General features: G+C 41.8%; 43 protein-coding genes and 1 tRNA gene (1 of these 44 running past the window's edge). 22 read left to right on the top strand and 22 right to left on the bottom strand.

Annotation, left to right across the window (positions count from 1 at the left end; translation table 11 throughout):
- Positions 1 to 482 carry the beginning of a SusC/RagA family TonB-linked outer membrane protein gene (locus BACINT_RS09540; RefSeq protein ID WP_007662592.1) on the bottom strand. Its footprint begins 2,251 nt before the window's first position, so 482 of the gene's 2,733 nt are visible here — the first part of the coding sequence; its start codon is at positions 480 to 482; the stop codon falls past the left edge of the window.
- 75 nt (positions 483 to 557) lie between these two features.
- A complete protein-coding gene (serB, locus tag BACINT_RS09535) occupies positions 558 to 1,787 on the bottom strand; it encodes a phosphoserine phosphatase SerB (RefSeq protein WP_007662590.1) in 1,230 nt (409 codons plus the stop codon).
- Between the two features lie 382 nt (positions 1,788 to 2,169).
- Between serB and BACINT_RS09530 the strand changes: the two genes are divergently transcribed.
- Positions 2,170 to 2,676, top strand: a complete 507-nt coding sequence (locus tag BACINT_RS09530; protein WP_007662588.1) for a thioredoxin-like domain-containing protein — start codon at positions 2,170 to 2,172, stop codon at positions 2,674 to 2,676.
- 211 nt (positions 2,677 to 2,887) lie between these two features.
- Here BACINT_RS09530 and BACINT_RS09525 read toward each other — a convergent pair whose 3' ends face one another.
- Genes BACINT_RS09525 through lon form a run of 3 tightly spaced genes read right to left on the bottom strand, consistent with a single transcriptional unit; the run spans position 2,888 to position 7,631 of the window.
- Positions 2,888 to 4,024, bottom strand: coding sequence for an LptF/LptG family permease (locus tag BACINT_RS09525; protein ID WP_007662587.1), 1,137 nt, complete (start codon positions 4,022 to 4,024; stop codon positions 2,888 to 2,890).
- Entirely contained in the window at positions 4,021 to 5,151 is a 1,131-nt protein-coding gene (gene tgt, locus BACINT_RS09520) for a tRNA guanosine(34) transglycosylase Tgt (RefSeq protein ID WP_007662586.1), read from the bottom strand. Before tgt ends, BACINT_RS09525 begins: the two co-directional genes overlap by 4 nt.
- Positions 5,148 to 7,631, bottom strand: a complete 2,484-nt coding sequence (gene lon / locus BACINT_RS09515) for an endopeptidase La (RefSeq protein WP_007662585.1) — start codon at positions 7,629 to 7,631, stop codon at positions 5,148 to 5,150. The genes tgt and lon overlap by 4 nt, the downstream gene beginning before the upstream one ends.
- A 173-nt stretch (positions 7,632 to 7,804) precedes the next feature.
- Between lon and BACINT_RS09510 the strand changes: the two genes are divergently transcribed.
- Positions 7,805 to 8,512, top strand: a complete 708-nt coding sequence (locus BACINT_RS09510; protein WP_007662584.1) for a tRNA1(Val) (adenine(37)-N6)-methyltransferase — start codon at positions 7,805 to 7,807, stop codon at positions 8,510 to 8,512.
- Positions 8,513 to 8,517: 5 nt separating this feature from the next.
- Here BACINT_RS09510 and BACINT_RS09505 read toward each other — a convergent pair whose 3' ends face one another.
- The 3 genes from BACINT_RS09505 to BACINT_RS09495 form a co-directional block, all read right to left on the bottom strand.
- A complete protein-coding gene (locus BACINT_RS09505) occupies positions 8,518 to 8,826 on the bottom strand; it encodes a nucleotidyltransferase domain-containing protein (protein ID WP_007662583.1) in 309 nt (102 codons plus the stop codon).
- Positions 8,827 to 8,828: 2 nt separating this feature from the next.
- Positions 8,829 to 9,275 (bottom strand): HI0074 family nucleotidyltransferase substrate-binding subunit, encoded by a 447-nt coding sequence (locus BACINT_RS09500; RefSeq protein ID WP_007662581.1) that lies wholly within the window; start codon positions 9,273 to 9,275, stop codon positions 8,829 to 8,831.
- 173 nt (positions 9,276 to 9,448) lie between these two features.
- Positions 9,449 to 9,523: transfer RNA gene (locus BACINT_RS09495), tRNA-Pro, on the bottom strand.
- A 371-nt stretch (positions 9,524 to 9,894) separates the two neighbouring features.
- On the opposite strand from BACINT_RS09495, the gene BACINT_RS09490 reads away from it, so the two are divergent.
- On the top strand, positions 9,895 to 10,251 hold the full coding sequence (locus BACINT_RS09490; protein ID WP_007662576.1) for a lipocalin-like domain-containing protein: 357 nt from the start codon (positions 9,895 to 9,897) through the stop codon (positions 10,249 to 10,251).
- Positions 10,252 to 10,333: 82 nt separating this feature from the next.
- Here the strand turns inward: BACINT_RS09490 and BACINT_RS09485 are convergent, their stop codons facing one another.
- From BACINT_RS09485 to BACINT_RS09465, 5 genes are all read right to left on the bottom strand, one after another.
- Complete coding sequence (locus BACINT_RS09485; protein WP_007662574.1) at positions 10,334 to 11,290, bottom strand: ABC transporter permease; 957 nt, start codon at positions 11,288 to 11,290, stop codon at positions 10,334 to 10,336.
- Positions 11,277 to 12,026 (bottom strand): ABC transporter ATP-binding protein, encoded by a 750-nt coding sequence (locus BACINT_RS09480; RefSeq protein WP_007662572.1) that lies wholly within the window; start codon positions 12,024 to 12,026, stop codon positions 11,277 to 11,279. The genes BACINT_RS09485 and BACINT_RS09480 overlap by 14 nt, the downstream gene beginning before the upstream one ends.
- 2 nt (positions 12,027 to 12,028) lie before the next feature.
- The gene (locus tag BACINT_RS09475) at positions 12,029 to 13,177 is read right to left on the bottom strand and encodes a COG1470 family protein (RefSeq protein WP_007662566.1); all 1,149 of its coding nucleotides are present in this window, start codon (positions 13,175 to 13,177) and stop codon (positions 12,029 to 12,031) included.
- 176 nt (positions 13,178 to 13,353) lie between these two features.
- A complete protein-coding gene (locus BACINT_RS09470) occupies positions 13,354 to 14,658 on the bottom strand; it encodes a sensor histidine kinase (RefSeq protein ID WP_021967272.1) in 1,305 nt (434 codons plus the stop codon).
- A 32-nt stretch (positions 14,659 to 14,690) separates the two neighbouring features.
- Positions 14,691 to 16,061 (bottom strand): sigma-54-dependent transcriptional regulator, encoded by a 1,371-nt coding sequence (locus BACINT_RS09465; RefSeq protein ID WP_007662563.1) that lies wholly within the window; start codon positions 16,059 to 16,061, stop codon positions 14,691 to 14,693.
- A gap of 196 nt (positions 16,062 to 16,257) precedes the next feature.
- Here BACINT_RS09465 and BACINT_RS09460 point away from each other — a divergent pair, with 196 nt between their 5' ends.
- The 12 genes from BACINT_RS09460 to BACINT_RS09405 all read left to right on the top strand — a co-directional run bounded on the left by BACINT_RS09460 (position 16,258) and on the right by BACINT_RS09405 (position 42,561).
- Complete coding sequence (locus tag BACINT_RS09460; RefSeq protein ID WP_007662562.1) at positions 16,258 to 17,751, top strand: TolC family protein; 1,494 nt, start codon at positions 16,258 to 16,260, stop codon at positions 17,749 to 17,751.
- A gap of 49 nt (positions 17,752 to 17,800) precedes the next feature.
- Positions 17,801 to 19,051, top strand: a complete 1,251-nt coding sequence (locus BACINT_RS09455; RefSeq protein ID WP_007662561.1) for an efflux RND transporter periplasmic adaptor subunit — start codon at positions 17,801 to 17,803, stop codon at positions 19,049 to 19,051.
- An 11-nt stretch (positions 19,052 to 19,062) separates the two neighbouring features.
- Positions 19,063 to 21,366, top strand: a complete 2,304-nt coding sequence (locus BACINT_RS09450) for an ABC transporter permease (RefSeq protein WP_007662560.1) — start codon at positions 19,063 to 19,065, stop codon at positions 21,364 to 21,366.
- A 23-nt stretch (positions 21,367 to 21,389) separates the two neighbouring features.
- Positions 21,390 to 23,798: an ABC transporter permease gene (locus BACINT_RS09445; protein ID WP_007662559.1), complete on the top strand. Its 2,409-nt coding sequence runs from the start codon at positions 21,390 to 21,392 to the stop codon at positions 23,796 to 23,798.
- Positions 23,799 to 23,811: 13 nt separating this feature from the next.
- Positions 23,812 to 26,217 carry an ABC transporter permease gene (locus BACINT_RS09440; RefSeq protein WP_007662558.1) on the top strand — a complete coding sequence of 802 codons (2,406 nt, stop codon included), beginning with the start codon at positions 23,812 to 23,814 and terminating at the stop codon, positions 26,215 to 26,217.
- Positions 26,218 to 26,248: 31 nt separating this feature from the next.
- On the top strand, positions 26,249 to 28,627 hold the full coding sequence (locus BACINT_RS09435) for an ABC transporter permease (protein ID WP_007662556.1): 2,379 nt from the start codon (positions 26,249 to 26,251) through the stop codon (positions 28,625 to 28,627).
- A gap of 1,132 nt (positions 28,628 to 29,759) precedes the next feature.
- Positions 29,760 to 32,078, top strand: coding sequence for an ABC transporter permease (locus tag BACINT_RS09430; protein ID WP_007662554.1), 2,319 nt, complete (start codon positions 29,760 to 29,762; stop codon positions 32,076 to 32,078).
- Between the two features lie 38 nt (positions 32,079 to 32,116).
- Positions 32,117 to 34,555 carry an ABC transporter permease gene (locus BACINT_RS09425; protein ID WP_007662552.1) on the top strand — a complete coding sequence of 813 codons (2,439 nt, stop codon included), beginning with the start codon at positions 32,117 to 32,119 and terminating at the stop codon, positions 34,553 to 34,555.
- A 135-nt stretch (positions 34,556 to 34,690) separates the two neighbouring features.
- Complete coding sequence (locus tag BACINT_RS09420) at positions 34,691 to 37,087, top strand: ABC transporter permease (RefSeq protein WP_007662551.1); 2,397 nt, start codon at positions 34,691 to 34,693, stop codon at positions 37,085 to 37,087.
- Positions 37,088 to 37,098: 11 nt separating this feature from the next.
- Positions 37,099 to 39,384 carry an ABC transporter permease gene (locus tag BACINT_RS09415; protein WP_007662550.1) on the top strand — a complete coding sequence of 762 codons (2,286 nt, stop codon included), beginning with the start codon at positions 37,099 to 37,101 and terminating at the stop codon, positions 39,382 to 39,384.
- Positions 39,385 to 39,414: 30 nt separating this feature from the next.
- Positions 39,415 to 40,089: an ABC transporter ATP-binding protein gene (locus BACINT_RS09410; RefSeq protein ID WP_007214190.1), complete on the top strand. Its 675-nt coding sequence runs from the start codon at positions 39,415 to 39,417 to the stop codon at positions 40,087 to 40,089.
- A 147-nt stretch (positions 40,090 to 40,236) separates the two neighbouring features.
- Positions 40,237 to 42,561 (top strand): ABC transporter permease, encoded by a 2,325-nt coding sequence (locus BACINT_RS09405; protein WP_007662549.1) that lies wholly within the window; start codon positions 40,237 to 40,239, stop codon positions 42,559 to 42,561.
- Here BACINT_RS09405 and BACINT_RS09400 read toward each other — a convergent pair.
- The 5 genes from BACINT_RS09400 to spt all read right to left on the bottom strand — a co-directional run bounded on the left by BACINT_RS09400 (position 42,548) and on the right by spt (position 47,546).
- Positions 42,548 to 43,147 (bottom strand): aminotransferase class IV, encoded by a 600-nt coding sequence (locus BACINT_RS09400; RefSeq protein ID WP_007662548.1) that lies wholly within the window; start codon positions 43,145 to 43,147, stop codon positions 42,548 to 42,550. The two genes, BACINT_RS09405 and BACINT_RS09400, sit on opposite strands and share 14 nt — an antisense overlap.
- Positions 43,131 to 44,135 (bottom strand): aminodeoxychorismate synthase component I, encoded by a 1,005-nt coding sequence (locus BACINT_RS09395; RefSeq protein ID WP_007662547.1) that lies wholly within the window; start codon positions 44,133 to 44,135, stop codon positions 43,131 to 43,133. The genes BACINT_RS09400 and BACINT_RS09395 overlap by 17 nt, the downstream gene beginning before the upstream one ends.
- 42 nt (positions 44,136 to 44,177) lie before the next feature.
- Positions 44,178 to 44,864, bottom strand: coding sequence for a hypothetical protein (locus BACINT_RS09390; RefSeq protein WP_007662546.1), 687 nt, complete (start codon positions 44,862 to 44,864; stop codon positions 44,178 to 44,180).
- A gap of 216 nt (positions 44,865 to 45,080) precedes the next feature.
- Positions 45,081 to 46,232, bottom strand: coding sequence for an acyltransferase family protein (locus BACINT_RS09385; RefSeq protein WP_007662545.1), 1,152 nt, complete (start codon positions 46,230 to 46,232; stop codon positions 45,081 to 45,083).
- 126 nt (positions 46,233 to 46,358) lie between these two features.
- A complete protein-coding gene (gene spt, locus BACINT_RS09380; protein ID WP_007214203.1) occupies positions 46,359 to 47,546 on the bottom strand; it encodes a serine palmitoyltransferase in 1,188 nt (395 codons plus the stop codon).
- A 210-nt stretch (positions 47,547 to 47,756) separates the two neighbouring features.
- On the opposite strand from spt, the gene BACINT_RS09375 reads away from it, so the two are divergent.
- The 3 genes from BACINT_RS09375 (at position 47,757) to BACINT_RS09365 (ending at position 51,060) form a co-directional block, all read left to right on the top strand.
- Positions 47,757 to 48,788 carry a diacylglycerol/lipid kinase family protein gene (locus tag BACINT_RS09375; RefSeq protein ID WP_007662542.1) on the top strand — a complete coding sequence of 344 codons (1,032 nt, stop codon included), beginning with the start codon at positions 47,757 to 47,759 and terminating at the stop codon, positions 48,786 to 48,788.
- A 107-nt stretch (positions 48,789 to 48,895) separates the two neighbouring features.
- Positions 48,896 to 50,653 carry an aspartate--tRNA ligase gene (aspS, locus tag BACINT_RS09370; protein WP_007662541.1) on the top strand — a complete coding sequence of 586 codons (1,758 nt, stop codon included), beginning with the start codon at positions 48,896 to 48,898 and terminating at the stop codon, positions 50,651 to 50,653.
- A 17-nt stretch (positions 50,654 to 50,670) separates the two neighbouring features.
- Complete coding sequence (locus tag BACINT_RS09365) at positions 50,671 to 51,060, top strand: GtrA family protein (protein WP_007214210.1); 390 nt, start codon at positions 50,671 to 50,673, stop codon at positions 51,058 to 51,060.
- A 35-nt stretch (positions 51,061 to 51,095) separates the two neighbouring features.
- Here the strand turns inward: BACINT_RS09365 and BACINT_RS09360 are convergent, their stop codons facing one another.
- From BACINT_RS09360 to BACINT_RS09350, 3 genes are read right to left on the bottom strand one after another with little or no spacing between them, the layout of a single operon-like run.
- A complete protein-coding gene (locus tag BACINT_RS09360) occupies positions 51,096 to 51,980 on the bottom strand; it encodes a carbon-nitrogen hydrolase (RefSeq protein ID WP_007662539.1) in 885 nt (294 codons plus the stop codon).
- 12 nt (positions 51,981 to 51,992) lie between these two features.
- Positions 51,993 to 53,036, bottom strand: coding sequence for an agmatine deiminase family protein (locus BACINT_RS09355; protein ID WP_007662538.1), 1,044 nt, complete (start codon positions 53,034 to 53,036; stop codon positions 51,993 to 51,995).
- Positions 53,033 to 53,575, bottom strand: coding sequence for a ferredoxin domain-containing protein (locus BACINT_RS09350; RefSeq protein ID WP_007662536.1), 543 nt, complete (start codon positions 53,573 to 53,575; stop codon positions 53,033 to 53,035). Before BACINT_RS09350 ends, BACINT_RS09355 begins: the two co-directional genes overlap by 4 nt.
- A gap of 185 nt (positions 53,576 to 53,760) precedes the next feature.
- Here BACINT_RS09350 and BACINT_RS09345 point away from each other — a divergent pair, with 185 nt between their 5' ends.
- Together BACINT_RS09345 and BACINT_RS09340 are read left to right on the top strand one after the other, a co-directional pair.
- A complete protein-coding gene (locus BACINT_RS09345) occupies positions 53,761 to 54,381 on the top strand; it encodes an ABC transporter ATP-binding protein (RefSeq protein ID WP_044155178.1) in 621 nt (206 codons plus the stop codon).
- A 16-nt stretch (positions 54,382 to 54,397) separates the two neighbouring features.
- Positions 54,398 to 55,207, top strand: a complete 810-nt coding sequence (locus BACINT_RS09340) for an ABC transporter permease (protein ID WP_007662531.1) — start codon at positions 54,398 to 54,400, stop codon at positions 55,205 to 55,207.
- Here BACINT_RS09340 and BACINT_RS09335 read toward each other — a convergent pair.
- Positions 55,204 to 55,611, bottom strand: a complete 408-nt coding sequence (locus tag BACINT_RS09335) for a DUF4891 domain-containing protein (protein ID WP_007662528.1) — start codon at positions 55,609 to 55,611, stop codon at positions 55,204 to 55,206. The two genes, BACINT_RS09340 and BACINT_RS09335, sit on opposite strands and share 4 nt — an antisense overlap.
- Before the next feature lie 107 nt (positions 55,612 to 55,718).
- On the opposite strand from BACINT_RS09335, the gene BACINT_RS09330 reads away from it, so the two are divergent.
- Positions 55,719 to 56,813 carry a Nif3-like dinuclear metal center hexameric protein gene (locus BACINT_RS09330; RefSeq protein ID WP_044155177.1) on the top strand — a complete coding sequence of 365 codons (1,095 nt, stop codon included), beginning with the start codon at positions 55,719 to 55,721 and terminating at the stop codon, positions 56,811 to 56,813.
- Positions 56,814 to 56,818: 5 nt separating this feature from the next.
- Positions 56,819 to 57,637, top strand: a complete 819-nt coding sequence (locus tag BACINT_RS09325) for a zinc ribbon domain-containing protein (protein WP_007662527.1) — start codon at positions 56,819 to 56,821, stop codon at positions 57,635 to 57,637.
- The last annotated feature ends 34 nt before the right edge of the window (positions 57,638 to 57,671 follow it).

Raw genomic sequence — 57,671 nt, 5'->3', positions numbered from 1 at the left:
CCTTTTTTTGTAGTAATCTCAATCACACCCGATGCTCCGCGCGAACCGTATTGTGCAGTTTCCGAAGCATCCTTCAGGATAACAAAGCTTTCAATATCCGCCGGATAAATAGATGTAAGCATACTCAGGTCACCAAAAACTCCGTCTACAATAATTAACGGGTCATTTCCAGTAGTCAGGGAGGTAGTGCCACGCAGACGGACAGCGTCCAGCGCAGCAGGTCCATTCGAACCTTTCAGAATCGTCAATCCAGGTACCCGTCCACGGATGGCATCCAGCGGATTGGTAATCTGGTCTTTATTCATCTGATTTTCAGTAATTCTTTCCACCAGGCCAGAAAGATTCTTACGAAGTCCGGTGGCATATCCAACAGTGGTTATCGAATCAGGGAGGGGAACATGAAGTTTTGTTTGTGCGACAGCAGGTAAGCCGACTGCAACTAAAAGTAAAGAGAGACAGAATAGGTTCCTTATTCTCTTCATAGTATTCAAATTTAAGAGGTTCCGCAAATATATATGTCACTATATGAAACAAATATATTTGCGGAATAGTTCAACTCATTTCGGCAAATCGATATATGAGTCTTTGAAGCCTAAGAAATAGAGTACCCCATCCAAACCAATCGTGTTAATAGATTGCTTTGCATTGGCAACCACTTTCGGTTTGGCATGGAAAGCAATGCCCAATCCGGCAACGCCCAGCATCGGAAGATCATTCGCTCCGTCACCCACAGCAATGGTCTGTGCAATGTCTACCTTCTCTACCTGTGCAATGAGGCGCAACAGTTCGGCTTTTCGCTTACCGTCCACCACATCTCCCAGATAACGGCCGGTCAACTTACCGTCCACTATTTCCAATTCATTGGCATATACATAATCAATGCCATATTTCTTTTGAAGATATTGCCCGAAATAAGTGAAACCACCGGAAAGAATGGCTATCTTGTAACCATACTTTTTCAATACATACATCAGGCGGTCTACACCTTCCGTAATGGGCAGATTCTCTGCTATTTCCTGCATGACAGATTCATCCAGACCTTTCAACAAAGCTACACGCTCACGGAAACTTTCAGTAAAATCTATCTCACCACGCATAGCACGCTCAGTGATGGCTTTCACCTCATTGCCCACACCAGCGCGTATAGCCAATTCGTCAATTACTTCCGTTTCAATCAGAGTCGAATCCATATCGAAACAGATCAGTCGGCGCATCCGGCGATACATATTATCAAGCTGGAAAGAGAAATCCATTTCCAGTTCGCTCGCCAGCTTCATTAACTCTTCCTGCATAGCAATACGGTCTTTCGGAGTTCCCCGGACAGAAAACTCTATGCAGGCACGTGTACGCGAATCACATTCATCCAATGGAATACGCCCCGTCAGGCGTTTGATGGCATCGATATTCATCCCCTGTTCAGCAAGAATACGGGTAACGGCAGAGATCTGGCGGGCAGATAATTTACGCCCCAGCAGAGTAAGGATATAGCGGTTCTTTCCCTGCATATTCACCCAATCTTCATATTCCTTTACTGAAATAGGATAGAAGCGAATCGTCACTCCCAAAGAAGACGCTTTGAAAAGCAACTCTTTCATAATGAATCCTGAATGTTGTTCCTCTGTCTTGCATAAGATACCTAATGACAGTGTATTATGGATGTCGGCCTGACCAATGTCAAGAATAGTAGCGTCGTATTTAGCTAAAATTTCTGTAACAGATGCAGTCAATCCCGGACGATCTTCGCCCGTGACCCGGATAAGTATAAGTTCTGTGCTCAATGGTTGCATAAAAGTTGTTTATCTAAATTAATGAATAACACGATGCAAAAGTAGGCAAAATTTCTTTTGCGCCATTCATTAAACAGTAATAGTTCTGAAAGGTTCCCTCTTTCAGCCTAATGCTAATGAGAAAAACACACCATATCTATTCATCAAATGCATCATATATATCATGCTGAGAGATATCCTGAAATGCAAAACATGTTATATAACATGAAAAAGTTAACCGTTTACTTGATTTTCAATAATAATGTTGTACCTTTGTCCCCGATTTAGAACAAATGGTTCTATAATCTTAGTAAACGTTGATCGTATATTTGTTTGTTAAGACGTTATTTCATCGTCCGACAAACACTTATAAATCAACTAGTATTAACCAAAACCGCCTTACATGAAGCATGTAAAATGGATTTTTGTTGTATTACTAATTAGTTCCTTGACTTCTTTCGTAGAAAAAGACAAACCTACCGGAGGTTTAAATGTGGGTGACATAGCCCCTGATTTTAAAATCAAAGCTATGTCGACTGAGCAACAACCGACTCAAAATCTGTCAAAGATGAAGGGAAAATATGTGTTACTCAGTTTCTGGGCAAGTTACGACGCGCAATCCCGGATGCAAAACGCAAGTTTAAGCAATGCACTTCGTTCAACTTCTCAAAACAATAATGTGGAAATGGTTTCCGTATCATTCGATGAATATCAATCTATCTTTGAGGAAACCATTCGTAAGGACCAAATAGTTACGCCCACCTGTTTCGTGGAAACTAAAGGCGAGTCGTCCGGCATCTTTAAAAAATACCGTTTAGGCCGGGGATTTACTAACTATTTACTGGATGATAATGGTGTGATTATAGCCAAAAACATCTCTGCTGCAGAACTTTCAGCTTACTTGAATTAAGCTTTCACTGCACATTGCCATGAAAGATTTAAAGAACATGTAAGACGAAAGTGGGGTTGCTTCTAAATACACATACGATGAGAATGCATCGCTAAAGTTATGAAGAAGCAAAGACAAAAGAGGAAATGGATACAACAAAAAAGCCCCTCCTGCACTTGTGGTAACACAAGGAGCAGGAGGGGCTTCTTATTTTTATTCATTCGGTTATTCCTTATTTCGGTGCTTTCTGATACAAGTAGAATGCTATGAAAGCATAGAGTATATTCGGTATCCATACGGCAACTACCGGAGGTACATTACCATTTACAGCAAAAGTAGAAGCGATCGTTTGGAAAAGGATATATGAGAAACTTAATGCCAAACCTATACCCAAATGCAATCCCATTCCACCCTTGGTCTTTTTCGAAGAAAGAGAAACTCCGATCAGCGTAAGGATAAACGATGCAAACGACATGGCAATGCGCTTATGATATTCAAGTTCAAACTCCTTGATATTGGCAAATCCACGCTGCCGCTGCCTGCTAATATATTCACTTAATTCGGGACTGGTCATCATTTCCTGTTGATTTTTCATAATAAGGAAATCAGCAGGCTCCATGAAAAGGATACTGTCAATACGATCACCCTTAACTATATTTTCTTTCATGCCGTCCATCTCGCGTATCATGTAATCCTTAATGGTCCATTTATGAACAGATGCTGTATCATAAGTAATGGAACGAGCCGTAAGATGAGACACCAACTGCTTATCTTTAAATTTATCCAATGAAAAGCGATATCCTGTCTTACTATAATCTTCAAAACGTTCAATATAGGCAATCACCCCCGAATCCACTTCCAGCTGAATATTCCGGGCAGTATTTGATTTACGTTGCTTATAGTACTTATCCTCAAAATTGATACGTGTCACACTACCCTTAGGTATTACATAAGAGCCTAAGCAAAAAGTTACTACCGCAATAATGGCAGCCGATACCATATAAGGCCGGAGCATCCGCTTAAAACTCATTCCGGTAGAAAACATCGCAATAATCTCCGAGTTCTCGGCCAGTTTTGAAGTAAAGAATATAACCGAAATAAACACAAACAGCGGACTGAACAGATTGGCAAAGTAAGGAACAAAGTTCAGATAATAATCAAAAACTATGGCTTTCCATGGCGCTTCGTGTGACATGAACTTGTCCATCTTCTCATTAAAGTCGAATACCACTGCAATAGAGATAATCAATGCAATGGCAAACACATAAGTTCCGAGGAACTTCTTGATAATGTAGAAGTCGAGCCGCTTCAACCACTTCCAGTTATCCGGCAACTTTATACCTTTTATTTTCCAGTTCAGTTTTCTCATAACCTTGTCGATACGCGTTTTACCATCATCGGTTTCCATGTAGAGAAGTCACCGGCAATGATGTGCTTGCGGGCTTCACCCACCAGCCACAGATAAAAAGCCAAATTATGGATAGATGCAATTTGCATAGCCAGCAATTCTTGCGCATGGAACAGATGGCGCAGATACGCTTTACTATATAAGGTATCTACAGCAGAAGCTCCGTCTGCTTCAATAGGAGAGAAGTCTGTTTCCCATTTCTTATTGCGCATATTGATGATACCGTCTTTGGTAAACAACATACCATTCCGTCCGTTTCGGGTTGGCATCACGCAGTCAAACATATCTACGCCACGCTCTATGCCTTCCAGGATATTTACCGGTGTACCTACCCCCATCAGATAACGGGGTTTATCTTTCGGCAGAATCTCGTTCACCAACTCAATCATCTCATACATCTTGTCTACCGGCTCACCTACTGCCAAACCACCGATAGCATTACCATCCGCACCCTTCGATGCAATGAATTCCGCTGACTCCTTGCGAAGATCAGGATATACACATCCTTGAACAATGGGGAAAAGCGACTGTTGGTATCCATATTTTGGTTCCGTCTCATTGAAACGCTGAATACAACGGTCCAGCCAACGGTGTGTCAGTCCTAATGACTTTTTGGCATACGCATAATCCGAATCTCCCGGAGGACACTCGTCAAAAGCCATCATAATATCTGCACCAATCGTACGTTCGATATCCATTACCTTTTCGGGAGTGAAGATATGTTTGCTACCATCAATATGTGAACGGAATTCTGCACCTTCTTCCCGTAATTTACGAATACCCGACAATGAAAAGACCTGGAAACCACCACTATCCGTCAACATCGGACGGTCAAAACCGTTGAACTTATGAAGTCCTCCGGCTTTTTCCAATACATCCAATCCCGGACGCAGGTACAGATGATAGGTATTTCCTAATATGATCTGCGCCTCGATATCTTCTTTCAGTTCGGTTACATGCACACCTTTCACCGTTCCTACGGTACCTACCGGCATAAAGATAGGTGTTGCTATCTGCCCGTGATCGGTGGTTATCAATCCTGCACGCGCGTTACTTTTACTGTCTGTATATTGTAAGTCGAATGTCATTCTGCTTTCTTTTCTGTCTTTTCTTTCTTTACGGACAAGTCAATGGCATCGGCTACCTTTTCATTGGTCAGCGCAATGGCAAATACTTCTTTCACATCTTTCACGTAGTGGAAAGTCAATCCCTTGAGGTAGATTTCCTGTATTTCGTCAATATTCTTACGATTCTCTTCACTCAAGATAATGTTCTTGATGCCGGCACGTTTGGCAGCCAGAATCTTTTCCTTAATACCTCCTACGGGAAGCACCTTACCACGAAGTGTTATTTCTCCTGTCATAGCAAGATTCGCTTTTACCTTACGTTGGGTGAGGGCAGAAGCAAGAGATGTGGCCATCGTAATACCGGCTGAAGGTCCATCCTTAGGAATAGCACCTTCCGGTACATGTACATGAATATTCCAATTATCAAAGATTTCTTCATCCAGATTTAACAAAGAAGCATGTGCCTTGATATATTCCAAAGCCAGCATTGCAGATTCCTTCATGACGTCGCCCAGATTTCCGGTCAATGTCAGACGTCCGCCTTTTCCACGACTTAAACTGGTTTCTACAAACAAGATTTCTCCGCCTACGGCAGTCCATGCCAGTCCGGTGACTACACCAGCGTAATCATTACCCTGATATTTATCACGGGTATACTCCGGTGCTCCGAGGAATTCATATAAATCTCCCGGCTTAATCTCCTGTTTGGCAAAATAACCATCTGTAGCATACTGACGTGCTGATTTACGAAGTATCTTACCTATTTTCTTCTCCAGTTCACGTACGCCGCTTTCACGAGTATACGACTCGATAATTGCCTCCAGCGTATTCTTCGGTATCTTGATATCATTCTTCTTCATACCGTTAGCTTCCAGTTCTTTCGGAACCAAATGGCGGCGGGCAATCTCTATTTTCTCTTCGGTGATATAACCACTTACCTCAATCAACTCCATACGGTCGAGCAAAGGTCCGGGAATAGTATTCAGGTTATTTGCAGTAGCTATGAACATCACTTTAGACAAATCATAATCTACATCCAGGAAGTTGTCATGGAATGTTGTATTCTGTTCCGGATCGAGTACTTCAAGCAGGGCAGAAGAGGGATCCCCCTGACGGTCTGAGCTAACTTTATCAATTTCGTCCAAGATAAACACCGGATTTGATGAACCTGCCTTGATCAGACTCTTGATAATACGTCCCGGCATAGCACCGATATATGTCTTGCGGTGTCCACGGATTTCAGCTTCATCATGCACACCACCCAATGACATACGAATGTACTTACGCTTCAAGGCAGCAGCGATAGAACGTCCCAAAGAAGTTTTACCCACTCCCGGAGGGCCATACAAGCAGATAATAGGCGACTTCATGTCACCTTTCAACTTTAATACAGCCAAGTGCTCCAAAATACGTTCTTTCACCTTCTCCAAGCCATAATGATCTTTATTTAAAGTCTTTTCGGCATTGATCAGGTTGAGATTATCCGTAGTATATATTCCCCATGGCAAACTCAACATTGTTTGCAGATAATTAAGCTGCACACTGTAATCAGGAGATTGCGGATGTGTACGCTCCAATTTATCCACCTCTTTCATAAAGATGTCTCTCACTTCTACACTCCATTTAGTAGTGAGTGCTTTGCGGCGCAGCTCTTCAATTTCCTGTTCCTGGCCACCGCCACCCAATTCATCCTGAATGGTTTTAATTTGCTGTTGCAGGAAGTATTCACGTTGTTGTTGGTCAATATCTTCTCGTGCACGCATCTGTATGGACTCCTTAATCTCGGCAAGCTGCACTTCCCGGTTCAGTATCTCTAATAGACGGTAAGTACGTGCCCGCAATGAGTCAATACGTAGCAACTCAATCTTTTCATCTTTCTTCAATGGAAGATTCGTGCAAATAAAATCTACCAAAAACATAGGATTAGTAATGTTCTTGATAGCAAATGCAGAATCCTGCGGGAACATATCAGATGATTTGATATATCTTATAGTCAGATCCTTACAAGCTTCCACCAAAGCATGGAACTCTTTATCATTTTTATCGGGAATATCTTCTTCCAGTGCCTTTACGCGTCCTTTCAAATACGGAGTTGTATCTACAATTTCTTCCAACTCCATACGTTTGACGCCTTGCAGGATAATCGTTGTTGTCTGATCAGGCATCTCCAGGATACGGATAATCTTACCGATCGTACCAATAGTATGCAAATCTTCCAACATTGGCATTTCGGTTTCAGCCACTTTCTGACAGACTACTCCGATATATGCACTCTTCTTTTCTGCTTCACGCACTAATTTCATGGAAGTCTTTCTCCCGACAGATACCGGCATAAACACGCCTGGAAATAAAACCATATTCCGTAAAGGCAATATCGGAAGTATCTCATTCACTTCAATATCCATCAATTGTTCCTCATTCCCCTCAAAATCAGCAATTACTGAGAAAGAGTTTCCTTCTTCTCTCGTCTCCATATCTTTTAGGTAAAGTCTTTTCTTCATTTTGTTCTTTTTAAGTTTATGTCACACTGACAGGGCTTACAAAGCGCCTGCAAAGTTAATCTATTCTTCATTAATATAAAGCACCTTTTCTATAAAAAGACAAAAACAGTGCCAAATTAGTCGTAATATTCCCGACTTTGCCTATTTTTGCCCTCAAATAATAACTATAAACGATGCCAAATCCTTATTTTCAGTTTAAACAATTTACTATATGGCATGATAAATGTGCCATGAAAGTAGGTACAGATGGAGTTCTTTTGGGTGCCTGGGCAGAAGTTGGAAACCCTCAACAAATTCTCGATATTGGTACCGGCACAGGATTGATAGCTTTAATGTTAGCTCAACGTAATCCGCTTTCACAAGTTACAGCTATAGAAATAGATGAAGCCGCGGCAACTCAGGCAGAAGAAAACATAGCACGTTCTCCATGGGCAAATAGGATAAAAGTTATCTGTAATGATTTCAGTTTATTTCAAACAGATAATAAATATCATCTGATAGTTTCTAACCCTCCTTATTTTGTTGATGCTTTAAATTGCCCTGACAAGCAACGCAATATGGCACGTCACACCCGCGAACTGAATTACGAGTTACTTTTCCGGCGTTCGGCACACTTTCTTGAAGATCAGGGGAGGATATGTATCATCATTCCTACTGAAGCAGAGAAGTTAGTAATTGATACAGCTTGGAAATACAAATTATACCCTTCACGACGCCTTCATGTTTTTACCAAGCCAGGCAAGCCTAGCAGGAGAGTACTTATCGCATTCGGACATCAGGAACAAAAATGTATGGAGGAAACTTTATGTATTGAGGTGGAACGCAATCAATTTACACCGGAATACATTGCGTTGACAAGAGAGTTTTATTTAAAGATGTGATTATATTACTTCTCTTTTTTTTCATAAAACAGTAAACCTACTCGATTTATATGGTCTCCAATTGGAGTACCGATATTCTTATTATAGTCAATAACATCTACTTTATACAGCAACCCCAAATCTTCTATTTGAATATTTATATCCATCAATTGATTGAAAGAAATATCATTCCCCACTATAGCAAGATCTATATCCGATCCTTCTCCATAGTTACCTTTAGCTCGTGAACCGAAAATTACAGCCTTTTCTATATTAGCATGCTTCTCAAGCACACTACAAATATCAGCAATGACAATATCACTTAATCCGTACATAGTTATTCCGGATAAATATTATTTTCTATATTTGATTTCTCTTGAGTTAACCTAATGTTCAATTGCTTTAATAGTACAGCGTATTCTTCAAATATATTTTTTACTATTTCGATAGCTTCACCCTCATTATAAGTATGCGAGGTTGTTACTCTTGCTTTAGCCATTCTCCGCCAAGCATCATGATTGGAAATCAAACCATCTTCAAAGGCTTTTTGAAGGGCACCGTTAGGACCTTGCATAAACTCATACCCTTTGTATTTTAAAAAATCTTGTAATACCTTCCATGCCAGTTCAAAAGTATATTCAAATCGCTGTATAAGTCCCTCTTGCTCCAATTCTGATAAATCCTCCGGGGATTTGTCGGATTCAGTGATTTCAAGTACTCTTTTACAAGCTTTTTGAAAGCTATCATAACGCTGCAACCAACGAACATCTTGATTCTCCTCCATGATATTACATTTTTAGACACTTATCCATTCGCAGTAAATATAGAAATAATATACACTTTAGAGAAATATATTACTTCACTTTTTATAATAAAATGATAAGATTAATAGAAAAAGTGCCCAGTTGTTTAAAAAAAAAGAAGGTGTCATTTATAACACCTTCTTTCACCTTACTGTCGGGGTAGCGGGATTCGAACCCACGACCCCCTGCTCCCAAAGCAGGTGCGCTAACCGGACTGCGCTACACCCCGAATGCCTTATTTCTTAAAAGCGAGTGCAAAGGTAGAAAGTATTTTGTAATAAGCAAAGAAAACTGAAGTTTTTTTATTAAAAAAGTTTCAGAAGAGGTCTTGAATGCTCATTAAAGTATAGTCACCTCCGTGTCATCTCCGTACCAAGTCCGTATCAACTCCCAATAAAGGTACCTTTATACGGACTTGGTACGGACTTGACTATATCCGGATAGGTAGCAGAGATATCAACATACCTCACCAACATATATATTAGATAGGAATGCAGAAAACATAAAATAATAGCTGGCAAAACGATATTTTTCAACTAACTTTATGCCCCGAAAAACAATTGGCTGATTTCAACGTTACACTATAATAAAAAAGACATCATGAAAAAACAAATCTTTAGTATGGCTGTCATGGCAGTCGTATTTGCTGCATGTGGTGGCACTAAAGCCCCCGTTACAGTAGTAGGATCGTGGGTAATGCCCATTAATGGACAACCCGGAGAAGTACAAGGCATCAAACTGGAAGAGAATGGAGAAGCATCTTCCATTAATATGCACACACTGGTATACAAAGAATGGGAACAGCAAGGCGATCAGCTTTACCTGACAGTAAAAAGCATTGGTAATGGAATAGAAATTGAAGGTGTGGATACTCTGAAAATAGACAAGTTAACACCGGATTCTTTAGTACTGAGTTCTAACTACGGATACACTTTAGAGTATGTAAGGCAGAAATAATACAAACTACAACATATGAATCCCTGACGATACTTTATATATTTAAAGTCGTCAGGGATTTCTTCTTACCCCAACCAATCAATTACCTTGAACGAATTTCTCTACGCATAAATATAATATAAGAAAGGGCAAAGCAAAGTATTGTAACTGCAATCAATCCTGTCAACTGTGGCCATATAACCAGTAAACTCTGTCCCAATGGGAGAGGACTGGGTATAGCCCCTTGGACCTGCTCCATCATTAATGGTCCCAAACTTCGGAGAGACGGCATCAACAATACAGAAGTTGCCTGATTAAATAACTCACACGGATTCAACGACGTTATACCCCAAACTATTTTCTGATAGCCAATGGCATAATAAGGAGACATCATATCAGAAGGCATCAACATTTTGGCAATCCAGTTGACAATCATCGTATAGAAGACGCTAAAGAACAACCATATTGCCAAAGAAGCCAAGGCTGAAGTTGCCGTTTGCCGGAAACAAAGTGAAAACAGTATCGCCATATTCAACCAAAGCCCTACATAGAAAACACTGAGGACCAAAAAGGAAATGATACGGGCAAATTCTTCCGGCGTGGGTGGAATACCAATAGCAATCAATCCGGCACCCATCACCAGGAACCCTAATACAAACAGCATAATTGTAATCACGATCAATGCAGCAACAAATTTGGCATTGATTATGCAATCACGATGTATCGGTTGTGATAATATGCGGCATAACGTTCCCTTGTTCTGTTCCGAATTCATGGCGTCAAATCCCAAAGCAATGCCTAGCAACGGTCCTAAAAAGTTAATGAATAAAACGAAGGAAGGTAACGTACCATCCGATACAGTAAACAATTTCAGGAAGAAAAAAGTATCTTCCACACCACCTGACTTGATAGCCTCGCGCATACTGGTGAGTGATGTATACAAAGCTCCCATACAGGTTAGTGTAATAATGGCAAGTAAGATAATAAAGCGCCAACTACGTACATGATCTCGGATTTCCTTATTCACAATAACCCAGAAAGGCTGCTCAACTTTGTTCATGTTTCTCACCTCCTTCCTTTACATAATCATTGTAGACATCAATAAGTTCCACCTGTTTACCCTCCATCTCCTCAAGATCAAGCTGTGCCAATAATTTTCCGTGATTAAACAAACCCACACGATCACAAGCTTTCTGCACCTGATCCAAGTTATGGGAAGAAAACAATACAGTCAAAGAATGCACTCTACTCAAATTACGAATCAATTCAATAAATTCCTGAATTCCGGCAGGATCGATACCCGATGTCGGTTCATCCAGGATTATGATTTCCGGATTCTTAATCAGTACATCTGCCAATCCCAGACGTTGCCTCATACCACGGGAATACTTTCCAGTCTTCTTGTTTGCCTGTTCGGAAAGCCCTACCCGCTGCATGAGTTCCTTTGCTTTCTCCTCAGCCTCCCTCTTTGAAAGACCATTCAGAAGTGCTGTATAGACAAGGTTTTCCAATCCTGTCATTTCATCATAAAAGCCTAAGTCTTCGGGAAGATAACCTATTCTCTTCTTAACCTCAATAGGGTTTGTAGTGGAGTCTATTCCACAAATTTCCACTTTGCCGGAAGTCGGCTCCGTCAGCCCCAGCATCATCAGGATAGTTGTGGATTTTCCCGCACCGTTCGGACCTAATAATCCGAAGATCTCTCCTTTGCAGATTGACAGGCTAATATGGTCAACAGCAGTGAAATTACCGTATTTTTTTGTCAAATCGGTAAGTACAATCACTTGTTCGCCCATAATTACCTCCTTCCATATTTTCGGAATAGATAGTAGACACCTCCCACAGCTACAACGATAACTAATATTCCTACCCACCCCCAAAGCATAGGTGTTTTTACTGCAATCCTGAATTGTGCGGTAGCATTCACTTCGGGAGTTCTGGCTTCCATGGTTGCAATATAATCGCCGGGCAAGGCTTTTTTCGAAGCCTTCATTACAGCCGTAACAGTAGTTGTTTCTCCGGCTTTCAGCATCTCTATTTTAGCCGGCTCAAAAGAAACTTCCCAATCTGTAGGTTTACCGGATGAAAGTTGGATATCTTTTAGTAAAGAAGAGCCTGTATTCCTGACTACCAGTTCCAAGCGCTTCACATCTCCGGCAGTAATCTCAGTACTCAACAATCCTCGTGGAGTGGTCAGTTCCATTTGATAGGTACCTGTAACCACTACTTCCAAGTCCAGGTCGGCAGATGTATTGCCAGCAACCGCACGTACTGAAATCTTATAATTTCCGGCTTCTACATTGGCGGGTGGGGTGACGTCTATCGATACATTCTGGCTGGCATTTGCTTCCACTTGTGCAGAGGTAGCCTGTTTATAGTTAGGTTTGAAAATAACATTCCACCCCCTGGGTGCATTGGACATCAAAGCATATAACTGCTGATCAGCAGTCTGGTTTTTCAGTACGGCATTGAAGGTGAATGTGGATTTAGAATTTCCCTGCATATTGGGCTGGTCAGTAGTAAATTCAGTCTGATAAGTACCTTGTTGGGCTACAGTGACTGTTAGAGGAAGTTGGCAATCTCCGGCGAAGACTGTGAAATTATAGCTACCTTTATTTATCTTCAGTGGTACTTCCAATTTCAAGTTAAAGTCTTTCTTTTCATTAGGCAAAACTGCCAGTTTGTTAATATTCCAACCACCGGATTTTAACTCACGCTTCCAACTTGCAGGTAGTCCTGTTACGGACAGATCGGCATTGACCGGTGCATCCGAATTGTTGATTAAATCAATTTTGTAGTCAATGCTCGTTCCCGGAGAAACGGAAATCTTTGTGTAAGGAGAATAAAGAAACACGCTTGGTACAGAATCAGAGGCGTGTGTGTAATTCATGGGGATCAAACCCAATAAAATGGTTAATAGCAGCAAATAATTAGTTCGCATAATCATATAGAATTTTATGGTTAATTAAATATGAGTTATCGATTTGTGTGGCTGCAAAAATAAATAATGGAAAAATTAGTAGCTGTTAAAAGCAATAAAATATCGACACAGATTTTTTACGATTATATAATATTTGTATTTTTTAATAGACTCAAAACAACCTTTTGAGATGCAATGTCCATCTAACTGAATTGTAAAGTAAAGCAACTACCTTTTCCCGCTTCCGAATAAACAGAAATATTTCCCCCATGCTGATTCATAATTTGCTTGCAAAGGCTGAGTCCAATACCCGAACCGGCAGTTTTCGTCGTGAAGAACGGAACAAATATTTTATCCTGTACTTCGGGTAAGATACCTTCACCATTATCCCGAACAGTAATAGTACAACGCCAGGAAGTCAGAGAAGAAGTCACTTTGGGTGCAAAAGCAGCTTTTACCTCAATTCTGGGTTCTTCGCGACGGCCAGATGCTTCACGGGCATTTTTTAGCAGATTAATAAGCACCTGTTCTATCTGGGCACGATCCACATTCAATATTTTCTCTGAAGGTGGAAGTTCAAAATGAATCGTTTCGTCTGGAAAGAGTTTCTGCAAATCAGTAAACAGCTCCCGAACTGATACACTCGCGCAGACGGGAGCGGGGAGACGGGTAAGACGACGATAGTTTTCTACAAACCCCAACAATCCCTTACTACGCCGATGAATAGTTTGCATGGCTTGCAGCATTACGGCATATTCTTTTTCGCCTCCTGCGTCTTTTAATGCCACAGGCACTCCACGCTCACTCAATGTTTCGGAAAGAGAGATGATAGGCGTAATGGAATTCATGATTTCATGGGTGAGTACACGGATTAGTTTTTGCCAGGCTTCCATTTCATTTCGTTCCAATACAGAATGTATATTCTTCAAACTAATGAGGCGCCTTTCCATGCCACGAGCTACGAAAAGGGTAGTAGCTACGGCCATTTCCAAAGTAGCCCCATTCCGATGAATACGCATGACTTGTGTTTCACCTGAGGGAAGATTCAAGAATTCGGACGGCAACTGTGGATCTTGCCCCAGTTGAGCAGTAGCAGCACGATTCAACCACTCGATACGCCCGGACATGTCAGTCACTAATACAGCGGTATCCACTTTATTCAACAGACTTTCGTAATACTGGTGTTTCACTTCTTCCTCTAGTAAACGGGCACGAAAAGCCTGTAGGGTTTCTGATAATTCTACAGCCATCTCTGTCATCAGCTTATTTTTATAAGGTGGATGGAAAGCCTGTGTCATATCATTATAACGCAAACTGCCTGTCAGGCGACGTATCATCTGCAATTGTTTCATCTGTATATAATAAAGGTGTATACCCGTCCCCAAAAGAAACAAGAATGTGATAAGCATACTAAACCACAAGTCTGCACAAAATAACACATAGACGCCTACAGAAAGTACTGCCAGAAGACAGATGTGCAAGATAACAATTAAGGAATACCGCTTCATAATAAATGGTTTGAATGAAGAATTTAATTAAACTATAATCCCAACTTCTCAATCTTCCGATACAATGCAAAGCGCGTGATTCCCAGATACTCCGCGGCCCGCGTCATATTCCCTTCGCTCAATCGCATAGCCTTTTCTACAGCCTGCCGTTCCAATTGCTCCAGATTGAGTACTTCTTCCTCCTTCTTAGGACGGGGTGAAGAAGCCTGAAACAGGAAATTGTCGGGACGAAGCAACGAACCGTCACCCAGAATTACGGCACGCTCCATCGTATGTTGTAACTCACGCACATTTCCCGGCCAGGGATAACGCAGTAATTTCGCTTTTGCTTCACGCGTCAAGCCCCGCATTTCCTTCTGATATTTACGGGCATAGCGCTGCAGAAAATGGTCTGCCAAGAGGATAATATCATTCCCTCGCTCCCGCAATGGAGGGATGTGCAGTTCAATCGTATTGATACGATAGAGTAAGTCTTGCCGGAAATTCCCTTCTTCCACCAGATGGCGGATATCTGCATTCGTGGCACAAATTAAACGCACGTCGATAGGTACAGACTGCGTACTGCCTAAACGGCTGATCTGTCGTTTTTCAATGGCCGTCAGTAGCTTGGCCTGCATAGGCAATGAAAGATTACCGATTTCATCCAGAAACAGCGTGCCTCCCGTTGCCACTTCCATACGTCCGGCTTTCGGTTTTCGGGCATCAGTAAATGCTCCCTTTTCGTAACCGAATAATTCACTTTCAAATAATTGTTCAGGAATACTTCCAAGGTCAATCGTTACAAAGGGGCGGCCATAGCGTGGCGAACAGCGATATAACAAACGTGCTATTACATCTTTACCCGTTCCATTCTCACCAAGAATAAGAATATTAGCATCTGCATCGCGTAATTTCTCTATTGTCGTAAACACCTCTTGCATCGCAGCTGATTCACCAATTATAGATTCTTCTACGCTACTGCCCACACCACTAAGAACTTCCACCTGTTCCTTCAGCAGATTCACTTCACATCGGGAACGACGCAACTTGATACCGGACGAGAGGGTAGCAAGCAGTTTTTCTTTCTCCCATGGTTTGGGGATAAAATCGGTGGCGCCCGCTTTAATTGCCCGTACTGCTTTATCCGTATCTGCATATGCTGTCATGAAAATAACAACTGCCTGAGAATCGATACGCAAGATTTGTTCCAGGCTCTCAAAACCTTCCTGCCCGCTTATAGCATCGCGACTGAAATTCATATCCAGTAATATTATATCGGGCTGGAAAGTCGTCATGAAGTGTTCAATACGATCAGGGGTTACTGCTACTTTTATCTTTTCTGCATAAGGTTCCAGTAAAAGGTTAAGGGCAAAAAGCACATCCTCATTATCGTCTACTATCAGTATCTTTCCTAATTGTTCCATAAAAGCTATTGTTTTTCTATCATCAGTTGTCAGCAAAGATAGGTAATATATCAATGTGTTGTGTGTGCGTATACGCACTATTTTTGTGCGGTATGGCACAGAGTAAGATTCCCTTTCTCTGAAGTAATATACTATATAACAATTAATTATATTTTTGGCACAAGATTTGAATATCTATTATTAAAAGGAATATACTATGTACAAAAATATACTTTTATCATTGATAGCCTGCGGTAGTCTGGTAACTGCTACTGCCCAAGAACATACCATGGAATTGACCTTAGGGCAAACCATAGAGCGTGCTCGCCGACAATCGCCTGATGCACAAACTGCCCAACATAGCTTCCGCTCGGCTTATTGGAACTACAAATATTATAAGGCTAACTATCTGCCTGCTCTGAAACTGACTTCCGATCCTTATCTCAACCGTGCCATTAACAAAGTCACCATGGGCGACGGTAGTGTAAAGTTTGTAGAACAAAACCTATTGAGTACCGACCTGACTCTAAGTTTGACGCAGAATATTCCATGGACAGGCGGTACATTGTTCGTGGAGACCTCTGCCCAACGTCTTGACTTGTTTAGCGATCACTCTACTTCCTGGCAGACATCACCTATAAATATCGGCTACAGTCAGTCGCTTTTCGGATACAACAGTCTGAAATGGAACCGTCGTATCGAACCATTACGTTACCGGGAAGCCAAAAAGACTTATGTAGAAACTCTGGAGCTTGTAGCCGCTAATGCTACACAAAAATTCTTTGCCCTTGCCACAGCACAAAGTAACTATGAAATAGCTTCTACCAACTATGCCAATGCAGATACCTTATATACCTATGCACAAGGACGCTATAATATAGGTACTATTACCGAAAATGAGATGTTGCAACTGGAACTGAATAAACTGACAGAAGAGACCAATCGTATGAATGCCCATATTGAAGTGGAAAACTGTATGCAGGAGCTTCGCTCATACCTTGGTATCCAAGAGGATGTATTGATTAAAGTCGATGTCAGCGACCATGTACCCAATCTTCAGATAGACTTGAATGCCGCTTTAATCACAGCACGCCAAAATAGTCCGGATATACTGAACATGCAACGTCGCAAACTGGAAAGTGAAAGCAAAGTGGCTAATGCCCGCGCTAATGCCGGACTGAAAGCCGATCTTTACCTCCGTTTCGGATTGACACAGACTGGAGATAAACTTAAAGATGCCTATCATAACCCTTTGGATCAACAATATGTTACCCTTGGTATTAGTCTGCCTATATTAGACTGGGGACGTGGGAAAGGGCAGATTCGGGTAGCCCGATCTAACCGTGACTTAACTTACACTCAGGTAGAACAAGATAAAACAGACTTTGAATTGAATGTCCGCAAACTGGTAAAACAATTCAATCTGCAATCCCAGCGCGTACACATTGCTGCCCGCACGGATGAAACAGCGCAACGACGCGCGGATGTAGCCCGACGGCTCTATATTTTAGGTAAATCAACCGTACTTGACCTCAACGCTTCTATCAGCGAAAAGGATGCTGCACGACGTAATTATATAACTGCATTATATAATTACTGGAGCCTGTACTATACTCTCCGCAGCCTGACACTTTATGATTTTGAAAAAGATGCCCCGCTAACGGAAACTGAGAAAATAGAAGAAGTAATGGATGCAATGATAAAGAAATAAAAAGTCATATCATACGTCTGATCATAAATTGTAAAACAATAAAAGCACTATGGATATTAAACTTGAAAAGAAGCCCTGGTACATTCGCTACCGTTATTATTTGGCAGGAGGAATTATATTCCTTGCTTTCATCATTTACGTTATCATTCTTTCTGCCGGCCCCAGCAAACTGCGCATCGACCAGGAGAATGTACAGATTGCTGAAGTTAAGAATGATAAGTTCATGGAATATGTAGACGTGGAAGGACTTATCCAGCCCATTCTTACCATTATCGTTAATGCCCGTGAATCAGGAAGCGTAGATCGCATTATAGGCGAGGAGGGAAGCCTGTTACAGAAAGGAGATACGATCCTTGTACTCGAAAATCCCGATCTGATACATAGTATCGAAGAGCAACGCGATGATCTGGAAAAGCAACTGATTTCTTTCCGTGAGAAAGAGATTGAAATGGAGCAAAAGAGCCTGACCCTTCAACAACAAACTTTACAGACCAACTATGAGTTAGCTCGTCTTCAAAAAAGTTTCAATCTCGATAAGGAAGAGTTTAAAATGGGAATTAAAAGCAAAGCTCAGTTGGAAGTTGCCGAAGATGAATACAATTATAATGTTAAGAAGGCAAAGTTACAACGCGAGAGTTTACGTCAGGATTCCGTCGTTGCCATTATTCGCAAGGACTTGATCCATAATGACCGGGAACGCGAACGCAAGAAGTATGAACGTGCTTGCGAACGACTGGACAATTTAATAATTAAGGCCCCCGTCGCCGGGCAGCTCAGCTTTGTAAAAGTCACCCCTGGACAACAAGTAGCATCCAACCAAGGCATTGCAGAAATCAAGGTATTAGATCAATATAAAATTCACACTTCTCTTAGCGAATACTACATAGACCGCATCACAACAGGGCTTCCCGCTACTATTAACTATCAAGGACGCAAATATCCACTCCGCATCACCAAAGTAGTGCCCGAAGTAAAAGACCGCACTTTCGATGTGGACTTGGTATTTACCGGAGAAATGCCTGACAACGTACGTGTAGGTAAAAGTTTCCGCGTACAAATAGAATTGGGGCAACCGGAACAGGCTATTGTTATCCCTCGTGGCAACTTCTATCAATCCACCGGTGGACAATGGATATACAAACTGAATGCATCCAAAACCAAAGCTACACGTGTTCCTCTCAGCATCGGGCGCCAGAACCCGCAGCAATACGAGATTACAGACGGTTTGCAACCCGGAGATTGGGTTATTACAACAGGATATGATAACTTTGGCGAAGCGGAAGAGCTAATATTAAAGTAAAGAACAAATACATGATACAACATTATCTGAAAATAGCAATAAGAAACCTGTTGAAGTACAGAATGCAGACTCTGATCAGCATTATTGGCTTAACCGTAGGTTTTGTCAGCTTTTCCCTGTCCGGCATGTGGATGAATTATGAGCAAAGTTATGATAATTTCCATGATGGAGCCGACAGAGTCTATGTGGCAAGTGTTCCTTCCGTATTTAGAACCAGTGGTTTCTCAACTACGACTTCTCTTTTGCTGGCCCCTCATCTGGTCAATACCTTTCCTGAAATAGAAGTTGCGACTTATACAAACTTCACAACAGAGTATAACGATGATCAGAACAGGCATTGGACCATGATATCGGTAGACAGTGCTTTTATCTCCATGTTTCCGGTTACGGTATTGGAAGGCAGTTTGCAGTTTTTGTACAATACTGCCGATGAGATAGCCATTAGCGATAAAGCTGCCCGCTTGCTTTTCGGTAAGGAATCACCTATTGGCAAGGAGTTTCCGCTTGATAAGAAAATGACTGTTACTGCCGTGGTTCAAAAATGGAAAGGACATTCTAATTATGAATTCGACGTGATTTCAAGGCGAAAAGCCCCGGAATATCTGGACTGGGGCTATGCATCCGGAACTACCTTGTTTCGCGTTGCTCCCGGTACCGACATGGACGCTTTGGGTAAAAAGCTAAAAGATATAGAAGTCGATATGAAAGGAAATATACGGAAATATCCTGTTCACATTACTCCTATAACGGAATATCATTATACACATCCCAAATACAATATATTTATCCGTATAGAATATGTCCGCCTCTTTTGTCTGATCAGCCTGCTAATCGTTTTGGGAGCACTATCCAACTATCTCATTATCTACCTGATACGCATTCGCATGAGGCAGCGTGAATGGGCACTCCGTAAAGTGAATGGAGCATCGGAAAGAAGTCTGGTCGCCTTGCTGATGTCTGAGATTGTATTACTACTGCTGGCTTCAGTTCCTGTCGGCTTCTTATTGGTGGAAGTTTCTCTCCCCATATTCAAGCGCTGGTCTTACATCACTGAAGAGAATAATCTCTTTTTTTATAAAGAGACGCTTATCTATATGTCAATCGTCATAGGAACCGTTCTACTTTTTGCCTGGCTCACCTTGTTGGTTCAACGGCGTTTTACATTACAGTCGGCTATATCTTCCGCTATCACCCGTCGCTTTTCTACCTTCTACCGACGGATAGGGGTTTGGTTTCAATTGGTGGTCAGTATTGGTTTTATATTTTGTACAATAATGATGATGAAACAATTGCATCATCTGCGTACATCTGCCGACATGGGAGTCACCAATACTGATATAGAGTATGTGGCCTATCTTGAAGGTATCCCTGACAGTGATAAAGAACATTGGGTAAAACTAATGAAAGAAATTCCGGACATTGATTTTCGGGAAGTCTCAAATTTCCCCTTACCGGGATTATCCCAATCTATGTTTACAGCCGTAGAATGGGATGGCAAACAACCGGGAGATAAAGAAGTAGCTGTCAATGATTTCCAGATTTCAAAAGAAACATTCGATTTATTAGGATTACAGTTAGTGGCCGGTATTTTCCCGGATGAGTCATCCAGCCCTAATGACATACTGATAAACGAATCATTAGCAAAAAAACTGGGTTGGAAAGACCCTGTTGGAAAGAAGTTTCATAAATCTTATGTGGTAGCCGGTGTTTTGAAAGATATCCGCCTTTCACCCATCACGCAGGCTTTGCCGGCTATATATACTGTATCGAAGTTTCCTCCCCGGAAACAGTATGTTTATACGTATCATGGGGAATATAAAGACGTTCTGAAGGCTATTAACAATCATATAAAGAAAAGTTATCCTGATTTTTACATGTGGTCACGGAGCGTAGGTCATATAATAGAAGAAGCTACCGCTTCCGAGAATATCTTGATGAAGCTGTTAACCGTAGCATCTATTGTTTGTGGAATTATTGCAGTCTTCGGAATATTTTCCTTAGTCAATCTATCATGCGAACAACGGCGCAAAGAGATTGCTATCCGTAAAGTGAATGGAGCTACCATTTCGGACATTATCAGTATATTCCTCCGGGAATATATGATATTACTGGCATTGGCTGCAATTGTTGCTTTTGCGGCGGGTTATATCGTCATGCAACATTGGCTGGAAGGATATGTCATTCAGACTTCTATCAATTGGTGGATTTATGTAATAATTCTGATCGTAGTTATTGTAATCATTTGCATTAGTATCGGCTGGCGGATATGGCAGGCTGCATGGCAGAATCCGGCAGAAGTGATTAAAAGTGAATAAAAAACACATTATACTTGAAAAATATGAAAACACTTAAATACGCTTGGCGTTTCCTTATACGCTCAAAATCATACACTATTATTAATATAATCGGGCTGGCACTTAGTCTGGCATGTACTATCATATTAGTCCGCTACATTCACTTGGAACTCCGGGTAAACACACATTGTACGGATGCTGAAAATGTCTATATTCCACTTCGGGACATAGATGGCAACGTATTCCCAGGCAGTGTAGGACCAGATAGCGGAGCAGACACTGTTTATTTTCAGCCTGAGGCCGTCAAAGAAAGGAGTTACTTCATTACATCCTGCAATGATAATGTGACGATTGATGAAAAGCCTTATGCTGTCCAGCTATTGGCTGCTGATACAGCTTTCTTCCATTTCTTTAATTATCCGCTAAAGGGTAAACGCATGGCAGCACCGGAAGAGGCTCTTGTCACCCGGCAATTCGCTAAACGTGTATTTGGAGAAAAAGACCCGATAGGAAAGACTATGGAGTATTCCGGAGGTAAACATCTCACTATCTGCGGCATATTGGATGAACCGGCATGCAAATCCTCACTGACATTTGACATTGTAGTAAACCTGGATCTTAAAACAAGAAGAGAATGGAGCAGAATGTATGTGGAACTATTACGCTTTATGCCCGGAGTCGATGTGGATGCCATTAATGCTTCCAGTAACGTCTACCGCCAGACGTCACAGGGGTTTAGAATACGGTATAACTTCCTACCTGTCAGCCAACTTTATTGGAACAAAGAATTGGCGGCTTCCGGCGATGATCCCGAGATATGGCATTACAGCAGCCGTTCCCACATTCTGATACTCACAGGAGTATGCTTGTTGTTATTACTGGCAGGCATATTAAACTTTGTCAATATCTATTTGGTCTTCATGCTAAGGCGTTCTAAAGAATATGGTGTGAAGAAAGTCTTCGGTGTGCAGGGGCGCACTCTCTTCGTGCAACTATGGACAGAGAATGCATTAATGATATCCATCGCCTTGCTACTGGCATGGTTTTTCATTGAGATATTCTCCGGATATGCCAATCGGTTGCTTGAAAGTGACATTCCCTATACAGCTTTTGACTGGCAACTGTCATTGACTGTTTGGGTTCTTCTACCATTAATTACCACTATTTATCCCTTTATCAAATACAATTATCTGCCACCCATCATATCTATACGCTCCATCGGAGGATCACGCCAGTCTGTTGCAACCCGCACAGCCTTCCTATTTATACAGTATAGCATCACTCTATTGCTTATTATACTATCATTGTATTTCAGCAGTCACCTTCACTTTTTGCAAGATACTCCTCCGGGATTTCGGACAAAGGGCATATTGTATGCTAATCTAGTACCTCTCTCCAAAACTTGGTATTTAGAGAGTGAAGAGCAGAAAAAGAAACACTGGCAAGATGCTCAGAGCATTGAGCAAAAGCTGGAAGAATGTCCCTTCATCGAACAGTGGTTTCGTGGAGAACCGTCACAATGTGGCATCTTAGGAGCAGGAGGCGCAGGCACATCCGTTCTTATAAATGATAAAGACGTGAAACAAAATATGATGCTGATGTGGGTACCCCTTGACTTTTTCAAATTTTATGAGCTACGGATGAAAGAAAATGCATTGCCCGATAAAATTGAAGGACGCAATAAATATCTGGTAGTCATGAACGAGGCTGCCATGAAAGCCTTCGGCTATACGAAACGTGATGAAGCATTTGTCAGGGGAGAGAAAGCACTTTGGATTTCCATGGGCATGGATGGAAATATTATAGAAGGCGGAACATCTCTGATGCCCGTAGAAGCAGTCGTAGAAAACTACTACACCGGACACCTTACTGCTGGTAAGAAGCCTCTTGTATTTATGGTATCTCCCAAGGCAGGTGGTTCGCAATACCAGATAGCCTGTAAAAACGGAAAAGAGAAAGAGCTCATCTCTTATCTGAAAAAGATCAGACAAGAGATTTTTAATACCGAAGAATTTGACCATCACTGGCTGGAAGAAGATGTGCAGGCACTGTATCGCGAAGATCGGCGTGTGTCAACTGTCTTCACGCTTTTCTCCGCCATTTCCATTTTTGTTTCGGCTTTGGGGCTATTTGGGCTCTCTCTGTTCGATATTCGCCAACGATATCGCGAGATTGCTATCCGGAAAGTAAACGGAGCGCAGTTACGGAATTTATATTCAATTTTATTTCGCAAATATATATGGGTGATAGGAGGGGCAACGCTGCTTACCGCACCATTATCTTACTATCTCATAGATACTTATACAAAGGATTTCGTTGTTAAAGCACCTGTCAGTATATCCATATATGTGATTGCCATACTAACTGTTGCGGGCATTTCATTGGGCACTTTGTTATGGCAGGTGAATAAGGCTGCACGCATTAATCCGGCAAAGATTATGAAAACAGAATAAAAACACATAGAGTATGAAACAAATCTTATTATCCATACGCATGCTATTGCGATTTAAGGTGTATACCTTTGTCAATTTCATAGGGTTAGCAATTAGTCTTGCCTGTGTATTTACCATAACACGATATATTCATCAGGAGAATACAGTAGACCACTGTTATCCGGAATACAAACGGATTTATTTTATCGAACGTTCTATCAGTGACGGCACCAAAGAACTGTCCGGATACCAATCTGACTTAGAGAAGGATCCGGCAGTAGAACGTTATGCGTCATTCACTCCATGTACCGATTTGGTTATGGATTTTGGGAAACAAGAAATTACTGTAAATGCCCTGTCCATAGACAGTACATTCTTTAGTATTTTTCCTTATTCCATTTATATGGGGAGTGGGAAAATAAAGCGCCCCAACGATGCGCTCATAACTAAAGAGTTTTGGCTTCATTCCCTCAATGGAGTACCCAATCCTATAGGCGTGACTTTTAAAAATTCCGTCGGAAGAAAGTTCCGCATTGTAGGTGTATTGGATACTCAGGAAACCAAAACATCATGGCTACCGGACATGTTTTTATCGGACGAACTGGAAGAATTATGGTTTTCAAATCCGAACTATGCTGTAGTTATGACACCGGGTACGGACATTGCCAAATTGAATGAAAAATACAATAAAGAACAGCCACGAGACGAATGGAGTACATTCCAGACCATGCACTACCAGTATTTACCATTGACAGATTATTATTATACGACCTCTCATGAAAAGTCAGCATTATCCCAACACGGAAATAAAGATTATATTCGTGTATTATGGATTGTTGCCTTTCTGGTAGGTATTATAGGCATCCTAAACTTTACCAATATTTATACAGTCATCATGTCCAAACGCGCCAGGGAGTTTGGTATAAAGAAAGTATATGGAGCAGGTAGAAAAGAAATCTTTCTTCAGATATACATTGAGAATATGCTACTCTCAGGAGCTGCACTGTTTATTTGTTGGTTGATTATTGAAATTACCAGACATTTGTTCTACAATGAGATGTATATTCCTACGAACTCAAATTTAAAGTTTGACCTGAATATATCTCTTCTTATTTTATTTGTGCTTCCATTGCTAACCACATTTTATCCATTTATAAAATTTACTCATAACACTCCGGTTTCTTCCATGCGCGAACTTTCTTCCACGCATTTCTCTGTCCGTTCACGCATGCTTTTTCTTGGCTTTCAATATGTCATCACTATCTATATGATTGTCATGTCGCTTTTCTTTGTACGGCAACTTGAATACATGCTTCATTCCGACCTCGGTTTCCGTACTCATGATGTGATAGAATGCAAGATGTATGTTTTCAAAGGAGGGAGTTCATTTCATGAGAAAGAGAAAGAAGATCTTTTGAAAGAAGGGAAAATACAGCAGGCTAATAAAGAGTTAGTAAACAAACGAATGAGTGAAAGTACATTATTTACTCATTGGAGCAGGATACCAATGCCGCTTCACCAGTTCAAGCCGTCACGTTACGCTCTTAACCGGGCAGAGAATGGTTTCAAACCGGTACTAAGAGCCAGAATGTCTCCACGCTCTATGGAATTATTCGAATTCCAACTACTAGAAGGCAGGTTATGGAATGATTCAATAGATGAAATGTTTACCAAAAACAGTTTTAAATGTATCATCAACGAATCTGCCAAAAAAGTATTTGGCATCAAGGATATTACGCGTGACAAACTTCAGGGTGAAGACAAAAGTTGGGCTTCCAGTAATGTTCCATCCGAGTATAATCCTCCTGTTGAAATCGTAGGAGTTATAAAAGACTTCAACGTCAAGCATTTATCACAGTCCGCCGCTCCCATGATTATCGAATATTTTGATGAAAAATATGAGCTTATTACTGTTACTGCTTCGTATCCGCACGAACGGAGGGCAGAAGCTATCGACTTCTTGCGTAAATTATATGAAGAAGCTACGGGAAGCACTGACTTCGAATATAAACTGATAGAAGATGAGATAGCTTCCATGTACAATGAAGATCGGCGGGTGGTGGATATCTATTCATTGTTTGCCAAAGTTGCCATTCTTATATCATCCTTGGGACTATTGGCCATTTCATTATTTGATATCCGTCAGCGTTATCGGGAAATAGGCCTGCGTAAAGTAAATGGAGCACAAGGGAAGAACATATATCCTTTACTCATCAAAAAATATCTCTCAGTATTGGGGATAGCATCACTGATAGCTATTCCATTGTCTTCCGGAGCGATAATACTCTATTTAGAAGACTTTGCCCATAAGGCACCCATCACTCCCGATTTATTTATTATAGGCATAGGCGCAACAGCCTTGATATCATTGTTGACTATTATCTGGCAGATTTATAAAGCAGCCAATGTAAATCCGGCAGAAGTGATTAAATACGAGTAAGAGAAAGAAGAATAAAGAAAATAAAGAAACCATGATACAGCATTATCTTAAAATAGTCTTTCGGAATATACTGAAACATAAAACACAAAGTATAATCAGTATTGTCGGTCTGGCAATAGGTCTGGCATGCTTTGCCTTGTCCACATTCTGGATACAATATGAGATGACATATGATAGTTTTCACAGGGATGCGGATCGCATCTATCTGATACGGACGGATGAAAATCATTTCGGAACACATTATCACAACTTTGTACCCTACGCTTTAGGTGGGTATTTAAAAAATTCTTATTCAGAAATAGAAGATTGGTGTGCATTCGAACAGCAATCTTTTTTCACGATGCAGAACAAACAGTTGACGGAATATCCATATATAGCGCCTGACTCTACTTTTATGCGGATGATGGATGTAAAAATTTTAGAAGGCAACAATAATTTCTTATCATCATCATCCAATGAGAAAGAAGTTGCCATTACAGAAGAGATGGCTCGCGATTTATTTGGTACTACAGATGTGATTGGGAAAGAATTGATTTCTGGCAACAACATGAAAGGATATCGTATAAGTGCCGTCATAGACGACTGGGGGAAACATTCTAATTTCAAATATTCTGTTATGGGATGGATGAGCAGTGACGACACTTCATGGGGAAACGGTCGATATAGGATGTTGATAAAAGTGAAACACGGGACAGATATCAACGCACTCATAAAAAAAATGAACCGTAACTTTCCGGAAGAGATGAAGAAAGATAAATATAACTGTAAAACCGGATTTACACGCTTCTACCTGGAACCTATTACCCAATTACGATACGCGGATGAATTTGTCCGTGGTGACGAAACAATCGTACAATTTCGTTACATTGTCTACTTCTCAATAACGGGAGTACTTATCATCTTTTGCGCATTGGTGAATTATCTGACTATTTATAGCGATTGTTTCCGTTCACGTAAGCGTGAGATGGCACTGCGTAAAGTAAACGGAGCTTCCGAACATTCGTTGTTGGCGTTGCTTTGCATGGATTTTCTGTTTACTATCTTGCTGGCGTCCATTTTGGGAATGGGCTTCATTGAGTTGCTCAAATCTTGGTTTATACACTATTCCGGAATAGCTGATACAGATATGTCCATCTATGGTTATTGCATATTATACATAGCAGGCATGTCTATATTGGCATATATCATTGCCCTGCTCTCTGTCTACATATTCCGTCGCCGTTCATTGCAACACACGCTCCATCACACAAGCGCCATAGGACGTCTTTTTCGAAGGGGGAGCGTTGTTTTACAACTGATTGTCTGCATCGTTTTCATATTCTGTACAACTATTATGCAAATGCAGCTCTATCATTTACGTAATGTAAATACAGGTATTGATTATCAAAATCGTGCATCTTTAAGTATTTGGATGAATGTGGATATGAATGTTTGGGTCGAAAAAGTAAAGGAACTGCCTATGGTTACAGAAATAGTGAAACCTGTCTATTGGCCTCTAATCAGTATGGGAGCTTATTCTCTTTTTGAGGTAACTTCATGGGATGGCCTGAACGGAACAGCAGATAATCCTATCAGTATAGACCAGTTTTTGGCAGGAGAAGATTTCTTCAAATTCTACAATATGAAGCTATTGGCAGGAGAATGGATCTCGGATAAATCAAAACTCAACGAAGTGAACATCACTGCAACAGCAGCCCGTACTATGGGCTGGACACCGGAAGAAGCTATTGGAAAACGCATCTATTATAATGAAGAAAATACCCAATCTATGACCATAGTAGGGGTAGTGAAAGATTGTGCTTACAGAGCACCTACAAACGATGTACCTAATGCTATATTTGTCAATACAAACAAATTGGAATATATGTGGCCGCGTTGTTTCGTACTTTTCAAATATAAACCGGGAACCTGGGAAGAATGCCGTCGCCGTATTGAGGAGATGCAACTGGCGGAACTTCCCGACCGCAAACTTTTTTTGGATAGTGAAGAAGAACGATACAACAAATACCTGAAATCAGAGGACGCATTATCCGGCCTTTTGAGTTTCTCTTCATTGGTTTGTATTCTGATAGCCGTGTTCGGTATCTATTCCCTGGTCACATTGACTTGCGAACTGCGACGGAAGGAAATAGCTGTCCGTAAAGTGAACGGAGCTACAATTGGCAATATTCTGAGTATTTTCTTTAGGGAATATACTTTGCTTCTGATCATATCTTCACTGATAGCTTTCCCGGTCGGCTATATTATCATGAGACAGTGGATTGAAACTTACAATCGTCAGGTGAATATAGGAGTGTGGCCGTTCATCCTTATATTTATGGGCATTATGATAGTGATTACTCTCAGTATAGGCTGGCGTGTATGGCAAGCTGCACGACAAAATCCAGCAGAAGTGATAAAGAGTGAATAAACGGAGCATAAACATAAAACGCATGGACCTATAACTTGGCAAGTAATGTGATTATGCAAAATAAGCAATGTTCTGCAATACAAGATTGCTTATTTTGCATAATCACATTGCTTGTTATCGCCTACATTTATACTTTTCACAAGATGTATCTATGTTTTTTCAGTAGACGATAAATGATAATCAAGATATATGTCGATAAATTAAAGAAACAAAAACACAGCTTTGCAAAAATTTTTGGAAGCTATTTTAGGGGTCAAAATAGGGTCAGGGTCACTTATAACCCCACCTGATAGTTGTTTTTTCAAGCAAAAACACATAAACTGCTGTATATCAAAAGATTGTCAATTATTCTTGTCCAATAAAAAAGTGTTTCTACATAGATTTAATATGACAGCATTTTGCACAATACGAACAATCCCGGATTAAGTAAATACTATAAACAAGAAGTTAATATGATCCGTCTCTTTGACTACCTCTTTTTAGTCTGTGTCTTCTTTCCTGCTTAATGCAAATATTTAAGACACAAAAAAGAGAACATGCTACGAAACATTCTTTTTTAAGGAGGGAAGAAGAAAGATGCATCGGCAGATTACCCAGTGTAGACGGGACTAATTTCAATGCATTAGTACTAAGAGTCACATTTTTCTTTACATCCCCTTAAAATGCTTCTTCATCTGTTGTGGGGATTCGGGGTTATAGGTGACCCTGACCCTATTTTGACCCCTATTTTTCCCTTTTAGAAGATATAACATATTGATATACAATAATAAATAATAAAAAGATACTTCTCGTTACGAAATTATTCAATATACAATTTTGAGAGAAAAGTGAAAGACGTTTTCTATAACTTATAAACAAATAACTTTACATTTAATACTATATTCCTTTAGTATTTATATCCCCAATATATTCTCTCTTCTTTGAAAACCTTTCCAATAATTGAGAGTTCAATGTAGACAATGTGCGAATATGCACTATTTTTGTGCAGTATAGCACACCGAATTTATATTTAAGAAATTAATATATACCTAATATACAATCAGTTATATCTTTGGCATAAGATTTGAAAATTAAGTATTAAGAATCCTATAAAAGTCATCAAGAATCAACAACAGATAAGTAAATATAAACTATGATACAACATTACTTTAAGATAGCATTTCGTAATGTACTGAAATACAAGACACAAAGTGTTATCGGCATCTTTGGTCTGGCAGTAGGCTTCACTTGTTTCGCCCTTGCCAACCTGTGGATACATTATGAGATGACGTATGACGCTTACCACGAAGGAGCCGACCGAATGTATATTCTTTGCAAAGAAAGTGTATTTGGAGTAAACGGATATTCCACTTCTATGCCATACCCAGCATCGACTGTTCTGAAAAACGATTTCCCTGAGGTGGAAGCTGCATGCGCCTATACCAGATGGGGACAAAAAGTAGATCTTAAAGCAAATGGTCGGACAGTGGAAACTAATGATCTACAGGCAGACTCCTGCTTCATGAAAATGTTCAATATATCCATTCTATCAGGAAGTATGGACTTTATGTATTCCAATGACAAGATAGCCTTGACTGAAGATGTAGCTATGCAATTGTTCGGTTCAACGAATGTACTGGGCAAAGAAGTTAAAAACTATAATGACGATACACTGACGATTTGTGCCATTCTCTCAAGCCTCAATCACAGTAATCTGTCATTCGGTTACTGGGGACAGGGAGAATACTTTCGCAGCTGGCAGAATGATTGGAATAATGGAAGTTTCGAAATCATTATCAAGTTACGTAAAGGGACTGATCCGATAGCCTTTCAGAAGAAACTTGCTGCAAATAAAACAAAAGCCGATCCGAGAGATCCCCGCAGAGTGTTCGAGGGTATCCGGCTAATACCACTCGACGAGTATCATTATTCATCAGTTAACAGGAACCCATCTTTCCAATTCTACTATTTGATACTATTCTCTGTGGCCGGAGGTTTAGTGATTCTTTGTTCCCTGTTCAATTATCTCTCTCTGTTCATCACTCGCATGAAGATACGTAGCCGTGAAATAGAACTGCGTAAAGTATGCGGTTCCTCCATCGGGGGGCTATTTATTCTACTTTCTGTGGAGTACCTATACATCATATTTTTATCCGGCGTATTGGGGATGGCTTTGGTTGAAACGGCTTTACCCGCCTTTAAGAAAATGTCCGGGGTATCCGGAAATATTTATGGAGAATCTCTTCTCTATTTTGTAGGGATTCTTTTACTGTCTTTATTTCTGTTAGTGCCATTCGCCATCAGACGGTCGCGCATACGAAATAGCGGAAACAAGTACGCACTCCGTAAAATAAGTATTGCATTCCAATTGGCGATAGGGATTCTTGTCACGTTCTGCATAATAGTGATGATGAAGCAAATCTATTTTCTTACGAATGTAGATTTAGGATGGGAAAGAAAGAATATAGCTTCTATCAATCTTTTATATCCGGACAATGATTTTGAAGCCATTGCTGATAAGATCAGGCAATTCTCATGTACAAGGGAGGTGGTGACCGGACATTGTTGCCTATTGCCTAAATCATCAGGCTTTTCACAGACTTTCGATAATTGGGACGGAAAAGAAGATGCGGCGAAGAGTATAGATATGCTATGTCTGTGGAATTGTGAAAAGACAGTGTCCTTCTACAATCTGAAATTGCTGGAAGGGGAGATAGTGAAGCCGACAGAAACGAATAGCATAATGATTAATGAATCGGCCGTAAAAGCACTTGGAATGAGCGACCCGATTGGAAAGAAACTTTATCAGAAGGGCAGAACATGGACCATTGTAGGTATAATTAAAGACTTCCACATCACGGCACCGACAGAACCGGTGCAACCCTATACTTTGGTTGCAGTGGATATTCTTAAGGATATAGGATTTTCTTTAGGAAAAGGACAAATCTTAATTAAGTTTCATGATGGTAAATGGAAAGAACTGAGAAACCGGATAGACAGCATATTCAGTCGGGAGTATCCGGAAGTGAGATATAGATTATACAACACAGCAGAAGAATATGCCGGATATCTTAAGTCCGAAGATGCACTGATAAAGTTATTGAGCTTTGTTGCCATGGTTTGTGTACTTATTGCTGCTTTCGGTATCTTTTCTCTGATTACTTTGAGTTGCGAGCAAAGACGCAAAGAGATAGCCGTTCGTAAGGTGAATGGAGCCACAATCCGGAATATTCTAATTATGTTTATAAAGGAATACATACTTCTGCTCATTATTGCGGCTGTCATCGCATTCCCAATAGGGTATGTCCTGATGAAACGTTGGCTTGAAAACTATATAGAACAGACCACAATTAAAGCCTGGATATATTTAGTCATAGCCGGTGGCATAGCCATAATTATCTTTGCATGTATCGGCTGGCGAGTGTGGCAGGCGGCACGGCAGAATCCGGCGGAAGTGATAAAGAGTGAATAAATCAGAGTATAATATATAAACTATAATATGTAAAACTTATGATACAACATTATTTAAAAATAACCTTCCGTAATCTAGTAAAATATAAACTTCAATCCATAATAAGCATTATGGGACTAGCAGTGGGAATTGCATTCTTTATTTTTAGTTTCTATTGGTTGCACTACGAAACTTCGTATGATAACTTTTATCCAGCTTCAAATCGCACTTTCTTGGTCTGTAATCAAGCAGAGACATCCCATTCAATATATCTTTCTCCCGTTATGTCAACATTTATCCGAGAGTATTGTCCGGAAGTAGAAGACATAACCTGCTCGTTTGAAGATTCTGGAATAGATTACTCAGTAAACGACAAAATTATTAAATCTCCTGCTTTTCTATTGGTAGACAAGTCTTTTATGAATATTTTCCCTCAAAAGATACTTTATGGTACTTTACCCAGGCTTGAAAATGAACTTATTATAAGCGAAACATTGGCACGACAATTTTGGAAAACTCCCCAAGAAGCATTAGGTTCCATCCTGAGGCAACAAGGAAGTCGTGGCATACATTTGGCAGATCCTCAGCAACTGCGAATCGTAGGTATAATGGCCGATAGTCCTTCTAATTCTTCTTTCCATTACACAGGATATCGCATAATGAAACAGTTCAAGTATGACATAAATAATGAACAAGAATGGAGGTTTGCCAACGCCATTATCCATGTAATGCTACGGAAAAACCAAAAACATAAAGATTTCACTCAACATCTAAAATCTCTATTAGAGAAACATAAGATGACTCCCGAAGAACTGAAAATCAAAATAACTCCTATATACAAGAAACATTTTGATTTTGCATCTGAAAAATCATTCTCATATTCCTTCATTAGTACATTTACAATTGCGACTTTCCTGCTGCTATGTTGTGTACTATTTAACTTTTTGAATCTATTCTTAAACCGTTATTATCAAAGAACAAGAGAAGTGAAATTACGCAAATCAGTTGGTGCCAATGACATTATTCTTATGAAACAATTAATGACAGAAGCTCTTTTTCACGGTTTAATGGCTTGCTTAATATCCGGATGCTTAATAGAAGTACTCACTCCATTCTTCGAAGAAATATTCCAAATTTCCATTCAGAAAAACACTCTTTGGCTGGAATACCTTGCAATTGCATTTATATCCCTGTCATGTATTGGAATCATTCTCACAGTCCCCATTATACAATTTATTCAAGTGTCCACCAAACAATCTTTAGTCAACAAAGTGCGTCCCCATAGACACCATATATTCCGACGGATAAGTCTGTCTTTACAATTGGTTATCTGCCTGTTTTTCTTAACATCAACAGGAGTATTATATATGCAGTTACGCTTCATCCATAATGTAGATGTAGGTTTCGACACTCAAAATATTATTGAAATGCGCATCAATCCACGTGAGCAAAATGGCAATGATATGTTGGAAGAAATTAAACAGTTGCCTATGATAAAGGCTACCACTACAGCTTCAGATTATATAGTTTGTAAAAATATAACTAGCTTTGAAGAGCGCGTAGAATGGAATGGACAGACAGAAGAAGATAAAAAAAGCCGTTTTGCAAGGCTGGCACTCCAAAATAGCGGAGATAAAATATTTAACTTCAGGCTCATTGAAGGAAGACTGTTCCGTGAAGAAGACTGGGTAACCAATAGTAATACACCTAGAAACATATTCAATTCACCTATCCTGAACAAAATCATATTAACTCAAAGTGCTGTTACTGCCATGAGAATTGAACATCCTATTGGAGAAATAATACGGATTCCTATTGGCATATTCAGAAAAGGTGATCTTGAATGGCACTATAGTGATTATGAAATCATAGGAGTGGTGAAAGACTTATATTCACAAGGAATGAAAACGGAAGTATATCCCACCATCATATCACAAGCACATAATTGGATGCAATCAATTAATTATTTTCAAGTTGTTCCAGGAACAGAAAGAAATGCGATAAAGGCCATCAATGAATTAGCGCAAAAACATCAGTGGGAATACAATGAATACAATACTGAACCGCAAACCGTAGACAATAAAATCCAGGAATTGAATAAGTCAGAAATTGCAATATTCAAGTTATTTTCAATTTTGAGTTTCCTTTGTATTCTCATCTCTTTATTTGGTATATACTCGATTTCATCTTCAATCATCACCCAAAGACAAAAAGAAATAGCTATTAGGAAAGTGATGGGAGCTACTATCAGTGAAATTATCATCATGTTTTTCCAGGAATACATTGCACTAGTATTCGTTGCAGCCATCATTGCTTTCCCATGCTCTTATTATGCCATGTCAATATGGTTGGAACAATATGCCTATCATGTCAATATTAGTATAGATCTGTTTATCATCATATTGAACATTGTAACTATCTTAGTATTATTCACCATATTACATCAAGTTATTAAAACTGCACGGCAGAATCCGGCAGAAGTGACAAAGAGTGAATAAATGGTGCGTATTCGCACTGTGTATGTGCAGTATAGCACACTACCTAAATGTTTCTTTTACATGTATATATTTTATATACAATATATTACAACTTTGGCATAGGATTTGAAACCTATTAAATAAATATAATATAATATGATATTCCATTATCTCAAAATAGCATTCAGAAACTTGTGTAAGTACAAGACACAAAATGTCATTTCCATCATTGGATTGGCAGTAGGTTTGCTCTGCTTCTGTGTCTGCATATATTGCAGTCGCTTTGTAGAAAACACAGACCATTGTTTTGCTAATCATGATCGTATAGCAGAATTAAACCTCTATGACAGTAAGGCAGACAGATATTTTTCAGGTTCTCCGGTTCCTCTGGCCGAAGAATTGCGCACATGGGCTTTGGGAGAAACGGAAGCTATCTCATCCGTAACCTATCCTCGTGAACGTCCTTATTATGTAGAGTTATCTCCGGAAAAGACGCTGCCTTATGAACTTGAAACGATTGAAATAGATACTTGCTACAATAAAATCTTCACTCCGGAAATGGTGGCAGGACACTGGAAAATGGCAAGCCAATCTCTTAACTCCGTCATCCTGAGCCAATCTATGGCCATTAAAATATTCGGTAATGCAGAAAGTGCTATCGGTAAACACATGACTCTCATGAGAAGACTAAATACTTCTCCTGAAAGCACTCCGAAAACAGGAGGTATCGTCTATACCATTCAAGCAGTGATGAAAGATATTCCTCTGAACAATAGCTTAGATTTTATGCAAAACATAGATATGCTGACCGTAAACGACAGTGAAGGACTTCTACAAAGTCCCAAACGGCATAACATGACGGGAGCAAATACCTACGTGCTGTTATCACCACAAACTACATGTACCGATTTAGAAAAGCAATTCTCAAAAAGAGACTATACCTATACTTTGTATGGCGAAGCTTACACTGTCACTGCCAGTAGCATGGGAGCCAGATTAAAGAAACAAGGCGCTTCCTACTTGGGGTTAGTGACCGGAATTATCGGTACACTGATATTATTAGTAGGACTGATTAACTTTTTCCATTTCCTTATCGGTTCTTTCTTCAACCGCACCAAGGAATACAGTATCATGAAAATGATAGGATGCAACTGGAAACAACTTTTCTACTTGCTGTTCACACAGTCATTGATCGTCATATCCATATCTTCCATACTGGTATTATCAGGCATAGAATTATTGGGGAATCACATGAATTTCTCTTTACCAGGCATTGCAATGACCTTTACCACTGAAACGCTTTTAATACATGCTCTGCAATATATCGTTCTTCTTATCATACTCTGCGCCATTATATGTTTGTCTGTTTCCATTCGTATTCGTCGTATCACCGTGCAAACAGGTATTTATGGAAACAATAAATGCAGAGGGAAACAATGGGGGCGTAACCTCATGCTGGGTATCCAGTTTTTCATTTGCTGGGTATTCGTATCCCTGACAGTCGCTTTATATCTGCAGTCAGAAAAAACAGCCAATACCTTGTTCCACACATTAAGCCAACGAGAGAAAGCGGAGATCTTAAGTATTCCGTTGGATTATCCCTTCATGAAGAACGAAGAAAAACTGACTATGATAGAGCGCTTCAAGCAACATGCAGGAGTGAAAGAAATTTTGCTATCGGATGTCGGTTACATGCAAGGGATGTCGGGCAATGGATTAACAACCGAAAAAGGAAATGAGAACTCCTGGATTGATATTAGTGTCATGGCTGTACCCGCCAATTTCTTCTCTTTCATGAATATTCTCATGGAACAAGGAAGACTTCCTCAAACGGAAAAAGATATTGTGGTAGACAATGTCTGGCAGGAGATGCAGAAGAAAGATGTAATCGGTATGAATTTGTATAGCGGTAATACCGACTACACAATCTGTGGAATATCCACACCTTTTCAGGCCGATGTCTATAACCGAAGTAGTGGATATGCTTTCCTACCTTATAATTCATCCGTCTATATAGGCCATTGCTATATCAAGAGCCATCCTGGACAGCAGAAAGAAGTAGCTCAATGGATTGAGAAAGTTTGTCACGAGATGCTTCCTGAAAATATAACTTATCAGGCTAAAACATTCCTGGATGATATCCATGTTTCGCAAGCTCTTGAATACAATCTGAAAGACATCATTTTGTTCTTTGCTGTTATCAGCATCATTATCACACTATTAGGTGTATACTCCAGCATCACGCTTGATACAGAACGACGTCAGAAAGAAGTTGCTATCCGTAAAGTAAATGGGGCGGATGTTCCGCAGATTATCCTATTGTTTGCCCACCTTTATATCATTCTGTTATTGTGTAGTGCCATCATTGCATTTCCTCTTGTATATGTTGTGTTGATGTTGTGGAAACAAATGTACACAGTATTCTTTGATTGCGGTTTGCTTTTCTGGCTCTGTATATTCTTGATTGTTACTTTTATTACAGGTTTTACAATACTTTTCCGTATCTTGCGGATAGCAAGGAGCAATCCGGCAGAAATCATTAAAAACGAATAGCAAGTGAAACAATGATACTACATTATTTGAAGATATCGCTCCGAAACCTGTTGAAGTATAAAACTCACAGTCTGATTTCCGCCATTTGCCTGGCGGTGGGAATCGTATGCTACGCTTTGGTATGTTTTTTTGTTCAGCAACAGGAAAAGCTCGCCGATTTGCCCAACTGTGAACGACGGCTAAGGATAGAAGTCAGCCAAAGCGAAAGTCCCTTTTTTCGCAGTCATGAAGTGAAGCGGATGGAAGAACAAACAGTCAATGGTTTGGAATGTGTTACTATCCACTCTTATGGCAACTCTACAGAGATAGAAGTCATTGATGACGAACAACGCAATTTGCCTTTCCTGATACGCTATAAAGGAATCAATGCCAATTACTTCGCATACAATGGCAGGAAATTATTGTATGGTAACCGTTTACCCGAGGCACCGGATGAAGTGGTCCTGTCACAACAATTTGTACGCAAAGCCTATGGTAACAGAAATCCCATCGGATCAGTCATACATCTCTCTAATCCTAAAATCATATCAGAGAACCCGATACAAGACTTCAGGGTGGTGAATGTAGTAAAAGACAATGACTTGCGCATTCGGGAAGCAGATTGTTACTTCTCTTATGAAATCTTATCTAATGAAGCATTAAGTGTAGAAGGCTATTTATCTCCTGAGACAGATATAGAAACCCTGAACAAAAATTTGCAGTCGGTAGCGTGGCAACGGGACGAGCATACGGTGCATCCTTGCGCATACTTTACTATGCGGCAAGATAAAGCTTGGGAGAAGGCAAAATTGGCTATACTGTTTGTTGCTTCGCTTATCTTGATTTCAGGCCTGATAAACTTCCTCAAATTCATAATCCAGATGTTCTACAACCGCCAGCGTGAAGTGGCGTTGCGTAAATGTATGGGTTCGGAGATAAAAGGACTGTTTCTACTTCTTTTCGCCGAGGTATTTTGGATGATGTCCATCGCTTTCCTTCTGTCATTGATGCTGACGGAAGTAGCCATAAATATTGCCGAGACATACATACCGATGCATGACTTACCCAAATTTTCACTGGCTGCAATTTACTCTGTACAATTCCGGATATATGTCGCACTCCTGCCTATATGTATGCTGGTGATATGGTTTCCCATCCGCCGATTACGGCAGGTAAGCATTATCAGCCAAATCAATAACAACCGCAGTCGCCACATTTTCCGTTCAGTCATGATGTGGTTTCAACTCAGCATTTCGATATTTTTCGTAAGCGGCACGCTCGGTGTCCATTTGGTATTGGATGAAATTTGGGGACATGCTTATAGCCCGCTTACTTCCCAAGAGGAGGATGACATTATCGCCCTGAATATAAACAGCCAGCGTATGTGGCAACATCTGAATCCGATATTAACCGATATCCAGGCTTTACCGGAATGCGTCGGGATGCTCCCCATGATGGACCATATGAAAAACGGATTTTTCTTCATGCGCACCTACAAAAAAGCAGACCAGTCGGAAGCGCGGATTTTCTATACGGAAGGTTCTCCGAGCTACTTTAAGTTTTTAAATATTCCGATGCAAGGGAAAGAAGTAGACGAAGATGCGGAAGGATGCATTTACGTTAGCGAAAGCTTTAAACAACAACTAGATAAAGACAGTGTGCAAGGTATGGTGGAACTTAATGGACAGAGTTATCGCATCATAGGTACCTTCAAAGCGCTCTATAAAGAATCACAGAAAGAAGGAGTCATCGGTTCGGTATTCTTTCCCGGCAACAGTTTCGGAAATTTCTACTTTAAACTTGCACCCGGAACAAGCTCCGACAAAGGCGTCCGTCGTATCACTGATATCTGCCGGAAATATGTTCCTGACACTTTGCCACTCGAAATCCGTACGCTGGCCGATAATAAACAAACCACCCAAGGATCTATATATATCACCCAGGTTGCGATGACGGTACTGGCCGTTATCAGCGTCTTATTAGTCGTGCTAAGCATCTATTCAGCCATTTCTATGGATACAGTCAGCCGACAGAAAGAAATTGCCATACGCAAAATCAATGGAGCTACTCCGTGGATTATCGCCGGAATCTTCGGAAAAGCCTATCTGGTTATCTTCTTGCTGGCCTTTGCTATTGCTTATCCATTGATCAGAATCATGTTGCTATCAATAGATGACACTCCGGTGCAATGCATACAAGGATGGGGGTGGGGCATTTCAATCTTCTTCAGTATAGCTTTACTGATATTCCTCACCACCGCATACAAAATTTACCGGATCATGCATATCAATCCGGCTGAGATAATAAAAAATGAATAAACAATATTACTAATTAAAATTATCACTATTATGATTAAAACAGTAAACCTGCAAAAAATCTTCAAGACAGAAGAAGTGCAGACATGGGCTTTGAACAATGTGAACATCGAAGTGAAAGAAGGCGAGTTCGTCGCAATTATGGGACCTTCCGGTTGCGGTAAATCTACATTGCTGAATATCCTCGGCTTGCTCGACAACCCTTCGGGCGGAGAATACTACCTCAATGGAAAGGAAGTATCCAAATACACCGAAGCACAACGTACCAGCCTGCGTAAAGGGGTCATCGGTTTTGTATTCCAGAGCTTCAACCTGATTGATGAACTGAATGTATACGAAAACATCGAACTGCCGTTGCTTTACATGGGCATTCCTTCCGCCGAACGCAAACGTCGCGTAGAAACAGCAATGGAACGCATGGCCATTACACACCGGAGCAAACACTTCCCGCAGCAGCTCTCCGGTGGTCAGCAGCAACGTGTAGCCATTGCCCGTGCCGTAGTAGCCAATCCAAAGCTGATCCTTGCCGATGAGCCTACCGGTAATCTGGACTCAAAGAACGGTAAGGAAGTGATGGAACTGCTGAATGAACTGAACAAAGAAGGAACCACCATCGTCATGGTGACCCACTCACAGCACGATGCCGGTTTTGCAGGACGTATCATTAATCTGTTCGACGGACAGGTGGTGACAGAAGTGAGTCTGTAAACGTTTCTTTACTCAGTCAATTCCTGTCATCCTGGGCAAGATCGAAGAATCTCATCTCTACAACCTTGTGTTAAGAGAAGATATCTTTCGACGAGCCCAGGGTAGCAGATTGACCTACTTTTCAAATAACATATCAAGATATTAAATATGTACATTCTGAAGTTTGTCCTGCGTAGCTGGTGGCGAAACAAATTGTTCGTCACTATCTCTCTTGTCAGCTTGGTTATCGGTATCGCCTGCACCAACCTACTGACAGCCTTCGTCCTATACGAATACAACATCGAGTATAACAACCCCAACCGTGACCGCATCCTCCGGCTGACACAAACACTACCATTCGCACAACAAGAAATGCAAGGAACATTCGTATATCACGAATCTGTCCCCGAAATCATCTCACAATTCCCTGAGATAGAAGCTTCACTACGCACACAAGCTATCACTCACACAAAAATCCGTGTGGACGACCAAGAATATTCCGAACTGAACCTGCTATCAGCGGACAGCACATTACCTCTATTTATCCCCATCGAAACCCTTGCAGGAAAAATAGAAGAAGTATTGACCCACCCAGGAACCATCGCCATCAGCCAAGCTTTGGCCGAACGCTGTTTCGGTACCACCGACTGCCTCGGCAAGCTGCTGGATATCCCCCAATCCAAAAGTGCCTACCGTATCGCCGCCGTCTTCCGCCTGCCACCGCAAAGCATGTTGCAGGCAGACTTGCTCACGCATCTAAAAAGTCCCGAAGGAACCACCTGTTCGATACTTCTCAAAGAAGGAACAGACCTCAACGCCTTTCGCCAACGCTTCGATACAACCGAACTTCCTACTTTATTAGGCAAAGGGTATTATCGTACCCAGACTTTACAGGAATCCTATTTTACCACTACCACACAAGATAGCAACCAGTGTATCGAGCATCGGCAAAAGACCCTGTTAAGCGTCGGACTGTTATCTGCTTTATTAATCTTGTTCATCGGTTGCTTCAACTATATCAACCTCAGTTTTTCACGCTTATTGAAGCAAATACGCACCTTGCACATTGAAAGCCTTTTAGGTGCAAGCCAGCGTCAAATCCGTAAGCAACTCTTTGCCGATACTTTCCTGATGGTGATTACAGCATTCCTGTTGTCCATTCTGTTGATGAGCGACCTGTTAGCAGTATTCAATGCAACCATATCCGCACATCTGTCGTTCTCCTATCTTTTCTCCGTTCAGGTGTTCCCTGTTATCCTGCTGTTTGTCATCATTCTATCCGTTGTTCCGGCAGAATACATGGGCCGGAAGATACAGACCTTGTCCGAAAGCCGTTACCGCAGCTTCTTTACAGGTCGTAAGAAACAGCGCATTGTAGCAGCACTGGTCACTTTACAATTCATGATTTCTATCGGACTGCTAAGTGCTTTTATGATAATCCGTAGCCAAATGGACCTGATAGAGCAGGAGGGAAGCCGCTACAAAGGAATCGTTGAGTTTGGAATCGGCGACTCCCGGCAATCCCCTTTACCTACTTGGATAGAAGACATTAAATCCATCCCCGGAGTAAAATCTGTTGTACCGTCCAAATCAGGTCTTTATACCATGAGTATGGCCGTTCCCCGCCAAAATGGTGAGAAGAATGACCTTCTGATGCTTGAACTTTATGAAAACTGTCCGGACTTCCTGGATATATACGATTTCTACTTGCTGGATGCCAAACAAACATTCCATTTATTACTCCGTACCTCTGTGCCGGTCATCATCAACGAGTCCTTCATTCGCTATCTTGTGCCCGAAGGAGAAGACCCGGTGGGACAACCGATCTCTAAATACGTGCCCGAAAAGAGTGAGAAAGGTACTATTATCGGTGTCATGAAAGATTTCAAGAAATATTCGCTCACAAACAATGTGTTTCCACTGAGAATGATTCTGCACGAAACGCCACAAGATAACTATACCACATTGACCTTACGGTTTGACGAACAAGATCGCACAGCAGTTATCCATCATCTTCGCGGATTATGGGAGAAGAAATACCCCGGTACTCCATTCAATTATGAAGACCCTTATCAGGTACTGATCTCCAATAATCAGGAAGTCACCGACTTTTCCCGCATCCTGCTGATGTATGCATCAATCAGTTTATTCCTAACACTGTTCGGGCTATTCGGCATCACCCATTATGCTATTCAGCAACGTATACGCGAAATAGGAATTCGGAAGATTCACGGTGCATCATTCGGGCAAATATTATGGCTTGTCAATCGCCCGTTCCTGTACTACATAGGCATAGCGTTTATACTCATTGTACCCCTGGTCTGCTATCTGATGAATTATTGGCTGCAACAATTTGCTTACCATGTACACATTGGTATTCTTCATTTCCTGCTTCCTTTGTTCTTCACTGTCTGCATCACCCTGCTCACAGTATGCCTGAACAGTTATCGGGCAGCAAGAAATAATCCGGTAGATAGTATCAAATACGAATAACCGTATCCCGGTTAATCTCCAGAACCAGAGACTGAAAATCAATCATCGCATTAAATAAAGCGATATGTGAATAGGAGGAAATCTCATCTGACGGAATATCACATTCCGTCAGTACCCCCTGTTCCAACAGCAATGCACGTTTTGTGCCTTTCAATAAGGGAGTCCTTGGCGTATACCAGACTCCCTCTTTTTCTAACGCCACATTAGCAATGGAAGTATCTGTCAAAAGATTGTTTCTGACAATCAGCACATCATCCCGGTTATCGCGCAGGGCATACAATGCTTCCAATTCCTTCCGGTTCGTACTTTTGTAGCGATAATCAATCGTATCCGAACCTACCAACCGGAGTGAACGTACAGCCCTTATTGTATAAACGGAAAATGTCACTTCACATACTTCTCTGCCATAAACTACCCGGCATTTATAAAAACCACTTTCAGGGCAATCCTCTATATAATTCAGAATATCCAGTTGATCCACCATTCCGAAAACCGCCTGTCTCGTCTCATTCATCCTACGGTTGTGATGGGCAAGATTCTGCAACTTACCGTCACGTACTTGTATCGTTTCAATAAATCGGCACATATATTTTCTGTTTCATTTCTTCATATTCACTGTGTGCGTCACTCTTGAAAGTAATGCCACCACCGCTTTTAAAATACATTCCGTCCGCCTCTTGCTCTACAAAACGTATCATCACGGCACTATCCAGACTGTCTCCATCGAAATATCCGGTTATTCCCGCATAGAATCCCCGTTCATATCCCTCAGCTTCACGAATAATCTGCATCGTCTTCTTTTTGGGTGCTCCGGTAATAGAGCCGGCAGGCAACATACTGAAAAGAATATCACCTAACTGCCGTTTGTAATCTTCTGGAAGTTCACCGCATATCTCCGAACTGGTCTGCAATATCGGTCCCCGATTTGTCTGCAACACATCTATATAGCGATAACGCTCCACCCGGACATGAGATGCCACAATACTCAGATCATTCCTGATCAGATCCACAATCGTAGCATGTTCCGCCGCTTCTTTCCCGTCGTTCATCAAGGTTTGTACGGCATCGTGCAGGGTAGCGTCTATCGTACCTTTCATGGGATAAGAGCTGATAATCCCTTTCTTTATCCGAACAAAAATCTCCGGAGAGAAAACTACAAAACGATTCTTTACCCATACTTTATATAAAGCACGGGAGCTACAATATATATCCTTTAAAGTCAGATTGGTTTGTACCGGAGTCCGGCAAGTTAAATTCGTAAGAAAGCTGTTTCCGGCAAGAATATTCTTTTTCACATGTCTGAAAGCACGACTATATTCCCGGAAAGAAACAGGCTGTGAGATCCATTCTATCTGTTCCGGCAAACTCTCCGAAAGCAATTCATCCGTTAAACCGGCAACTGCTTCATTCGTAAATCCATTCAGGTTATATATCAACTCCTCCGGTGAGACCTCTGCCGTCTCTTCCACATAAACCTGTTCCTGCGAATAATCAATCAGAAAGACAAACGACTTTGAACAGCCTGCCAGCATATTCATGCGTGCGATTGCTTCCTGCTTACTATATAGTTTCATACATCTATTTTCGTTTAGCAGGAAGCAAAGGTAATAAAAAAACTATTTCCGTGCCGCCACTGCCAGCAATACTCCCAGCACAATGCCCAGCAATGCCGCAAACAATACGCGCATATCCGGCGGAAGCATGAAAGTAATGGTGTGTGCAGGATACCAGAAGAACGGGATTGTCTTCTTAAAAACGAAGTTCCATTGAACGTTCCAGTTCAGTCCGGTGATGATTTTCGTCATCGGGATAGGAGTGATAAGACTCTTAATAGAACCGCCGCACATCAGGATATGCGTATCTGTTATTTTATGGAAAGTCATGAATACCGGAGCAAAGATTGTGTTCATCGTTACCGATATGGCCAGCGCCACCAGCACCTTATCGAGAGACATCGCTTCACTTGTAAACGTTGCGGCAGCATTTGCCATACCCATATACTCCATGAACTGCGGCACACCTTTTGAAAAGATAATCATAGCGGCATTGATACCCATACCAAGTATGCCCCATACCACCATGCGCGGAATAATACCAAAGCCTTTCCGGTTGTATACTCCCGCACTTATTCGTAATCCCAGCACTTCGCCCAACGAAGACAGAATGGCAAACTTCAGAAAGCTCATCACCATGCCGTGTTCAGCATTGAACGACTTATACCAGTCATAAACCGCGTCACTCAAAAAGAAGGGTAGAAAGACTACCACTACCAGAATAATAAACAGGAAATCTTGCTTTTTCATTGAAAAGACGTGTTTTTCATTAATAATGCGACAAACATACTAAAAAACTTTCAATATCAAAGCAAGATGATAACAAAATAAACAATATTGTAACTAATATGAATCCAAATATTAAAATTAGAGCTGAAATCCTGCGAAATCCGTCTTTGCCCAATCTTATTATATCAGAAAAAGGCGCTTCTTTTCAGAAACACCCCTCAACCCTGTTGTAAACTATCATTTTTTCTTCAAGAAACGTTTAGCCAAGTATTTTCGTATGGGTTCGTCATACCGCTTCAAACACAAATAGGCCAGTAATATATTCCATGCATAAACACATAAGGCAACCTGCCAGGTCTGCTCTAAAGTAAAGAGTTGATTTTTAATCAACCATGCATAGAACAGATACATGAACGGATAATGTATCACATAAATCGGATAAGAGATATCTCCCAGAAACTTACATATCTGAGTTGACTTTTTATCCGTAGTAGTTCCCGATGCTCCTATCCATACAAGGACTGGGAAAGCTACGATAATACAAAATGCTTCATAAAGGCCATTTGTGCAAATCGGCTCCGCACCTTCCAGATAGGGTACTGAGAACAAAGCAATCAATACAATGGTACATATCCAGAACGCGCCTTTCACCTTCATAGGCTTGAAGTTACGCGACATAAGCATCCCCACAGAAAACGGGAACAGCATTCTCAACAACCCACCGCCAAAGTTTACACCGTCCAATGTCCATCCTACACCTATATTTCCATAACCGGAAACATCGAAGACCGCGAATAGCGCCAATGTCACTCCCAACAATACAACGAGCACAGTCAGCGCCTTATTAGATAAGCGACGAATAAACAAAGCATAAAGAATATTACCTATATATTCAAAGAACAATGACCAGCAAGGCCCGTTCAATGGAAACATCTCACCGTTGCCACGAACTTCATAACCCACGCCCGGCATTGCGGGAATAAAGAATAGCGTGCAAAGCAGAGACAGCATTATCATGGAGATGCCGATATGTGTTCCATCCCATTGCACGGAACCCTGAATACAAAACGTAATAGCCCCCAAGACAGCCCCCATTATCACCATAGGATGAAGACGTATCAAACGACGCTTAAAGAAATCTTTCATTGTAAGACTCTTACCCCAGCGGTCATCATAGGCATAGCCAATAACGAAACCTGAAAGGATAAAGAAAAAATCTACGGCTAAATATCCATGATTGAACGTCGTAATCATGGTATCGCTTGCAAAAGCATAGCCTTCGAATATATGATACCATATTACCATAAGGGCCGCTACACCACGAAGTCCGTCCAGAAGATCGTAATGCGCCTTGGTATCCGAAAAAGCTGCTGAGGGGGTATTAGACATTTGTTTCTTAGTATTAAGTTAATATTTTCAGATGGCAAACTTACATAATTTTATCAATTCCCTAAAAAAAAGAGACTGCCTTTTGAAGACAGTCTCTTTTCATTTTATCTGATTTTAGGAAAATCCTTATTCAATCACTCCGAGTTCACGGAAACATTTCGTCAACTTCTCGACAGCATAGTCTACCTGCTCTTTGGTGTGAGTAGCCATCAATGCTACGCGTACCAGCGTATCTTGCGGTGCACAAGCGGGCGGAATAACCGGATTGATGAAGATGCCTTCGTCAAACGCCATCTTAGTTACGATAAATGTTTTTTCCGCATCACGCACATACAATGGAATGATAGGAGATTCAGTTTCACCGATTTCGAAACCGGCATCACGGAATTTCTTCAATGCATAGTTGGTGATGTCCCACAAACGTTGCTGACGCTCCGGTTCGTTCATAATGATGTGAAGAGCTTCACGGGCAGCAGCAGTAGCAGCAGGCGTGTTACTTGCCTGGAATATATAAGAACGGGCATTGTGGCGCAACCAGTTGATTACCGAAGCATCTCCGGCAACAAATCCACCGATAGAAGCCAGTGACTTGCTGAACGTACCCATAATCAGGTCGATATCATCCGTCACACCGAAATGATCGCAAACACCACGTCCCTGTTTTCCGAATACACCCAATCCGTGTGCTTCGTCCACCATGATGCTGGCATTGTATTTCTTCTTCAAACGTACGATTTCGGGGAGATTGGCAAGGTCGCCTTCCATAGAGAAAACACTATCCACCACGATCAGTTTGATAGCATCCGGCTCGCATTTCTGGAGTTCTTTTTCCAGATCGGCCATATCGTTATGTTTATACTTTAATTGAGTAGAAAAGGAGAGGCGGCGACCATCTACGATGGAAGCGTGCACGCGGTCGTCACAGATAATGTAATCGTTACGTCCCGTCAATTGCGGAATAACACCCTCATTTACAGTAAATCCGGTGGAAAAACAGAGTGCATCGTCTTTTCCGACAAACTCAGCCAGTTCTTTTTCCAACTCTACGTGTATATCAAGAGTTCCATTTAATAAACGGGAACCTGCACAACCTGTACCGTATTTATCTGTGGCAGCTTTTGCGGCTTCTATTATTCTTTTATCGTAAGTCAGTCCCGTATAAGCATTCGAACCGAACATCAGGACTTTTTTACCATCCATCAACACCTCAGTATCCTGATGGCTGTCAATTGTGCGGAAATAGGGGTATACGCCCATTGCCATATATTGCTGTGGCAGGTCGTATTTCGCCAATTTGTCTTGTAGTAATCCCATGAAATGTTTATTATATAATATGAAATATTTAACTCTTAGTTACAAGCCTTTTGAAAACAGGGGGCAAAGATAGCAAAATATGTGCTTATCTGTTCTTTTTTTACTAAAAAATATATTTGCCCATGGATTAAAGCCCACTCTATGGTTAAAAATTCAAGTATTTGTATTACTTTTGCCATTTATAAAATTGCATAGTGAAACAACCCTTGCATGGACGAAGAAAAAAAGAAAATATCATTCATTATAAATCCGAAATCCGGCACGCAGAGTAAAGAGCAAATCCTCCATTTGCTCGATGAAAAGCTGGATAAGACAAAGTATGCCCAAGAGGTAATCTATACCGAATATGCCGGACATGCTGTTGAAATTGCTGCACAAAAAGCAAAGGAAAATGTGCATGCTGTAGTGGCTATTGGCGGTGACGGTACGATCAACGAAATAGCCCGCTCGCTGGTGCATACAAAAACTGCATTGGGCATCATTCCGTGTGGTTCGGGAAACGGACTTGCACGCCACCTGCAAATTTCGATGGAGCCTAAAAAGGCGATAGAAATCATCAACGAAGGAATTATAGACGTCATTGATTACGGAAAAATCAATGAAGTACCTTTCTTCTGTACCTGCGGTGTGGGTTTCGATGCTTTTGTCAGCCTGAAGTTTGCAAAGGCGGGCAGGAGAGGACCTCTTACCTATTTAGAAAAGACTCTACTGGAGAGCCTGAAGTATCAGCCCGAAACTTACGAACTGGAAACGGAAGACGGTACCTTAAAGTATAAGGCTTTCCTGATAGCCTGCGGCAACGCTTCGCAATACGGAAACAATGCGTATATAGCTCCACAGGCCATGCTGACGGACGGATTACTGGACGTGACCATCCTTGAGCCTTTCACGGTGCTGGATGTGCCCTCCCTGTCTTTCCAACTATTTAATAAAACTATAGATCAAAATAGCCGCATCAAAACTTTCCGCTGCCAGACACTGCGCATCCACCGTACAAAACCGGGGGTAGTGCACTTTGACGGGGATCCCATGATGATGGGGGAAAACATTGACGTGAAAGTAATCAAAGAAGGATTGCAGGTAATCATCCCCCGGTATGCCGAAAAAGACTCTTCGAATGTATTGCAACGGGCACAGGATTATATAAATGGCTTGAAGCAGATCAATGAGGAGATTGTGCATAAGAATAAGATGATATTGGATAAGAGTAAAGAGCAGATTAAGAAGTTAACGAAAATCTGAGTTTTTTATAAAATAAATCTGTATTTTTGCGCGTCATTAGCAATTAAGCGTGTGCCCGACAGCGCAGCCAAATTGTAAATTGTAAATTGTAAATTGTAAATATAAAGATGTTTAGATCACACACCTGCGGAGAACTTCGTATCTCCGATGTCAATAAGCAAGTAACGCTGGCAGGTTGGGTGCAGCGCAGCCGCAAAATGGGAGGCATGACATTCATTGACCTCCGCGACCGTTACGGTATCACCCAGTTAGTTTTCAACGAAGAGGTAGACGCCGCACTTTGCGAGAACGCCAACCGCCTGGGACGCGAATTCGTCATTCAGATTACAGGAACGGTGAACGAACGCTTCAGCAAGAATGCTAATATCCCGACCGGAGATATTGAAATTATCGTATCGGAACTGAATGTGCTGAATGCAGCCCTGACACCTCCGTTCACCATCGAAGATAATACGGATGGTGGAGACGATATCCGCATGAAATACCGTTATCTGGATTTGCGCCGTCCGTCGGTACGCAGAAATCTGGAACTCCGCCATAGAATGACCATTGAGGTACGCCGCTACCTGGACAGCCAGGGTTTCATCGAAGTGGAAACTCCTGTACTGGTAGGCTCTACTCCGGAAGGTGCACGTGACTTCGTGGTACCCTCACGCATGAATCCGGGACAGTTCTACGCTTTGCCGCAAAGCCCGCAGACCTTGAAGCAATTGCTGATGGTATCCGGTTTCGACCGTTACTTTCAGATTGCCAAGTGCTTCCGTGACGAGGACCTTCGTGCCGACCGTCAGCCGGAATTTACTCAGATAGACTGTGAAATGTCTTTCGTGGAACAGGACGACATCATCAACCTGTTTGAAGGTATGACGAAATATCTGTTCAAAGAAATCCGCGGTGTGGAATTGGAAGGTCAGTTCCAGCGTATGGCATGGGCGGACGCCATGAAATATTATGGTAGCGACAAACCCGACTTGCGTTTCGGCATGAAGTTCGTAGAGCTGATGGATATACTGAAAGGTCATGGCTTCTCTGTATTTGATAGCGCCGAATACATCGGTGGTATCTGTGCCGAAGGTGCTGCACACTACACCCGCAAACAGCTGGATGCACTGACGGAATTTGTGAAGAGACCGCAGATTGGTGCAAAAGGTATGGTTTACGCCCGTATAGAAGAAGACGGAAGTGTAAAATCGAGCGTTGACAAATTCTATACGCAGGAAGTACTGCAACAGGTGAAAGAAGCTTTCGGTGCCAAACCGGGTGACTTAATTCTGATTTTGAGCGGTGACGACACCATGAAGACGCGCAAGCAGCTTTGCGAGCTTCGCTTGGAAATGGGTAGCCAACTGGGATTGCGTGATAAGAATACATTCGCATGCCTGTGGGTTGTAGACTTCCCGATGTTTGAATGGAGCGAGCAAGAAAACCGCTTGATGGCTATGCACCATCCGTTCACCCATCCGAAGGATGAAGATATAGCCTTACTGGACACTGATCCGGCAGCAGTACGTGCCGATGCTTATGATATGGTAATCAACGGTGTGGAAGTTGGTGGCGGTTCAATCCGTATCCACGATCCGAAGTTGCAGGCAAAGATGTTCGAAATCTTGGGATTCACTCCCGAAAAAGCAGAAGAACAATTCGGATTCCTGATGAATGCATTCAAATACGGTGCACCTCCTCATGGTGGTCTGGCATACGGGCTTGATCGTTGGGTATCTCTCTTTGCCGGATTGGACAGTATTCGTGACTGCATCGCATTCCCGAAGAATAACAGTGGACGTGACGTGATGCTGGATGCTCCTGCGGCACTTGATCCATCTCAGTTGGACGAACTGAATCTGATCGTAGATATCAAAGAATAAGAGTAGGTTAGTTTGTTGTGAGAGAGTCGAGACGCATCTTCCGTTTTGCGGTAATCGGTACGCTGAATGCCCTGATTATAGCAGCAGTCATCTGGCTGATGATGGACGAACTGGACATCGACTATATGCTCTCTAACATAACTGCTTACGTCATTGCACAGACTCATAATTTTATCTGGTGCAAGCACTGGATATTTCCTTTGGATGATAAAGAAAAGAAGAGCAACACCTGGAGGCAGGTGTTGCTCTTTTCTATCGCTTTCGGAATGGCGTACCTGGCGCAATTCCTATTTCTGGTAGTGTTGGTCGAGGCACTGAATTGTGATGAATACTTGGCTCAGTTCCTGGGACTATTTATCTACGGAGGCGTGAATTTTATAATGAACAGGAGAATCACGTTCCGTTAACGTTTTATCAAACTGCGCTTTTACCAAATTGCATTTTAATCGAGGAAGCGTTTCGTCAATCCACCGTATTCGTCGATACGGCGATCGCGTAGGAAAGGCCACCAACGGCGTACATTTTCCGAACGATCCATATCTATTTCCACTACTATATTTTCCGGACGGTCGTTTCCGGCTTGTGCAAGGAATTCTCCTTGCGGACCTGCTACAAAACTATTTCCCCAGAATTGGATGCCATTCGTCTGCATGGATGGATCGGGTTCGTGACCGACACGGTTAACGGAGATAACGGGAAGTCCGTTGGCTACGGCATGGGCACGCTGGGAGATAATCCAGGCGTTGAGCTGACGTGCCTTTTCATCATCGGCGTCACTGCTTTCCCAGCCAATGGCGGTGGGGTAGATTAATAATTCGGCACCTTTCAATGCCATCAGACGGGCAGCTTCAGGATACCACTGATCCCAGCAAACAAGTACACCCAACTTTCCGAGAGAGGTTTGGATAGGTTCGAAACCTATATCTCCAGGGGTGAAGTAGAACTTTTCATAATAGGCCGGATCGTCGGGGATATGCATCTTGCGATATTTTCCGGCAATGCTTCCGTCACGGTCAAAAACAACGGCGGTATTATGATAGAGTCCCGGGGCACGTTTCTCAAATAGGGAGGTTACCAATACGATCTTATTGGCAGCGGCCAGTTCGGAATAAAATCCGGTGGAAGGGCCGGGAATGGTTTCCGCCAGATCAAACAGTTGCGTGTTTTCAGTCTGACAGAAATACAGAGAGTTGTGCAGTTCTTGTAATACAACCAGTTGCGCACCATGTGCAGCACAGGCTTCTATGCTTTTAGCCAGGTTCATCAGGTTCGTACGAAGATCTGCTGTATTGGCTTGCTGAATAATTCCGACTTTTATTTTTCTCATATCTTTCTAATTTTATTTCAATACACCGGCAGGGTACTGCATCGTAACACAATGGAGTGATCCATGCTGCTTGATCAATGCCCGGCAATCAATGCCTACAATCTCATATTCCGGGAACGCTTCCTGCAAGACTTCTTTAGCACGTTGGTCATTCTCCGGCTGACGATAAGTAGGATAAAGCACTGCATCATTCATTATCAAGAAATTGGCATACGTTGCGGGGAGGCGTTCGCCCTCTTCCTCAATTTTGTCTACCATAGGCAATGCCAACAGACGATAGGGGTTTCCATTCAAAGTACGGAAGGTTTTCAGTTGCTCTTCCATTTGATGTAGAGCTTCGTAATGTTCATCCTGCGTATCGGTGCATTGCACATAGGCAATAGTATCCGGTGAGCAAAGACGAGCGAGCGTATCGACATGACTATCCGTATCATCTCCTGCCAAATACCCATGATCGAGCCAAAGTACCTGTTTCAGATGAAATACAGAACAGATATATTCATCGATTTCATCGCGGCTCATCTGTCCGTTACGATTGGGAGAAAGCAAACACTCGGACGTGGTGAGCAATGTTCCCAAACCGTCGCTCTCAATGGAACCACCTTCCAAGACAAACCCCAGACGATTAACATACCGCCCATTCAGGAAACCAGCCTCCACAGCCTGATGGGTAATCAGATTGTCTTTATCCGAAGCGAATTTCAGCCCCCAGCCATTGAACATGAAATCAAGAAGCGAAGCACCTTCTGAATCCAACATGGTAATTGCACCATGATCACGCGCCCAAGTATCATTCGTTTCACACTCCATGAAACGGACATTCTGCATATTGACGGTAGCTGAAATCTGCTTTTTAACCTCCTCCGGTTCAGGAGTTACAATCAGAAGCAATTCCCGTTGGGCTATTTCGCGTGCGATAGCGGCAAAACAGGCTTGTACCTCCGTAAGCATATGCGCCCAGTCAGTTCCGGCATGGGGCCAAGTCAGCTGTATTCCGCTTTGCGGCGCCCATTCGGCAGGTAAAACAGCATTGAATGTATCACTCATATTTATCATTCTTTCTTTTCTTCTTTCGGCTTGCGGTCAAAGAACGGATTCTTGGTCGAAGCACTGACCGGAATAGCATACACGGATCTGCATCCCGGCAACCACTCCAATTGCTGTGCAGCAAGTCCGGCAGAGAACATCACACGGGTATCCACACGCAAATCGGCCGCCGTGGCACAAGCCGAACCGATAGCTATACCTACATCGACCGAATTCACGGCACAAGGCACACCTTCAGGGCGTCCCGCACAAGTGGGGTAACCACAATGGCCGCAATTCAATCCTTGCGCCTGCTCGCGCGTACCTATTATAATTACACATTCAGCCTGCAAAATGTTGGCGGCATCCCGCAAAAAGAACTTCATTCCGTGTTCTTCCACCATGGCAACCATCTTGTCCGACAATACTTTTAAATCGTCTCCGGTGACCATGGCTATTTCAATTATATCTACACCTTTTCCTTTCGGAGCGGTACGGGCAGCAGTCATCATCTGCCTTGCTACGTCCAACACATGTTCGTGGCGGCTTGCACGTTCGTTCTGTATCATAATTCTCACTTTTATTAAAAACTGATAGCAAAGATAATGCAAATTGAGTGCAGAACTTTCATGCTTGCATGAAAATGTTATGCAAAAATGCAGCTTATCTTATTTAAAGATACTGATTTCAGCCAAAAATCCGCCGTTTTTTCAGAATTCCTTTCTATATTTGCTTTCAAATGGGAACCAAGACTATACTTCAGATAGACAACGCATGTATCGCTTTCGGAGCAGATACACTTTTTTCCGGTTTTTGCTTACAACTGCACGAAGGGGAAATCGCCTGCATTTCTGGACAATCGGGGCGAGGAAAAACCTCCTTGCTGAATGCTATTTTAGGATTTGTACCCCTCAAAGCAGGAAGCATCACCGTTAACGGCATTTTACTGGAAAAAGGAACTATCGACCAAATTCGCAGGCAAGTGGCATGGATACCGCAAGAACTGGCGCTTCCATCGGAATGGGTGAAGGAAATGGTGCAACTCCCTTTCAATCTGAAAGCAAATCGGAATACTCCCTTTTCACTGGACAAACTATTTGCCTGTTTCGATGAATTGGGGCTGGAAGAGGAATTGTACGATAAACGTGTGAATGAGATCTCCGGAGGACAGCGGCAACGTATCATGATTGCCGTAGCCACCCTGATGCAAAAGCCGCTGCTGATTGTGGATGAACCGACTTCCGCACTGGATTCGGACTCTACGGATAGAGTACTTGCTTTCTTCCGGAAACGAATGAGGGAGGGAAGTGCCATCCTTGCCGTCTCTCACGACCAGGGATTTGCACAAGGATGCAACCAGATGATAACACTATAACTAAGAAATTAATAAAGTGGGAACTATCGACATATCATATACCAGTTTAGCCATCGGATTACTACTGTTGCTTATTCCGCTGTTCTACTTGTGGAAGTTCAAGACAGGGCTATTGTGGGTTACCGTGATTGGTATCGCACGGATGATTGTACAACTTTTCTTTATCGGTATCTACCTGAAATACTTGTTTCTTTGGAATAACCCGTGGATCAACTTTCTGTGGGTGATTATTATGATATTCGTCGCCGCACAAACCGCCCTGGCACGCACCCAACTGAAACGGAAAATACTGTTCATTCCTATCTCCATCGGTTTTTTATGCAGTGTTGTCTGCATCGGCATGTACTTCATTGCCATCGTATTACGGCTGGAAAATGTGTTCAGTGCCCAGTATTTCATTCCGATATTCGGTATCCTGATGGGAAATATGTTATCCAGCAATGTCGTTGCACTGAATGCCTATTACAGCGGATTGAAACGGGAACAGCAATTGTATCGCTATCTGCTTGGCAATGGTGCCACAAGGGCAGAAGCACAGGCGCCTTTTATCAAACAGGCTATCATAAAGTCCTTTAGTCCGTTAATTGCCAATATTGCCGTTATGGGCCTAGTGGCACTGCCCGGCACAATGATCGGACAAATCCTGGGAGGTAGTAGCCCGAATGTCGCCATTAAATATCAGATGATGATTATGGTGATAACCTTCACGGCATCCATGCTTTCGCTAATGATTACCATCTCGTTGGCATCACGTAAGTCGTTCGATTCCAACGGAAAACTATTGCAGGTAATGGTAGAGAAAAAGGAAAAGAAGAAAAGCCGTTAGTGCTCTACTTTTTCAGGAGTATAACGCAACTGTACATACTGTACGCCGGGTTTTATATAAGCACTGTCCATCAACACTTTCCTTACCCTGAACGTCTCAAGACGGCGATTTATATAACTTTTTATATATCCTTTCTGTGGTTTCACATACGAAAGTACTTCTATACGCCCTGCCAAATGGATATTGACTTTGGCTTTCACCGTACGTACCGCACCCGGTCTCTTTGACGGTTGTCCGGGCATTTCCTTATGTTTATCTATCCAAAAGATAGCTGTAGCCTTCGGAGTAGTATCCACAAATTCCTCTTGTGCATCCTCTTCACCGCCATCCTGGGCTTTGGGTGAGGATTGGCACGAGAAAAGAATGCATAATAAAGTGAAAAACGAGAAAAGTAATGCTTTCATGGTATAGAGTTTTACAATTATCTGAACAAATATATAAAAAAAGAGTAAAACAAACAGTTATTCAGTGCATTTTTACTATATTTGCACCGAAATTTTCTATTCACATAATGAGAATTAAGGAGATAGTAAGCGCCCTTGAACGGTTCGCGCCTCTGCCATTGCAAGACGGATTTGATAATGCCGGCTTGCAAATCGGATTGACAGAAGCGGAAGCAACAGGGGCTTTGTTGTGTCTTGACGTTACTGAAGCCGTGCTGGACGAGGCGATTGCGTTAGGGTACAATCTTGTCATATCCCATCATCCACTGATATTCAAAGGGTATAAATCCATCACGGGCAGGGACTATGTAGAGCGTTGTATCATGAAAGCAATCAAGAATGATATCGTGATCTACTCAGCACATACCAACCTGGATAATGCTCCGGGAGGGGTGAACTTCAAGATTGCCGAGAAAATAGGATTGAGTAATGTACGCGTGCTGGAAGCCAAAGAGAATGCCTTGGTAAAATTGGTGACTTTTGTACCCACAGCACAGGCGGAAGATGTACGCAAGGCCTTGTTTGCAGCCGGATGCGGTTGCATAGGAAACTACGACGCATGCAGCTACAATGTAGAAGGAGAGGGAACTTTCCGCGCCCAAGAGGGTAGCCACCCGTTCTGTGGAAGTATCGGAGAATTGCATACGGAAAAGGAAGTGCGGATAGAAACCGTATTGCCTGCCTACAAGAAATCGGAAGTTATCAAAGCTCTACTGAGTGCCCATCCGTATGAGGAACCTGCATTCGACTTATATCCTTTGCAGAATAGCTGGACACAGGCTGGGGCAGGAGTTATCGGCGAATTGGATACACCGGAAACGGAGTTGGAGTTCCTGAAACGCGTCAAGAAAATCTTTGAAGTGGGCTGCCTGAAGCATAATAAACTGACCGGGCGTGAAATACAGACCGTGGCACTGTGTGGAGGAGCCGGAGCATTCCTGATGCCGCTTGCCATACGCAACGGTGCAGACGTGTTCATCACCGGGGAAATCAAGTATCACGATTACTTCGGACACGATACGGACATTCTGCTGGCAGAGATAGGACATTACGAAAGCGAGCAATATACAAAAGAAATATTCTATACAATAATCCGGGAGTTGTTTCCTAACCTTGCGCTGCAACAGTGCAAAGTGAATACCAACCCCATAAAATATTTATAAGTAAAATGGCTAAAGAAGCAAAAAAAGATCCTCAGGAATTGACCGTGGAACAGAAGTTGAAAGCCCTGTTCCAGTTGCAGACTATGTTGTCTAAGATTGATGAAATCAAGACTTTAAGAGGTGAACTTCCGCTGGAAGTACAGGACTTGGAAGATGAAATCGCCGGTCTGAGCACTCGTATCGACAGAATTAAGGCAGAAGTAGCCGAACTGAAATCCGCCATCGCTACTAAGAGAGTAGAGATTGAAACTTCAAAAGCTTCTATCGCAAAATACAAAGAACAGCAGGAGAATGTACGCAACAACCGTGAGTACGACTTCCTGAGCAAAGAAATCGAATTCCAGACTCTGGAAATGGAGCTTTGTGATAAGAGAATCAAAGAGTTTGCTGCACAGGAACAGGAGAAATCTGCTGAAGCTGCAAAGAGTACAGAAGCGTTGAACGAAAGACAGAAAGACTTGGACGTTAAGAAGAACGAACTGGACGAAATCATCTCTGAAACTAAGCAGGAAGAAGAAAAGCTGAGAGACAAAGCCAAAGAACTTGAAACTAAGATCGAACCGCGCTTGCTCCAATCTTTCAAGCGTATCCGTAAGAACTCTCGCAACGGATTGGGTATCGTATATGTACAACGTGACGCTTGTGGTGGTTGCTTCAACAAAATCCCGCCCCAGAGACAACTGGATATCCGTTCTCGTAAAAAAATCATCGTTTGCGAATATTGCGGACGTATCATGATTGACCCGGAGTTGGCTGGTGTAACCATCGAACACAAGGAAGAAGTAAAGGAAAAGCCAACGAGAAGAAAAAAGACTGCGGAATAATATTCGGCAGTGTATATATATAGGAAAAGGACGC

The sequence above is a fragment of the Bacteroides intestinalis DSM 17393 genome, assembly GCF_000172175.1.
Lineage (GTDB): Bacteria > Bacteroidota > Bacteroidia > Bacteroidales > Bacteroidaceae > Bacteroides > Bacteroides intestinalis.
The sequence above is the reverse complement of the archived record's forward strand: the minus strand, read 5'-3'. Positions and strand labels throughout refer to the sequence as shown.

Bases quoted from the DNA above. Each gene is read 5' to 3' on its own strand.
- serB (WP_007662590.1), bottom strand. From the start codon at position 1,787: ATGCAACCATTGAGCACAGAACTTATACTTATCCGGGTCACGGGCGAA.
- BACINT_RS09530 (WP_007662588.1), top strand. From the start codon at position 2,170: ATGAAGCATGTAAAATGGATTTTTGTTGTATTACTAATTAGTTCCTTG.
- BACINT_RS09525 (WP_007662587.1), bottom strand. From the start codon at position 4,024: ATGAGAAAACTGAACTGGAAAATAAAAGGTATAAAGTTGCCGGATAAC.
- tgt (WP_007662586.1), bottom strand. From the start codon at position 5,151: ATGACATTCGACTTACAATATACAGACAGTAAAAGTAACGCGCGTGCA.
- lon (WP_007662585.1), bottom strand. From the start codon at position 7,631: ATGAAGAAAAGACTTTACCTAAAAGATATGGAGACGAGAGAAGAAGGA.
- BACINT_RS09510 (WP_007662584.1), top strand. From the start codon at position 7,805: ATGCCAAATCCTTATTTTCAGTTTAAACAATTTACTATATGGCATGAT.
- BACINT_RS09505 (WP_007662583.1), bottom strand. From the start codon at position 8,826: ATGTACGGATTAAGTGATATTGTCATTGCTGATATTTGTAGTGTGCTT.
- BACINT_RS09500 (WP_007662581.1), bottom strand. From the start codon at position 9,275: ATGGAGGAGAATCAAGATGTTCGTTGGTTGCAGCGTTATGATAGCTTT.
- BACINT_RS09490 (WP_007662576.1), top strand. From the start codon at position 9,895: ATGAAAAAACAAATCTTTAGTATGGCTGTCATGGCAGTCGTATTTGCT.
- BACINT_RS09485 (WP_007662574.1), bottom strand. From the start codon at position 11,290: ATGAACAAAGTTGAGCAGCCTTTCTGGGTTATTGTGAATAAGGAAATC.
- BACINT_RS09480 (WP_007662572.1), bottom strand. From the start codon at position 12,026: ATGGGCGAACAAGTGATTGTACTTACCGATTTGACAAAAAAATACGGT.
- BACINT_RS09475 (WP_007662566.1), bottom strand. From the start codon at position 13,177: ATGATTATGCGAACTAATTATTTGCTGCTATTAACCATTTTATTGGGT.
- BACINT_RS09470 (WP_021967272.1), bottom strand. From the start codon at position 14,658: ATGAAGCGGTATTCCTTAATTGTTATCTTGCACATCTGTCTTCTGGCA.
- BACINT_RS09465 (WP_007662563.1), bottom strand. From the start codon at position 16,061: ATGGAACAATTAGGAAAGATACTGATAGTAGACGATAATGAGGATGTG.
- BACINT_RS09460 (WP_007662562.1), top strand. From the start codon at position 16,258: ATGTACAAAAATATACTTTTATCATTGATAGCCTGCGGTAGTCTGGTA.
- BACINT_RS09455 (WP_007662561.1), top strand. From the start codon at position 17,801: ATGGATATTAAACTTGAAAAGAAGCCCTGGTACATTCGCTACCGTTAT.
- BACINT_RS09450 (WP_007662560.1), top strand. From the start codon at position 19,063: ATGATACAACATTATCTGAAAATAGCAATAAGAAACCTGTTGAAGTAC.
- BACINT_RS09445 (WP_007662559.1), top strand. From the start codon at position 21,390: ATGAAAACACTTAAATACGCTTGGCGTTTCCTTATACGCTCAAAATCA.
- BACINT_RS09440 (WP_007662558.1), top strand. From the start codon at position 23,812: ATGAAACAAATCTTATTATCCATACGCATGCTATTGCGATTTAAGGTG.
- BACINT_RS09435 (WP_007662556.1), top strand. From the start codon at position 26,249: ATGATACAGCATTATCTTAAAATAGTCTTTCGGAATATACTGAAACAT.
- BACINT_RS09430 (WP_007662554.1), top strand. From the start codon at position 29,760: ATGATACAACATTACTTTAAGATAGCATTTCGTAATGTACTGAAATAC.
- BACINT_RS09425 (WP_007662552.1), top strand. From the start codon at position 32,117: ATGATACAACATTATTTAAAAATAACCTTCCGTAATCTAGTAAAATAT.
- BACINT_RS09420 (WP_007662551.1), top strand. From the start codon at position 34,691: ATGATATTCCATTATCTCAAAATAGCATTCAGAAACTTGTGTAAGTAC.
- BACINT_RS09415 (WP_007662550.1), top strand. From the start codon at position 37,099: ATGATACTACATTATTTGAAGATATCGCTCCGAAACCTGTTGAAGTAT.
- BACINT_RS09410 (WP_007214190.1), top strand. From the start codon at position 39,415: ATGATTAAAACAGTAAACCTGCAAAAAATCTTCAAGACAGAAGAAGTG.
- BACINT_RS09405 (WP_007662549.1), top strand. From the start codon at position 40,237: ATGTACATTCTGAAGTTTGTCCTGCGTAGCTGGTGGCGAAACAAATTG.
- BACINT_RS09400 (WP_007662548.1), bottom strand. From the start codon at position 43,147: ATGTGCCGATTTATTGAAACGATACAAGTACGTGACGGTAAGTTGCAG.
- BACINT_RS09395 (WP_007662547.1), bottom strand. From the start codon at position 44,135: ATGAAACTATATAGTAAGCAGGAAGCAATCGCACGCATGAATATGCTG.
- BACINT_RS09390 (WP_007662546.1), bottom strand. From the start codon at position 44,864: ATGAAAAAGCAAGATTTCCTGTTTATTATTCTGGTAGTGGTAGTCTTT.
- BACINT_RS09385 (WP_007662545.1), bottom strand. From the start codon at position 46,232: ATGTCTAATACCCCCTCAGCAGCTTTTTCGGATACCAAGGCGCATTAC.
- spt (WP_007214203.1), bottom strand. From the start codon at position 47,546: ATGGGATTACTACAAGACAAATTGGCGAAATACGACCTGCCACAGCAA.
- BACINT_RS09375 (WP_007662542.1), top strand. From the start codon at position 47,757: ATGGACGAAGAAAAAAAGAAAATATCATTCATTATAAATCCGAAATCC.
- aspS (WP_007662541.1), top strand. From the start codon at position 48,896: ATGTTTAGATCACACACCTGCGGAGAACTTCGTATCTCCGATGTCAAT.
- BACINT_RS09360 (WP_007662539.1), bottom strand. From the start codon at position 51,980: ATGAGAAAAATAAAAGTCGGAATTATTCAGCAAGCCAATACAGCAGAT.
- BACINT_RS09355 (WP_007662538.1), bottom strand. From the start codon at position 53,036: ATGATAAATATGAGTGATACATTCAATGCTGTTTTACCTGCCGAATGG.
- BACINT_RS09350 (WP_007662536.1), bottom strand. From the start codon at position 53,575: ATGATACAGAACGAACGTGCAAGCCGCCACGAACATGTGTTGGACGTA.
- BACINT_RS09335 (WP_007662528.1), bottom strand. From the start codon at position 55,611: ATGAAAGCATTACTTTTCTCGTTTTTCACTTTATTATGCATTCTTTTC.
- BACINT_RS09330 (WP_044155177.1), top strand. From the start codon at position 55,719: ATGAGAATTAAGGAGATAGTAAGCGCCCTTGAACGGTTCGCGCCTCTG.
- BACINT_RS09325 (WP_007662527.1), top strand. From the start codon at position 56,819: ATGGCTAAAGAAGCAAAAAAAGATCCTCAGGAATTGACCGTGGAACAG.